This window comes from Alteromonas sp. W12, assembly GCF_001924945.1.
Taxonomy (GTDB): Bacteria; Pseudomonadota; Gammaproteobacteria; order Enterobacterales; family Alteromonadaceae; genus Alteromonas; species Alteromonas macleodii.
Genome location: NZ_LQXH01000001.1, coordinates 1038089 through 1095147, shown reverse-complemented (window position 1 = coordinate 1095147; position 57059 = coordinate 1038089). Strand labels below are relative to the sequence as shown.

Genomic DNA, 57059 nt, shown 5'->3' with positions numbered 1-57059 from the left:
CTGATATACCTGCGTATAAAATTTAACAGGTAATTCAATAGAAAGCCTTTCACTATCGTTGCTATTATTAAGAAGTAGTGACCTTCGAAACACCGCATTGTCGGCACTCGTTACCGTTCGCTAAACATGTAAACTAGAACATGAACTCAGACATGAACTTAAACATCATTGCGCAACATCCTTAGAAAAGCCTTAATCGCTTTCTCACTGTTTAATACGTAGTGTGACAGAGTAACTTTAAACTTAAGTGACAATTATATGCGCCAAGATATCATCAATGTACAGCGGGCTCTTAGTCAGAAAATTATTGGTAAAGATCACCAGTTAAAACTCGCAATAACTTGTTTACTTGCCAATGGCCACTTATTAATTGAAGACTTACCGGGAATGGGTAAAACCACCCTTTCTCATGCGCTTTCCCAAGTTTTTGGCCTACAATATTCTCGCATTCAATTTACTTCTGACTTACTCCCATCAGATATGTTGGGCGTAAACATTTTTCATAGTAATGAACAAGACGAGGCAAAGCGCTTTTCGTTTAGACACGGCCCTATTTTTAGCCAAGTGGTGTTAGCGGACGAGCTAAACAGAGCCAGCCCCAAAACACAAAGCGCCCTGTTAGAAGCGATGGAAGAGCGACAAGTAAGTATCGATGGTGTAACCCACGCGCTACCCTCTCCATTTTTTGTTATTGCTACACAAAACCCAAGCTATCAATCGGGCACTTATCCCTTGCCAGAGTCCCAACTCGACCGTTTCTTTATGCGTATCTCTTTGGGCTATCCAGCGTGGGAAGCAGAAAAAGCCATGCTATTGCAACAGGATGCATCAGCACCGCTTGCACAAATACTAAATGAGGAGAATTTGCGCGAGATGCAACGAGAGGTAGCCGCTATTCATACCAGCGATGCCATTATTCATTACATTCTAAGATTGGTGAGTGAAAGTCGAGAAAGTAATGATTACCCTAACCCCCTATCGCCACGAGCGAGTAGAGCGATACTACAAGGTGCCAAAGCTTGGGCGTTTGTTTCCGGAAAATCATATGTTACTCCCGAAGATGTACAGGCCGTCTTCGTGGCCATTACCGCTCATAGGCTAACATTGTCTTCACATCAGTTGGCACAAGGGCAGCAAACCCATGCTTTTGACGGTGAAAAACTGAGCCAGAAATTACTCGATAGTATTGACCCACTGGCAGCCTAGCATTCATGAATTTTCGGAGCGCTAAAGGTGCGTAGAATGCCAGCTTCACTTTCGAATTACCTACAACGTAGGCTATTAAAGTGGTTAGACAGGCGAGTTCCGGCTTCTCACGAACATCACCTCAACTTAAACAGTATTTTTATATTGCCGAGCGGATTCGGTTGGTCTTTTATTATTCTATCGCTGTGTTTGTTTTTACTTGGCACTAACTACCAAAACAACTTGATGTTGCTGCTTAGCTATTTGTGCTTAAGCATTATGCTATTAACGCTGTTTTACACTCATCAAAACTTTGCGCGTTTAACGCTTAAAGCGACGCCCCCCAGTCCATTTCACTGTAATTTACAGGGTGAATTACAGCTTCAGGTTACCCCTCACCCGGCAGCGCCAACGAAAACGTGCAATGGTGTATTAGCGATAAAGTGGCTAAATACAGTGCGCCCCATGGATACGACTGCTCATGCAAGCAATGAAAACATCTCAGTGGAACAGCAGACGTACAGCTTTTCTTTAAACGACAATGAAGTTGCGGGTACAAGACAAACGCAAACCCTCAGCGTGCCTCTTTCAATACCAGTACGGGGGCGATTTGCACTCGGCAGACTAACCATTGCATGCGATTTTCCGTTGGGATTATACAAATGCTGGACCCACCTCGATTTTGACCAACAAGTCACTGTCTACGCAAAACCTCAAGAAGGTCCGGTCACTGTTAATAAGGTAGCGAGTTCTAATGAGTCGGATAGCGTCAGTCAGGTTAACGACCTTACAAGTAACGAGGACTTCTACGCATTAAACGATTACGAAGTTGGACAGCCGCTTAATCGCGTATCGTGGAAGCATGTGGCGAAAAACGGAAATTGGGTTTCGAAATCCTTTACCTCCTTGCAAAGCGACAGTTTTGTACTTTCAGTTCCCTCAAACATCGATGTGGAAACTGCCGTGTCGGCACTTACCTATGCAACATTGTCTTGGACAGGCGCAGACCGGGTATTTGGAATACAGTACAAAGGGCTTAGCATTGCCCCTGCTCGCGGGGTAAAACATAGGCACGAATGTCTTAGTGCACTTGCTTGTTTGAATTCGCATTCATCACAAGCTTCTTCAACCTCAAATAAAACGGTCTCAATATCTTCCATAAAGAGTGAAAGAGCGAGGTCAACGAAATGAACTCCGCTATCTTAAGCCGTTTATCACAATTAACCGTTGTTAAAAGCGTGTTTAGCCAACCAACGTCCGTGGCTGTGCTTATGCTCTGCATAGCATTCTCTTTTATTCTTTTCACTCTCACCGCGCCGCTTATGACATGGGTAATCATGCTAGGCGGATGCGCAGTGATAGTGAGGGCCGCAGGCCTTAGTGCGTTGAATAGTTTGCCAACATCACGCACGGTTAATCTACTGGCGATATTGGCAGTGTTCGCATTATCGTGGTTTGGCTTCTCAGTAGGATTGCTTGATAGCATGATCAACCTATTGACCGTCGCGTGCGCGCTCAAAATCATGCTGGTTGAGAAAAAACGAGATTTTCACTTAATTGTATGTACCTGTTTGTTCTTGATCGGCTGCGGATTTATCTCGTCTCTAAGCGTATTTGCGTGGATTGGCTATACAGGAATACTGGCCCTGCTGCTATTCGCGACTGCCATTTATCACGGTGCAGGAATACCCAAATCAAAAAGCATTAAATTCGTGACCGTGCTTATTGTCCAAGCTTTCCCTATCGCGCTGCTACTGTTTTTACTGCTTCCCCAACTCCCTCCGCTTTGGCAGATGCCCACGTCAAAGTCGACTGAAACCGGGCTTTCTGACACGGTGACGCCTGGTGATATTGCGTCACTTGCAAGTTCATCTGAATTGGCTTTCAGCGCCACATTTGAAAACGCAGAAGCAGTCCCTGTTGCACCGTCCAGGTATTGGCGCGCTATGACCTTAGAACATTTTGATGGGAAAACCTGGTCTATTAGCGACAAGCGCAAACAGGCAGAGCAGCAGCTAGCTTACATGGGCAAGCCAACACCCTTGTCAGCTCTGGCCGAGGAAAATACGCCTCAAGTGATAAGTTATGAATTGATCGTGGAACCCACACAGCAAACGTGGCTGTTTGCGTTAGCGCCTTCGACCCCCAACAACCGCGAGAACAGTATTTTCGTAAGAAGTCTTTTTGATTTTACGTTAAGGGCGAATAGCCCAATATCCAGTAAAAAAGCGTTTTATCTGCGCTACTATCCAACTGCTCAAATCACTAGCGGAATAGGAAATTTTGAATCGCAACTAAACCTTCAGGTTTCCATGAATGGCAACCCTCAAGCCAGAGCATGGGGACAGACACTTGCCAAACAATACTCAAGCGCACAGCAAATAGTTAGCGCAATAATGCGTGAATTTAATCAAGGGGGCTTCCGCTACACCCTATCGCCGAACGCCATGCCTACCGACCCCATCGACCGTTTTTTATTTGAAGAACGCTCAGGTTTTTGTGCCCATTACGCAGGCGCCATGGTGTATGTGCTTCGCGCCGCAGGGGTACCGGCAAGAATGGTGACAGGCTACCAAGGCGGAAGCGCACTTAATGACAATGTGCTGCAAATAAGGCAGTACGATGCACATGCGTGGGTGGAAGCATTTATTGATGGTGTATGGATTCGACACGACCCAACGAGTATGGTGGCACCGTCACGCTTAACCTTCGGGCTTGAACGTGCTTTGGAAGAGCTTGGGGAGTCTCGTGAAGCCAGTATTTTGGGCGACCTTAGCGACGCTGCTATTTTTGCAACGTTACAAAGCTGGTTGCAACAGCTCGATTACTCGTGGAGTAAATGGGTACTGGGCTTTGACAATACTGCGCAAACCAACATGCTTGAAGAATTACTAGGCTCGCTAACGCCGCAAAAAATGCGAGTTGTATTTCTTTCCGCCATTGGCCTAATTGGGCTTATTTTAGCACTTTATTTTTTACCCAAAACGCATCGCAACACACTGTCGCCCTCACACAGAGTTTTACTAAACGCAATAAAATGCGTTGAAGCTAAAACAGGAAAAGAAAGAGGGAATAAAACCTTGTCCGCCTTTATGAGTGAAGTTAACCCTTTGATAAACGAAGATGCTGCCAAGGCACTAAGACTACTGTGTGAACTATTTGAGCACGAAAAATACGCACACCGAACACAAGAGACAAAAGTTTATCCAACCATGAAGCATCAGTTAAAAATGTTAAAACAGGCATTGAAGTAGGAAATGGTTAAACCGGTTGCACCTTAAACACTCACACTCCCCCCTTTTTAGTGCAGACTAATTAATAGTGCCTAGGCGCAAGCGCCTATCAACTCAGCCAAGGATTTACACAAGCCATTGTTTTTAATAGCAATAAATAACATATTTAGGTACATTTTGGTTATTGGCACTTTTTTAGCTTTGTACAAATGGATAACACAAGTACGAAGGCGCTTATACAAGTATTAGTTGCCAACGGGCTTTAGAGTACAAAGGCGTACACATAACCGACGGTTTATTTGTTAGCTACCACAATGCATGAGTTTCGGACAAAGGCGTCCCCAGTTCTTTCTTACGAGAGCGCTGCGGACGCCTTTTTTTGATCTTCTGGAACGCATTGAAACAGTAAACGCCAACACACAGATGACAACTTATTAATAACGACAACGTGAGGTGAAACCATGGCTTATCTTCTCCCCGCTGAGTTTGCAACCAAGATGGTAGATGCAGGCGAAGCCAAAATTTATATGTCTACACGAGATACTCTAATCCGCGCTTATATGGCAGGTGCAATATTGGCCCTTGCCGCTGTTTTTGCCGTTACTATTGCCGTTCAAACCGGCGTATTTCTTCTTGGCGCAGTGTTATTCCCAGTGGGCTTTTGTATGCTCTACCTTATGGGATTTGACCTATTAACCGGCGTGTTTGTACTTACTCCACTCGCTTGGCTTGCACAGCGACCTGGCGTGACGCCAAAACAAATTCTACGGAATTGGGGATTAGTATTTTTAGGTAACTTTGGTGGCGCATTAACCGTGGCCTTTATGATGTCGTTTATTTTTACCATGGGGTATAACGTGGATGGCGGTGCCATCGCGACTAAGGTAGCCAGCATTGGCGAAGCTCGTACATTGGGCTACGCAGAACACGGTGTTGCAGGCTGGTTCACCATTTTTATTCGCGGCATGTTGTGTAACTGGATGGTGTCGCTAGGCGTAGTGGGTGCAATGATTTCAACTCACGTTAGCGGAAAAGTACTAGCCATGTGGATGCCAATCATGCTGTTCTTCTTTATGGGTTTTGAGCACTCAGTAGTAAACATGTTCCTTTTCCCATTTGGCCTTATTATGGGCGGCGACTTCTCGGTTATGGACTACTTCATTTGGAACGAGATCCCAACTGCACTTGGAAATCTTGTTGGTGGCCTCGCCTTTACTGGACTAACCCTGTACACCACCCACGTTAAGACGCTACCCAAACGTACTATCCCTGTTGATAAAGCCGCTGCATCGCAAACACTGCCTATTTAATTAAGGCGCTTATCTTAAAGCCATCATGCCTTGTCCCTACAAGACACGTCATGATGGCGTTATCCGTTTCCTTGGAAATAACTAATTGGGCTCATAATTAAATATGCAGGTAAGAAGCAATTAAACATGAATGAGCGAGCCGCGTTAAACGCCCCAATTAACCCACCAGCTAACACGCTCAGTGTAAGTGCATTTTCTACAGCCGGCGTTAAAGCGATAAACCAAGATGCATACGCTTTTCATGTTTCTGATAACCCAGATCAAAGCAGCGTTTTTGTTATCGCCGACGGTGTAAGTAGCAGTACGGTTAGCCAAGTTGCTAGCGACTTTGCTACCAGTCAGTTTATTAAACTGTTTAATATGGCGCCGGAACAATGGTCGGTTAAGATGCGCGCTGAAACCATTATCAAGGAAATAAACGCGCTGCTTTACACACGTACGCAAAGAAGTCCCTTCTGCTATACACCAGAAAAAGGTTATGTGTGCACGTTAACAGTGGCGGTGGTAACAGGCAATCACATGGATGTATTTCATGTGGGGGATTGTCAAATTCAGGCTATTTCTAAGAACGCACAGTCGCCTGTCTTACTCACAAAACCTCATCGTCAAGTATCGGAAAGTGAACCTTCGCAGAGTTATCTTACTAAAGCATTAGGCGTTCAAGCACATATAGACATCGACCACACAACACTCACCCTCAACTCATCGAGCACGTTTTCGATAAGTAGCGACGGGGTTTATGAGTTTGTTTCGCTACCTACCATTCTTATGAAAATCAGTGAGGCCGATACGCTTTCTGAAAACCAAGCTGCGTTGGTAGTACATGAGGCATTTACTAGAGGAAGCGATGACAACCTCACCTTACTTCTCGTAAAGGTTCTTGTAGCTAGCCATGATGGCCTAGACGATCACAGACACCCACTGTATACAGGCGTTTCAACTTCACCTCATTCATCTGAACTTAACAGGCCGTTGGGCGACCAACTTATAACCAATTCTGAGGTTTCTGATGCTGCGATTCATTACTCAAATCAGCAGTCTGATGAACATGTATGCGAAGAGCCTGCTGCCGCAAACTTTAAGACGGGTGATGATGTTGATGGACTGAAGCTAGAACGACAGCTTTATACGTCGGCCCGAAGCCATGTTTTTATTGCCACCAATTCGTCTTGTGAAGCTACGCACAGAAACAGCCCTTTGGTTGTAAAAACGCCGGCTACCGACTTTACCCTATCACCAGAAATGGTAAATGGGTTCCTAATAGAAAGCTGGTTTTCGAGACGGATTAATTCGGCACACGTTATCAAAAGCCCAACGTTTACTGATTTGGGTTTACCGTACCCTCCTTCTGCTTTTTACAGCGTAAGTGAATATGTTCAAGGTCAAACGCTAGCTCAATGGGCTGTTGATAATCCTACGCCGCCATTAGAGCAAGTTAGGAATATAATCGAGCAGGTTGGTAAAGGTTTACAGGCAATGCACCGTCAGGGCATTGTTCATAGGGATATACGCCCCGACAATATTATTATTAGCGAACAAGGGCACTGTACAATTATAGATTTGGGTTCAGCAGCCTTAGCCGATGCCCCAAGCCTCTATAGTGACACACCTATTCCTGGCGCTGCACTTTTTTCCGCACCTGAATACTTTTTAGGAAATGTAGGCACAGAGCGCTCTGATCTGTTTTCCTTAGCCGTCCTCACCTACTATCTCTTGTGCGGGCGTTACCCCTATGGCACAAAGCTCGCTCACTGTCGCACGTTGGCCGAGCAGAAAAAGTTAAAATACCAAACCGCATTGGCTCCTAATCGGCCAATACCTAATTGGGTTGATAGCGCCCTTAAACGTGCTTTGCATGTGAACCCTGATAAGCGATTTTCTTCACTATCTGAGTTTCTTTTTTCGCTTCGCTACCCAAATCCATCACAACATACGGCGTACGAGCCGTTAGTAAAACGACACCCTCTTTTTGTGTACAAGGTGCTAATACTGGCACTTATTTTCAGCAATCTAGTTACGCTCATTTTGTTTAACTAACCCTTTAAGGAAATGCAAATGATTACATCGAGAACCCAAGTTACCGACATGATCCAGTCAGCCAAAATTTTAAAAGGCATAAAGTGGAGTCAGATTGCCGAAGTTGTTGGTCAGTCAAAAGAATGGAGTACAGCAGCTTGCTTAGGACAAATGGCCATGACAAAGCAGCAAGCTGAAGCCGTGGGTGAGTTACTTGAGCTTACCGACGAAGCGATTGCCTGGCTTCAAATCGTGCCCTACAAAGGCTCGTTACCCACAGAAGTCCCTACCGACCCACTTATTTACCGCTGGTATGAATTGGTGAGTGTGTATGGCACTACATTAAAGGAATTAATTCATGAAGAGTTTGGCGACGGCATCATGAGTGCCATTGATTTTTCTATGGATTTACAGCGCGAAAACGATCCTAAAGGTGACCGTGTCAGCGTAGTTATGTCAGGTAAGTTTCTGCCATATAAGATGTACTAAACGTATTTCAGGATGGGACACTCGACATAAAAAAAGCCGGTCATGCGACCGGCTTTTTAGTATTTCTTGAAGCGTAAGCTAACCCAAGGTCAGCTTACGTTCGCAAAGGCTAATTACTTAGCAGCTTTACGTGCTTTCGCTTCTTCAATTACTTTGTCAGCTACGTTCTGAGGACAAGCTGAGTAGTGGCTGAATTCCATAGAGAACTGACCACGACCAGATGTAATAGTACGTAGGTGACCGATGTAACCAAACATCTCAGATAGAGGTACGTCAGCCTTAATGCGAACGCCAGTAGCGCCAGCTTCTTGGTCTTTGATCATACCACGACGACGGTTAAGGTCACCGATTACGTCACCAACGTTGTCTTCTGGGCTGAATACGTCAACTTTCATCACAGGCTCAAGAATTTGAGGACCTGCTTTTGGCATTGACTGACGGAATGCACCTTTAGCTGCAATTTCGAACGCGATTGCTGATGAGTCAACTGCGTGGAAACCACCGTCGAATAGCTCAACTTCAACGTCTAGTACTGGGTAGCCCGCTAGAGGACCTACTTCCATCATACCTGCAAAACCTTTTTCGATTGCAGGGAAGAATTCTTTAGGAACGTTACCGCCCACAACAGTAGATGTGAACTTGAAGCCAGAGTTAGTTTCGCCCGGACGGATGCGGTAATCAATCTTACCGAACTGACCAGAACCACCAGACTGCTTCTTGTGCGTGTAGCTGTCTTCAACTGCTTGTGTGATAGTTTCACGGTAAGCAACTTGAGGTTGACCAACTTCTAGCTCAACGCCGTAAGTACGCTTCAAGATGTCTACTTTGATATCTAGGTGAAGCTCACCCATACCTTTAAGGATGGTTTCGCCAGAATCTTCGTCAGTTTCAACTTGGAAAGATGGGTCTTCTGCTACTAGCTTACCGATAGCGATAGACATCTTTTCGTTAGCGCCTTTGTCTTTTGGCTTAACAGCAATCGAGATTACTGGCTCAGGGAAGATCATTGGCTCTAGTGTACATGGGTGCTTAGGATCACATAGTGTGTGACCAGTTTGAACGTTCTTCATACCAACAACAGCTAGGATGTCACCTGCTTGTGCTGAAGTAAGTTCAGTACGTTCATCAGCGTGCATCTCAACCATACGGCCGATACGCTCAGTTTTACCCGTTGCGCTGTTAAGAATAGTGTCGCCTTTGTTTAGCTTACCAGAGTAGATACGGATAAACGTAAGGGCACCGAAACGGTCGTCCATGATTTTGAACGCAAGTGCACGGAACGGCTCGTCAACAGATACTGTTGCAACTTCACCAGTAGGCTCACCCGTTTCTTCGTCAGTTAGATCTTGTGGATCAACTTCTGTTGGAGACGGAAGGAAGTCTACAACCGCGTCAAGAACTAGCTGAATACCTTTGTTCTTAAATGCAGAACCACAGTATGTTGGGAAGAACGCTAGGTCACGAGTACCTTTACGGATACAACGCTTGATGTCTTCTAGAGAAGGCTCTTCACCATCCATGTAAGCCATCATTAGGTCGTCATCTTGCTCAACAGCAGTTTCGATTAGTTGCTCACGGTACTCGTTAGCCTTATCAACCATATCTGCTGGGATATCTACAACTTCGTAGTTTTCAGGAAGACCTGAATCGTCCCAGATGTACGCTTTCATGTCTAGAAGGTTAACAACACCTTTAAACTCGTCTTCGATACCGATTGGAAGCGTCATTACTAGTGGGTTAGCAGCAAGTACTTTCTTAACTTGGCCAACTACACGGTAAAAGTCTGCACCCATACGGTCTAGTTTGTTTACGAAGATTACACGCGCAACTTCTGATTCGTTAGCATAACGCCAGTTAGTTTCTGACTGAGGCTCAACACCGCCAGAACCACAGAATACACCGATACCGCCGTCTAGTACTTTAAGTGAACGATATACTTCAACTGTAAAGTCAACGTGTCCCGGAGTATCGATGATGTTCATGCGATGATCTTTCCAGAAACAGGTTGTTGCCGCTGACTGGATGGTAATACCACGCTCAGCTTCCTGCTCCATGAAGTCAGTTGTTGATTCACCATCGTGAACCTCACCAGTTTTATGGATTTTACCAGTAAGCTTCAAGATACGTTCTGTTGTGGTAGTTTTACCCGCGTCTACGTGGGCGAAAATACCAATGTTTCTGTAATGAGATAAGTCTGACATTAGTTCACTTTCATTGGTTCAGAGTAAAAAAACGGCCGGATTATAAAGGATTTCTATACCAGATTTACACCTTTTTTAGCATAAACCTTAAATTCGTTTGCCAAAATCCGCGCCACCATCAATTCTTTTCTTTAAGTATCAATAACTTATTAATTAATGACACTTTTTTGAAAAATAACAAAATCACACCTCATCTTTTGAAGTGCGAACAATTGTTACTGTAACTTCATCTCTGTCGTGGTAGAGATGCCTCACCTTCACCGCAAATGCATCTTCCAAGGCATTTAATCGGCCTCTTAGCAACGTCATGGCTTCAACTACAGTTTCATAACGTTGTTTCATAGGTAACTTTAAATTGAATATTGCGTGCGTTGCCCAGTGCTTAACTAACCAATCACCCATCAATTTAGCTACCCTATCGGGTTGCTCTATCATATCACATACCAGCAAATCTACACGACCAAATTGTGGTCGATAGGTAAACCCGTCTGCCGCGTGATGTTCAACCAAGCCCGTGCTCATTAAACTATCGGCTACAAGTCCATTGTCGATAGCTTCAACATACATTCCGCGCTTCACTAGCTGATATGTCCAACCACCCGGGCATGCACCTAGGTCCACGGCACGTCCACCGCTGCGAAGTACCTTAGCCTGCTGTTTGTCGCTCAGCATATTCACTAAAGCATCTTCAAGTTTAAGCGTCGAGCGGCTCGGCGCATCACTTGGGAACTTTAACCGGCAAATACCCAAGTGATCGCCACTAGCATGACTGGGTAATGTATAGCCAATATGGCAAATCTCAAATGACTCAAAGAAAATATGTAGCTTTGGTTTACCTAAATTTTCCTTTGCGGTGAGCCATCCCGCTTTTCTTAGGGCTTGGCGAAGAGGAACAGTAAACTTTCGGCAGAACTTTGCGAGGGTTTTACCTTCTTCTGTATCTGGGTATTCGACGTCTATGGCGCCAAAAATTTGAAATGGTTTTTCTACCTCTTTCAAAGCCTCGAGCACTTGCCCTACCCTGTCCTCTTTCTCTATATCGTTTAGCGTGGCAAAAACAGCCACCAGTTGACGAGGGAAGATACTGTCGTGAACAGCAAACTGGGTAATGGTTTGCTCAAGCTGCGTGGCATCATATAAATGATAAAGTACAAAGCCACTGTTCTTCTTAGATAATGGGTAGCCATAACACTGGGCTTCACCGTAACGAGAGGTAAGCTCGTTAGCCGTATCGTTTTCATAACCAGGTCGGCAATAACCTAAAATACTGGCGTTAGACATTACCTGCCCCCGGCATGTGGTGAGTTTTGTTCTGCTCTTCTTTTTGTTGCTTGTTTAAATCATGACCTTTTATCAGTCCTATCACTAACAACACCCATCCAATAATAAAGAACATGCCACCCAAAGGCGTTATCGGGCCAAACCATTTAATACCGCTTATTCCTAGCGCATATAAACTTCCACTAAACAACACCGTTCCGGTAACAAAACAAAACGCTACCCGATTAGCCCACGTCGATGAGACAACGCCTGACAGCGCAGGCAAAAGCAGCAAGGCTAATGCGTGATACATTTGATAACGCACGCCAATTTCAAACGTGTTGAGCTGCTGTGCAGTTAATACGCTTTTTAAACCATGTGCGCCAAACGCACCTAGTACTACAGAAAGGCCCGCTAGCAATGCGCCAATAATAAGGTAAGGTTTAGCAACGGAGGCAAACCTAAGTTTTTCAGTTTTCATTAAATTAGTCTTTCGCTCTGATTTCTAATTAACCATTAATTATTTAAATGGGCTTCAATAAAAGAAGCGGTAAGCGTGGCAGCGGTAACAATATGTTCTTCCTGCGTTTTGCCACTTGATTTGCGAGGCTTAAAACTGTGATCGCCGTCGTCTAAATAGGCGCATTCAATGTCTGTAGATAATACGCTGCGCTTTTTGTAATCCTCTACTTCGCTCTTTGTACCAAAGGTATCTCGTTCACCCTGAATAATAAGCAAAGGCTTAGACGCCGTTTGCAGATGTTCGGTTCGTGTTTTTTCTGGCTTACCAGGAGGGTGAAACGGATAGCCCAGCGCTATCGCGCCTTTTACATTGCTCACCGCTTCGTACACCATGGTCGCCATACGCCCGCCCATCGACTTTCCACCGATGAACACAGGCAAGTTATGCAAGGCTTTGTTATCTTTGCTGCAGGTTTCAATCACCGCAGTAAAATGTGACATAAGTTTATCGGCTTTATCGGGAGGCCTACGCTTACCGGTAGCTTTTATGGTTTGCATATAGGGAAAGTTAAAAAGAACGGTTGATATACCTCTAGCAACCAGTTCCTTCGCAATGTCTTGCATGAACTCATGTTCCTTACCGGCGCCGGCTCCATGGCCTAGTATCAAACACGCTAAGGGCTTATCGGCTTCATGCAATTCAATGTCAAAACTAGGCTGTTCAGCAATGGTGTTCAACTTAGTCATATTACAACAAGTCCTCTTGTTCAGCTTCGACCAGCGCTAAAATCCAGTCCCTAAATGCCGCAATCTTACCTAGTTCAGCCTGTGATTCCTCACACACGAGATAAAACGCATCGCGACTCTCCACTCGTTCTTCAAACGGCATAACTAGCCTTCCCGCTTCAATTTCCGGCCTTGCAAGTACCGTGTTACCCAACGCAATGCCTTGACCGAGTGCAGCGGCTTGCAAAACTAGCATGGAGTGACTGAAAACCGGTCCTTGGTTAACGTTTACGCCAACCACACCTACATGCTTCAACCAATTTTTCCATGCAGTACGGCTTAAGTCGTGAAGCAACACGTGGTGCCGTAAGTCAGACAGGCTGGATAAAGGTTTGGGGCCTTGAAAAAGCATTGGAGAGCAAAGCGGAGTTAGAAACTCTCGATGTAGCTGGTCGGCTTGAAGACCAGCCCAACGACCTTTGCCGTAATATATCGCAACGTCTACATCGTCTTCTAAGAAGCCTTCATCGAAATCAACTGCCTTGATGCGTACGTCGATGTCTGGATGCGCCAAACTAAACTTATGAATACGGGGTACCAGCCATTGGCTCGCAAAGCTGGGCGGCATCGCTACCGTGATAGCACCTTTACTGCCCTTCGCAAGTAGCCTTTCTGTCGCGTCTTGTAAGTTTTTGAAGATATCTTTTAGCTCAAGAAAATAAGCTTGACCTTCTTCGGTTAGAAGCAGGGTTCTATTTCTTCGAAGGAATAGCTTCATCGATAAGAAATCTTCAAGCGCTTTTATCTGGTGGCTAACGGCAGCTTGCGTAACAAACAGCTCATCGGCAGCCTTAGTAAAGCTCAAATGGCGAGCAGCCGCTTCAAACGATTTCAAGGCGTTGAGAGGGGGTAAACGTCGATGCATATATCGTTTTTAATCCAGTGTGACCGAAGCATGACAAATTCATTAGTTTTTCTAATGACAACCCATACTTTTACTCGTTTTATTTTTCACCACCCGCTGACTATAATTTACCCGAAATTAAAAAAGAACATTTAATTTCAGCATTTTATGATGAACATTTGTTAAACATTTTAACATTCATCAACAATTATTTAATTATTTTTATTAGGTGTGAAAATGAAAAAATTACTTTTAGCTAGTGTTTCTGTAATGGCTTTTGTAAGCGCTGCTGCAAATGCTAACGCACAACCAGAAAAGATCAATCTACAATCGTTAATCAACACAGCAATGACCAGCGTAAAAATGGCCGAAGTACTGCCAGAAAACGATGCGCATATTGTTGTGAAAAAGCAGTCTAAAGCGATTTTAGCTGAAGAGACGCAAGTTCAGCTTCACAAGAACTTATTAGCAATGACAAAAGGTGAAGAGCGCGTAAACGTTTCTGAAGCGGAATAAGCAACTCACACACCTGATACGCATGCCGGTGCTTGCACCGGCATACGCCATCAAATACTAGCTTAGGTATTACTTGTATCTAACGCGTCAAAACCTTTCACCAACTCATCTAGTGCTTTCATCTGCTGCAAGTAAGGCTCTAATTTTGCCAACGGCAGTGCGCAAGGCCCATCACATAGTGCTTCATCAGGGTTAGGATGCGCTTCTATAAATAGCCCTGCCAAACCCAATGCCATACCGCTTCTGGCCAACTGTGCAGCTTGCGCTCTACGACCATCTGCAGACGTCGCACGGCCACCCGGCATTTGAAGTGCGTGAGTCGCATCAAATATTACTGGGGCATATTCTTTCATTGCGTCCATGCCAAGCATATCCACAACTAAATTGTTATAACCAAAGCAGCTACCACGCTCACAAAGAATAACCTTATCGTTCCCCGCTTCGTCTAGTTTTCCTATGATGTGACGCATTTCATGCGGTGCTAAGAATTGAGGCTTTTTCACATTGATAACGCTGCCGGTTTTTGCCATTGCAACCACAAGGTCGGTTTGGCGCGCCAAGAAAGCAGGCAGTTGAATAACATCCACTACTTCAGCTACGGGAGCTGCTTGGTGCGGTTCGTGCACATCAGTGATAAGCGGAACGTTAAAGGTCGACTTAATTTCTTCAAAAATACGCAACCCTTCTTCCATGCCAGGCCCACGGTAAGAAGTCACAGATGAACGGTTCGCTTTATCAAACGAGGCTTTAAAAACGTACGGGATATTGAGCTTTTGCGTTACTTCAACATAGTGCTCTGCGATACGCATAGCGAGATCGCGAGACTCAAGTACGTTCATTCCACCGAACAGAACAAACGGCAAGTGGTTGGCAACGTCAACGTTACCTACATTAATAATCTGTTGAGATTCAGACATTATCTATTTCCAATTAAATCTTAAAAAAGAGGTTGTTTGGTTACAGCAACCATAGCCGTTGCCATAAGCACAACAAGCGCTGCTACGAAAAAGCTCCATTTGCCTAACGCTGTTTTGGCTTTTTTCAATGCAAACAATCCAAACACTATGTACAGCACCACGCCCACAACTTTAAATGTGAGCCATGCATTAACTAAAGGATATTGAGACAAAATAATGCATAGCCAAATTGCGCTGGCTAATAGCACGGTATCAATGATATGAGGGAGAATTTTAACCCATTTTTTGCTAAGTGCTGTAGCGTCGAATTGACTCCATATAAAGCGAAAGACAAAAAATAATATGCTCAAGCCAACGGCGGTCATGTGAAGGTGTTTAGCCATCATGTACATAATGTGTTCCTGTTCTTATTAGATAGTAAGGCTGCTTCTGGTTACTTTAACACAGGTGTTAATTGAGCCGATTTAGTTTTACAGCAATGCAAAATTCAACAGACTCAGAATACGAGTAGCAGACTCAAAAAAACAGGTGCATGTAGCACCTGCCTTCGTTTTAATTATGGCGCCTGTTTAGAGGCTGTTATTGTAACGTATTACAGTACGTAAATAACGGAGAAATAAATCATTATGCGTCAGGGAATTGAGCTTGAATTGCCATAAAGGCCGGAAGGTCATTTAGCATACACTGAACTAAATCAGGGTCGAAGTGCTTGCCACTTTCCTCTTTCAATACGGCTTCAACCTTATCAATTGTCCACGCTGGCTTATACGGTCTTGCGTTTAACAGTGCATCAAACACATCAACTAACGTGGCAATACGGCTTTTTATATCAATTTCTTCGCCTTTAAGCCCGTCTGGATATCCCTTTCCATCCCAGCGTTCGTGATGTTGCTTTGCTAACATTGCTGCAAGTTGGATAGTGGGCCGGCTTGAATCTCGCAAGATCTGGTAACCAAATTCAGCATGCTGACGTATTTTAAATACTTCCTCTTCGGTTAACGGCGTCGTTTTGTGCAAAATAGATTTAGGCACTATAGACGTCCCAATATCATGGAGTGGCACGGCAAGGCGTAATGCGTGGATGTCTTGCTCGTTCAGCCCAACCTTTTCTGCCAACAGTTGCGCCATTTCAACCATTCTTGTGAGATTATTTGATGCATTTGACTCATGCTCTAACGCTCGACCTAAACGCTCAATTATTTCTTTCTGCGTCGCTTCAACATCTACGGTTTTAAGTACGTTGTCAAAAGCAAGCTGAACACTGTCTGAAAAGCGTTTTACCAGATGACGATCACTTTCCCCTATTCGTCTCGGTAATCCTGACAAGTACAAGAGTGCGCCATTGTGGCTTTTGCTGTTGCAATAAGCCACAACGTGATCTTCTGCATAAACAATTTGCTTATCGCGCATAGCTCTTGCGCACAGGGCATATTCTTGTGCGCTAATCGCGTCTTTTAAAGGCACCCCTTCCTTACTGGCGTACTCACCGTTGCCAGCAAAAACATATAGTTCGTCGTCACCCAGTTTGTTGTTGCTGGTATTAATAGTACGCGATGTAGTTGCCACCGCTGTAGTAATGTAGGCTGCATCCTTTGAACAGCCCAGAATAGACGCCAGCTGTTGAATGATGCCCTGCATGAACTTTTCGAGGGAACGGGAGGAAAATAAATCCACAGACGCATCTATAATTTTTTCAAGGCCGCGTCTATTTTCTTCGATAACGATAATATCTCGATATGAGCGGAGCGCTGCAATGATAACAGTAAAGAGTTTTTGCGCGGTCAGTTCGGTTTTCGACTTGTAGTCGTTGATGTCGTAATTAATGATGACATCTTTTTCAGGGGCTTGGCCAGGTTGTCCAGTACGCAAAATAATACGCGTGAAATGATTGTCTAATTCGTTACGAACATACTCCGCCACTTTAAGACCGGCGTCATCAGTCTCCATAACAACATCAAGTAACACAACGGCGATATCATCATGGGTTTTGAAAATGGCCTTCGCTTCCTCTCCGCTATAGGCACTAACAAACTCAAGGGTTTTGCCGTTTAAACTAAAGTCATTTAGCGCCAGCTTGGTAACGGCGTGTACTTCGGGTTCATCATCAACAATGAGTACTTTCCAGCTACCCAGATCATCTACTTCATTTTCATCGTCATCTTCTGCGAAAAGAAAGTCATCATTCATCTGGTACGTCCTGTAGTGTAAGAGATTGTTTAACTTAGTGCTTTTTGAGGTCTTACAACCGCTTAATAGATACTAATGTAAAACAAAATATAAGCAAGTTTGCAATTAAATTTTGATAACTACAGAAAAGATAACTTCTTTGGAGGTTGAAAACTACTGCCACTGTCCTAGCGTTACACGGTCATTGTTGCCGTAGTCTTTAACAGTTTTGACGTCTACAAATCCCGCATCTACGAGCAAAGCGTTTACCGCAGCCCCTTGGTCAAAGCCGTGTTCGAATGCAAGTAAGGCACCTTTATTGAGATATTGCGGCGCGTTATTAATAATCTGTTTGATGTCGTCTAGACCATCACTGCCCGAGGTTAATGCTGTTTTAGGCTCAAAACGCACGTCGCCCTCATTAAGGTATGGACTGGATTCTTCTATGTAAGGTGGGTTTGAAACAATAATGTCGAAGGTTTGACCTGCCAGCGCACTAAACCAGTCACTTTGCACAAAATGCGCATTGGCTATGCTATTAGCTTGAGCATTGCGGGTAGCAAGCTTCACCGCCCCCTCTTGGTAGTCTACGCCAGTAACGGATGCTTCTGGCAGTTCGCTCGCTAATGCCAACGCAATAGCGCCCGTACCGGTTCCCAAATCACAGATTGATAAGGGTGCAGAGGATTGTTGATTTGCCCAATTAAGCACGTGCTCAACCAATACTTCAGTATCCGGTCGTGGAATTAAGGTATCTGGCGAGGTAAACAGTGACAGGGTCCAGAAATCACGCTTGCCGATAATATACGCCACGGGCTCACCCCGTTTACGCTTGGCCACATCCGCTTCAAATTGCGCTTTCTGGGCGGCGTCCAAGGTTTTATCAGGCCATGTGAATAGATAAGTTTGTGACTTACCTAGAATGTTCGCCAACATGACTTTTGCATCAACAGAGGGTGACTCCCCACCCTCTAGTTGTTCAGCAGCCCATGCTAAGGCGTTGTCTATGCGCATTGTTTTTCTATAAACAGTTTGTGTAACAAGACAGCGTTATTCGTCAGAAAGAGAGGCCAGTAGATCGGCCTGATGCTCTTGCAAAATTGGGTCGATAAGCTGTTTCAGATCACCTTCCACTACTTCGTCTAAACGATAAATAGTCAGGTTGATACGGTGGTCGGTTACACGTCCCTGCGGGAAGTTATAAGTACGAATTCGCTCAGAGCGGTCACCGCTACCGACTAAGCTCTTACGAGTAGAAGCCTCTTCTGCTGCTCGCTTTTCTTCTTCAATCTGATTTAAGCGCGCTTGAAGTACCGACATCGCTTTCGCACGGTTTTTGTGCTGTGAACGCTCGTCCTGACATTCCACTACCAAGCCTGTTGGCAAGTGAGTAATACGAATAGCCGAGTCGGTTTTGTTAACGTGCTGACCACCCGCACCTGATGCACGGAAGGTATCGATGCGAAGCTCTGCAGGATTAATTTCAATTGCCTGCGACTCTGGAATTTCTGGTAATACCGCCACGGTACATGCCGAGGTATGGATACGGCCTTGTGATTCGGTTTCTGGTACACGCTGTACGCGGTGACCGCCCGACTCGAATTTCAATACGCCGTACACGCCATCGCCGCTAACATTCGCAATGACTTCTTTATAACCGCCATGCTCGCCTTCATTGGCGTTAACCAACTCTACACGCCAGCCACGACTTTCGGCATAACGGCTGTACATGCGGAACAAGTCACCTGCGAATATTGCCGCTTCGTCACCACCCGCACCAGCGCGAATTTCCAAGAAACAGTTGTTATCATCGTTAGGGTCTTTTGGCAGGAGTAGCACCTGAAGTTCAGTTTCAAGGCGTTCAATTTCCGCCTTGGCATCTTTCATCTCTTCCTGTGCCATCTCGCGCATTTCAGCGTCATCTTCGTTCAACATTTCCTGCGCTGAAGCCAAGTTTTCTTGTGCTTGCTGATAAGCATTAAAGCCTGCCACTACATCTTCTAGCTGACTAAACTCTTTTGACAAGTTGCGAAACTTATCTTGATCGCCGATAACTCCAGGGTCGCCTAACAACGCCTGAACTTCTTCGAAACGCTCGACTAAGTGTTCGAGTTTCCTAACTACCGACTCTTTCATATGCTTTTTATTACCTTATTTATTATCGTCTGACGAAAAGTCAGATAAATCTAATGCCTGTCCCATCCATCGGCTTAACGCCGGGTCATCGTGCATGGCAGCCTCGCGTAACGCTAAGGTTGTTGGGTGCAATAGCGTATTGGTTAATTTATACGCCATTTCTTCTAATACCGTTTCGGCATTTTTACCTTCCGCTAATTGCGCTTTGGCTTTTTCCACAATATCGTCACGCTGTGCCATGCCTTTTTGGCGATACTGTCTTACTAAATCTATCGATTGCTGCGACTGCTTCCACGTCATGTAGTCGCCAGCTTGTTTGTCGATGAGCTTTTCCGCTTCTTTTGCTGCTTGCTCGCGGTTTTCTAAATTCTTCTGAACAATATGCTGCAGGTCATCAACAGTATAAAGATAGGCATCGCCTAGCTCGTTAACCTCTGACTCAATATCTCGTGGTACCGCAAGGTCCACCAAAAACATCGGCATATTTTTGCGCTGTTTAAGGGCTTTCTCCACCATCCCCTTGCCAATTAAGGGCAGTTGGCTAGCAGTAGAGCTTATCACGATATCAAAGTCTTTTAAGTGCTCCGGCACCTGCGATAAGGTAAACACACTCGCATCTAGTGTTTCAGCTAAGGCTTCTGCTCGCGCTACGGTTCTATTCGCCACCGCCAAACAGCTCACGCCCTGCTCTTTCAAATGCTGAGCCACAAGTTCAATGGTTTCGCCAGCTCCCACTAATAACACTGAACGTTTTGGTAGTTCAGCGAATATATGCTTGGCCAACTGAACGGCTGCATATGCCACGCTTACCGCGTTTGCACCTATATCTGTTTCACTGCGAACTCGCTTCGCCACCGAAAACGTATGTTGAAACAGCTTATCAAATTCGCTGCTCACCATACCTGAGTGTTTTGCATCACCAAACGCCTGCTTCACCTGACCTAAGATTTGAGGTTCTCCCAAAATCAGTGAATCAAGTCCGCTGGCTACACGCATAATGTGCTTAACCGCTTCATCCTGCGCGAGCACATAGCTGTTATTGGCAATCTCTTCTACATCTAAGTGATGGAAGTCACTTAACCATTGTAGAAGCTTTTGGCCGGTGTCGTCTTGAGTATTGACGTATAGCTCAGTGCGGTTACAGGTCGATACAATGACAGACTCATCTACGCCTTCCAGCTTTTTTAAACTCGCAAGCGCTTCCACCAGAGAATCTGGTGTAAAGGCCACTTTTTCGCGAAGTGCTACTGGTGCTGTTTTGTGGTTAATACCGAGGGCGAGTAAAGTCATTAAAATCTGTGCTGGCAACGTCGGAGCGGCATTGTACGAAAAACCCAAAATGATTGAAAGTGTTGGTGAAACTGTGTTCCCATAATGTCACAATTAAATGTGTTTTATTTTTATACAGGTAACGCGCCTTAATGATTCGCTTTATTTCCCTACTGTTGTTTCTCTGCTTCGTACTGAGCGCATGCACAACCGCTCCCAAAGGCCCAGAAAACGCGGTAAACCTCACGGCCCAACTTGAAAAAGTTGCTGAAGTACATCAGTGGCAAATGCGCGGAAAAATTGCATTTCGCCAAGGAAAGGAAGCGGCCAGCCTTAATTTAGTCTGGAAAAACGATTCCGGTGATTTTGATTTTCGATTAACCAATTTTCTAGGGGTAAGTCTGGTTAACCTTAACGTTACCCAGCAGCAGTCGGTATTAGAGGCTGACGGTGAAACGTATGTAGATGCTCTACCAGAACCACTTATTTACCAGATAACGGGAATGGTCATTCCGGTGGAATCACTATTGTCTTGGGTAAAAGGCTTACCGCTAGACGGTGATAAATTTACCCTAACTGAAAAAGGATTGGTTAATACCCTTGAAAGCTATTGCCAAGGTTGCCGCAATTGGCAAGTTGCTTACGGTAATTACGGTAGTGTTAAGCTAGATGATGGCACATCTGTATGGTTGCCTCACAGCATAACGCTTACCCAGAATGAAACGCCGGACATGCCTAATACTCAGCTTAAAATTAAAATTTATCAGTGGACTCTGTAGTGAACTCATCTGTTTCAGAACATAAAGATTGGTGGCCTTCCCCCGCTAAACTGAACCTTTTCTTGCATATACTTGGCCGCTACGACAACGGCTATCACCAGCTTCAAAGTCTGTTTCAAATGCTGGATTACGGCGATGCACTCGCCTTTGACATAAGTACAGACGACACAATCATACGCATGGAAACCCCACTGGATGGGGTTCCGGACGATGACAATTTAATTGTAAAAGCAGCGCGGCTGCTGGCAACAAAAACAAAATGTAATGAAGGTGCCGTTATTTCGTTAGACAAGCGCCTTCCTATGGGGGGCGGCATTGGCGGGGGTTCTTCGAATGCAGCCACCACGTTAGTGGCGCTTAATCACCTTTGGAACACAGGGCTAAGTGAAGATGAACTGGCTGAGCTTGGGTTATCTTTAGGCGCTGACGTACCTATTTTTGTGCGAGGTCTAACAGCATTTGCAGGAGGCGTTGGAGAAGACATAACGCCAGCTCCCCAAAAAGAACAGTATTTTCTTGTAGCGAACCCAAATGTTCATGTCAGTACAGCAGAAGTGTTCACCTCGCCGGATTTGCCCAGAAATACACCTGCGATACGTTGGGAAGACTATAAATTTGAAAAAACTTGGAATGATTGTCAGCAATTAGTCGCGAATCGCTATCCTGAAGTTGCAAAATTATTACAGTGGTTGGTACACTACGCACCGTCGCGAATGACGGGCACAGGTGCATGCGTGTTTGCCACTTTTTCTGACTACACTTTAGCCGAACAAGTTAGGGCTCAAATGCCTGAAACTTGGCAGAGTTTTGTCGCAAAAGGTGTGAATCGCTCACCACTATTAGATAAATTAGAACAACAAAGATAGCGTGTACGCCACATCGGACAAGAACTTAAAAATTGGGGTATAGCCAAGTTGGTAAGGCAGCGGGTTTTGATCCCGCCATTCGTAGGTTCGAGTCCTGCTACCCCAGCCAAACCTCTTTTATCAACGCACTGAGGAACCACTTGTGCCAGATATGAAGCTCTTTGCAGGTAATGCCGTACCAGAACTTGCCCAGAAAGTTGCCGATCGCCTCTACACCAAACTTGGAAATGCCAAAGTTGGCCGTTTCAGTGACGGTGAAATCAGCGTAGAAATTCATGAAAACGTCCGTGGCTCGGACGTTTTTATTATCCAGTCTACGTGTGCGCCTACTAACGATAACCTTATGGAACTTATTGTGATGATCGACGCACTACGTCGCGCATCAGCTGGTCGTATTACAGCAGTAATTCCTTACTTTGGTTATGCACGCCAAGACCGTCGTGTTCGTTCAGCTAGGGTGCCAATTACTGCGAAAGTAGTGGCTGACTTCCTGTCTAACGTTGGTGTTGACCGCGTACTTACTATCGACCTACACGCCGAACAGATTCAAGGTTTCTTTGATGTTCCGGTGGATAACGCATTCGGTACTCCTATCCTTCTTGCTGACATGGTAAGACGTGATTTTGCCGACCCTGTAGTCGTTTCTCCTGACATTGGCGGTGTTGTACGTGCACGTGCTACTGCGAAACTACTTAACGACACCGACCTTGCCATTATCGATAAGCGTCGCCCTAAAGCGAACGTGGCTCAGGTAATGAACATCATTGGTGACGTAAAAGACAGAGACTGCATCATTGTCGATGACATGATTGATACAGGCGGTACGCTTGCAAAAGCAGCCGAAGCACTTAAAGCACATGGCGCGCGCCGTGTTTATGCTTACGCGACTCACGCTATCTTTTCAGGCAACGCTGCAAACAATCTTAAAGAGTCTGTTATTGACGAAATTATCGTTACCGACTCTATCCCACTAAGTGCAGAGATGAAGCAAATTGGAAAAGTAAAACAGCTTACTTTATCTGAGATGCTTGCAGAAACTATTCGTCGTATCAGCAACGAAGAGTCTATTTCAGCAATGTTTGAATACTAAAATTTAAATATTGTTACTCCTACCAAAGAGCTGGCCCATGTAAGTGGCGCCGGCTCTTTTTTTACCTTTCTTTTTTCTTTGAAAGCGAACATCGCCTTAAGAATAAGAACAGTACATCAAGCCAAACACATTCCGTTTACGCCTTAAATATACTTTATTGCCGTTTTCCGACTCGTTAATGTGACTTTCTTTTCATCAATTTTAGGTTTAACGTTAAGAATTGTTGTGCGTTAAAACTAATATTAAGGACATAAAATGAAAACAAAAACACTATGCCTTGTTGCAGTAATTGCTGCCCTTTTAAATACAGCGGGCTGCTCTGGAGATGACGACTCAGTGAAACAAGCAGATCTTGAGAAACAAGGAACTGAAATGAAAGACAAATCTTCCACAGTTCAAGCTAATGATAAGAGTTCTATGCCCAAGGAACTGGTAGCCGAACCAGTTACTCAGGCTGAAGCCGTAGAAGATAATGCAAAAGGTGAAGTCACCATGAAGGGCAGTATTATTTATAAAGATCTCGAAGGCGGTTTTTACGCTTTTATTGCTGAAAATGGCGATCGCTATACGCTACATGGTTTAGATGAAACTTATCAAAAGAACGGCCTTGTTGTGGAAGTTAAAGGTACGCCTAAACCTGATATGATGACCTTTACACAATTCGGTACGGTGCTTCAAGTATCAAGCGTTAAAGTACTCGATACCAGTAAAGTCATTGATAACCTGCAAACACAATGATCGCGAATATAGCTTTGCGTGTAGCAAATTATTCATAAAGGTAATTAAGCTAGCGATTTAGCAATTATAGAATTTTTGCGTACGCGTGAATGTTGCACTGCAACACTTAAAAGGACGGTTATTGATGATAAATGCATATGCCGCTAAAGAAGCGGGTGGAAAACTGGAAAAGTTTCAATACGACCCCGGTAAGCTTGGCTCACATGACGTTGAAATAGACGTTGAAAGCTGTGGTATCTGCCACAGCGACCTAAGCATGCTCGATAATGAATGGGGCATGACAGAATATCCCTTTGTGCCTGGTCATGAGGTTGTCGGCACAATTAGCCAAATAGGTGAACATGTAACGTCACTTAAGGTGGGACAGCGTGTCGGTTTAGGCTGGCATTCAGGCTACTGTAATAGTTGTAGAACCTGCGAAGAAGGCGATCATAACCTGTGTGCCGATGCTACGATGACCATAGGTGGTCGTCACGGTGGATTTGCAGATAAAGTGCGCGCCCAAGCACGTGCCGTTATTCCCCTTCCCGATGCTATCGATAGCACAAAGGCAGGCCCTCTTTTTTGCGGAGGTATTACCGTTTTCAACCCTCTTGTCCAGTTTGGTATTAGCCCAACCAGTGAAGTGGGTGTAGTTGGTATTGGCGGTCTGGGCCATCTCGCTCTGCAGTTTTTAAATGCATGGGGATGTAAGGTAGTAGCGTTCACTTCTAGCGAATCTAAAAAGAAGGAAGCGCTAGAGCTAGGTGCGTCAGATACGATTAATAGCCGTGATGAAGATGAGATTAAAAAAGCGCGCGGTCGGTTTGACTTAATTATTTCAACCGTAAATGTAAAGCTTGACTGGAACTTGTATCTATCTACATTGGCACCGAAAGGCCGGCTTCACTTTGTAGGCGCCACCCTTGAACCTCTAGATATTGGTGCGTTTAACTTAATTGGTGGTCAGAAAAGTGTGTCAGGTTCGCCAGTGGGAAGCCCCGCGACCATTAAAACCATGCTAGATTTCGCTGCACACCACAATATTGAACCTGTGACCGAAACCTTCAAGTTTGATGACGTAAATGAGGCTATTGCTCGATTAAGAGAAGGTAAAGCCCATTACAGAGTGGTGCTGACGAAGTAAACGCTTGTGTAAAAAGTTGCTATGTTCCTAAGGCCTGTTGATCTTATTGAGCCTTTGGAAAGAGACAATTAGCGGTCAAGTTAGTCTTAACAAAATGCTTTTTTCTATAAATATGATAGAAGCGCGCCAAGGTGCGCTTCTTTTATTGTGAGTAACGCAAATACTTGCATTTGCTTAGCTGGATATTTTATCTGCCTTTGTAATTGTATGTTTTGGTAGGTGGTGTTAGAATTCGCCGCCCTTGAATTTTGGGCTGGTGTTTTATTGCGCATAGAAAATTACTTTTTAACGTAATTCACATCATTTTACCGTGGGTTTTGGTCGCAAAAATCCACATTATTAGACTTATATTTTTGGAGACAGACAATGTCTGAAGCAAATTTCAAACTAGACGCTTCTGTTCGTACAGACCTAGGGAAAGGTGCGAGCCGCCGCCTACGTCGCGAAGATAAGCTTCCTGGTATCATCTACGGTGGTGAAGAAGCACCAGTTTCTATCACACTAGATCATAACAAAGTAAACAACTCTGCTGACTTTGAAGCGTTTTATTCTCACGTTCTTGAGATTAACCTTGACGGTAAAGTTGTTGAAGTTCTAGTTAAAGATATGCAACGTCACCCGTTCAAGCCAAAGATCACACACATTGACTTCCAACGTGTAATCGCTGGTCAAGACGTTCACACTAACGTACCACTTCACTTCGTAAATGAAGAGAAATCTGCTGCTGTTAAAGCTGGCGGTATTGCTGAGCACCACGTAACTGAAATCGAAGTTACTTGTCTACCTAAGAACCTTCCTGAGTTCATCGAAGTAGACATGGCTGGTGTTGAAATGGGTCAAACGCTACACCTTTCTGACCTAACTCTTCCAGCTGGCGTTTCTTCAGTAGAACTTGCGAAGAACGACGAAGCTCACGACCTAGCGGTTGTAACTGTTAAGCCTGCTCCTAAAGCGGCTGACGCAGAAGAAGACGGCGAAGAAGCAGCTTCTGAGGAATAATCCTCTTGGCTGATATCCGCCTTATCGTGGGTCTGGGTAATCCAGGCCCCGAATATGAAAATACCCGACACAATGCCGGTGAATGGTTTCTCAACCAACTAGCCGACACCTACAACGCCCCGCTAAAACCAGAAACCAAATTCTTCGGTAAAACTGCTCGCATTACCATTGCAGGCAAAGATATCCGTTTGCTCTACCCCACTACCTTTATGAATAAAAGTGGACAAGCCGTAGCAGCACTGGCTAACTTTTACCGCATAGAACCAGAACAAATATTAGTAGCGTTTGACGAGTTAGATTTACCCCCAGGTGTTGCAAAATACAAAGTGGGCGGAAGCTCTAGTCAAAATGGCGTGCGTGACATTGTGGCTAAAATGGGTAACAACAAGAATTTTTTGCGTTTGCGCATAGGTATTGGTCATCCAGGTCATAAAAGCCGCGTTACCGGCCATGTTCTTGGAAAACCACCAGCAGAAGAAAAAGCAGCCATTGAAAGTGCCATCGATGAAGCGGTACGCTGTACAGAAATTTTGCTGAAAGAAGACCTTAAGCAAGCACAAAACAGGTTACACTCGCACAAAGGGTAAACCTAGCCAGTTATCACTTTTCCAAACTAAGGATCCATACCATGGGTTTTAAATGCGGTATTGTTGGCCTACCAAACGTAGGTAAATCAACACTTTTCAATGCATTAACTAAAGCAGGTATAGAAGCGGCAAACTTCCCGTTTTGTACTATCGAGCCAAACACAGGTGTTGTTCCTGTGCCAGATCTTCGTTTGGACAAGTTGGCTGAAATCGTAAAGCCTCAGCGCGTTATTCCTACTACCATGGAATTCGTAGACATTGCTGGCTTGGTTGAAGGTGCCTCTAAAGGTGAAGGTTTAGGAAACAAATTCCTTGCTAACATCCGTGAGACTGACGCTATTGGTCACGTAGTACGCTGCTTTGACGATGAGAACATTGTTCACGTTGCAGGTCGCGTTAGCCCTAAAGACGATATCGATGTTATTAACACCGAGCTTGCACTTGCTGACCTAGAAACGACAGAAAAAGCACTTCACCGTGTTGCTAAGCGCGCCAAAGGTGGCGATGCTGATGCCAAGTACGAAATGAAAGTGCTTGAGAAGATTAAGCCGCACCTAGACGAAGGCTTGTTACTACGTTCACTTGAGCTGACTAAAGAAGAGCTTGCGGCAATCAGCTACATGAACATGCTTACCCTTAAGCCAACCATGTACATTGCAAACGTGAATGAAGACGGTTTTGAAAACAACCCGTATCTTGATCAGGTTAAAGAAATTGCAGCAGGCGAAAATGCCACTGTAGTTGCAGTGTGCGCGGCAATCGAGTCTGATATTGCTGAGCTTGAAGACGACGAACGCGAAGAGTTTATGCAAGACATGGGTCTAGAAGAACCAGGTCTTAACCGCGTAATTCGTGCGGGTTACAGTCTTCTTACACTACAAACATATTTTACTGCAGGCGTAAAAGAAGTACGTGCGTGGACCTTCCCTGAAGGCTCAACTGCACCACAAGCGGCAGGTAAAATTCACACCGACTTCGAAAAAGGCTTTATTCGCGCTGAAATCGTAGGCTACGAGCACTTCGTTGAGTTCAATGGCGAGCAAGGTGCGAAAGACGCAGGCAAATGGCGTTTAGAAGGTAAAGACTATATTGTTAAAGACGGTGACGTTATTCACTTCCGCTTTAACGTGTAATTTCTATTGTAGAAATTAGCACTGTTTACTAAAGCCACCGCAAGGTGGCTTTTTTGTTTCTAGCGAATAATTGTGAAGCGCACATAGGCCTGATATAACTAGTAAAAAACTAACGGCTTTTGTAATGACTATTAATCAGCTTTGCGCTTCACGCCCTTTAACTTGCAGCAAATCACAGCACGCCAAACGATTTTCAGTATCAAGAACCTCAATTAAAGTGTTGTGCTTGTTAAGCCTGGCTAATTTTTCTTTTGCCAGTGAACCTCAAACTAATCCAGTGAATTCACAAATCAGTAGCGATGCTGTTGAAAAGGCACCAGCATTAGCAAGTAACACTGCCAGTTGGTATCAAGTTCCTCAGAGTAATACTGTGACGTTTAAAACTGCATATGGCGATGTAGTTATTGCGCTTCACCCTACCCTTGCACCAAAACATGTGGCCAGGTTTAAAAGTTTAATAGACGCAGGCTTTTATAACGAACAAGCATTTTATCGTGTAGTAGACGGGTTTGTGGCACAGGCAGGCAGCAACGATACGCATGACGCATCACAATTTCCGCCGAATCTGCTTAAACCTATTAACGCTGAATTTACGCAACCGCTTAATAGCAATGTAAACGTGGTTGAGAATCAGGATATGTTTGCGCCTAACACCGGATTTTTAGATGGCTTTCCAGTAGGCATTGATAAAAGCCGAAAAGAAATGTGGGGACTTCATTGCCCAGGTGTTGTGGCGTTTGCTCGCAATAGCGAGAAAGATACAGCCAGTACGGAGTTTTATATTGTGATTGGGCAAGCACCACGACACTTAGACAGAAATATGTCGGTCGTTGGTCGCGTACTGCACGGTATGGATGTGCTTCAAAAGTTGCCGCGAGGAAATATGGACAGAGGTGGCGTTCTAGATGATATAACGCAAGAAAGCAAAATTAAGCAGGCTTTTGTGCATGCAAACAACGCGGCACCTTATTTCTTACAAACGCCGCATCATGAAGAATATAAAAAACGGGCAAACACAGGAAGAAACTTAGATAACCCGTTTTTTCATGACAATACGTATGGCCCGCGCCCTATTGACGTATGTTATTACCAAACAAAAACCAGTAACAAAGCGTGGTAAATAGCTAGCTTATTTCGTGCAAGTTGTTCAATTTCACGGCTTTTTGCGCGTATTTCGCCCTAATGCGCACACTTAATGAGCATTTAAAAAAAGTTAGTAAAAAAGGGGTTGACGGTTGCCAGTCATATACGCATAATACGCGCCACTTCCTGAGAGGGAAGAGAATAGCAAGGCTACGTAGCTCAGTTGGTTAGAGCACATCACTCATAATGATGGGGTCGCAAGTTCGAATCTCGCCGTAGCCACCAATTCTCACTTATCTCTTTTAGGAAAGTCTAGCTGCGCGGAAGTGGTGGAATTGGTAGACACGCTGGATTTAGGTTCCAGTGCTTCACGGCGTGAGAGTTCAAGTCTCTCCTTCCGCACCACGACTGGGGTATAGCCAAGTTGGTAAGGCAGCGGGTTTTGATCCCGCCATTCATAGGTTCGAGTCCTGTTACCCCAGCCATTCTTTTTGAATGACTATTATAGCTAGCGTCTACGCGGAAGTGGTGGAATTGGTAGACACGCTGGATTTAGGTTCCAGTGCTTCACGGCGTGAGAGTTCAAGTCTCTCCTTCCGCACCATTTGGGGTATAGCCAAGTTGGTAAGGCAGCGGGTTTTGATCCCGCCATTCATAGGTTCGAGTCCTGTTACCCCAGCCAAATTCTTGAGAAGCCGCTCATCGAGCGGCTTTTTATTGAAGATAAAAGTTTAGGCTACGTAGCTCAGTTGGTTAGAGCACATCACTCATAATGATGGGGTCGCAAGTTCGAATCTCGCCGTAGCCACCAACTTTTACTTATTCCTTAATTGGAAGTCTACATTGCGGAAGTGGTGGAATTGGTAGACACGCTGGATTTAGGTTCCAGTGCTTCACGGCGTGAGAGTTCAAGTCTCTCCTTCCGCACCAATATTGGGGTATAGCCAAGTTGGTAAGGCAGCGGGTTTTGATCCCGCCATTCATAGGTTCGAGTCCTGTTACCCCAGCCATATTCTTGAAAAAGCCGCTCTTTTGAGCGGCTTTTTTGTTTGTACTCTCGTTTTGTTCAGCAAATGTGTTCTTCTCCCCCATGAATGAATAAATTTGCTATATGCGAGCATAAAACGTCATAGTTTCAGTACGTTTTCATTGTCCAATCATTTAATTGTCGTGCTAGTATTGGTTTTTTATCGATATAGCTCGGCTTATTCCAAGGTTTAGCAAATATAAGTTTGCTTAAGCCGAAGCGTTTGTTCTGACAACGCACCTGTCATGTTCAGTTCATTTCTACACGCCGAGCAATAATTAAAACAATAACGAAGGAAAGTGCGTGATAAACGAATTCGTTTCATTAGTTAACAATATTCTTTGGGGAGACGGTCAGGTACTTATCATTATGCTGCTTGCATGTGGTATCTGGTTTACCGTTAAACTTGGCGGTGTGCAGCTTAGGCACTTCGGCCATATGTTCAGCCTACTAAAGGGCAGTAACACTTCTACTAAGGATGGGATCAGTTCATTCCAAGCTTTATGTACCAGCTTATCGGCTCGCGTAGGCACGGGTAACTTAGCTGGCGTCGCGGTTGCTATATCTCTAGGTGGTGCTGGCGCTATTTTTTGGATGTGGATGATTGCCCTTTTAGGTATGGCCACTGGCTTTGCCGAAAGTGTACTAGGTCAGCTATACAAGGTCCGTGACGAAAACGGCGAGTTCCGTGGCGGTCCCGCTTATTATATCAAGCAGGGTTTGAACAAAACCTGGCTTGCAGTCGCATTTTCTCTATGTTTGTTCTTTGGCTACGGCTTTGTCTTTAGCGCCGTTCAAGCCAATACTATTACCGATGCATTAAACAATGCGTACTCTTTCCCCACAGAATATGTAGGCCTAGCCATTATTGCACTGGCAGCCTTAATCGTCGTGGGAGGCCTTAAAAGCATTGCGCGCTTTGCCGAGTTTGTGGTGCCATTTATGGGAATAGGCTACGTGCTTGTGGCTTTGGCTATTACCTTCATTAATATTTCCGAACTGCCAGCCATGCTGCTCGATATCGTTAAATCGGCATTTGGCTTGCAGGAAGCTGGCGCTGGTGCACTCGGTGCGGCCATTAAAAATGGTATTCAGCGCGGGCTTTATTCAAACGAAGCAGGCAGCGGCTCTGTACCGCACGCTGCGGCGAGTGCTGTGCCAAACCCTAATCACCCCGTATCACAGGGTTACATTCAGATGCTAGGCGTTTTCTTAGATACACTCGTGCTATGTACGTCTACTGCCTTCATCATTTTACTTGCTGGCGGTTCAAGCTCTGATCAAATGGAAGGCATACGCCTAACCCAAGATGCGATGAGCAGTCACCTAGGCGAAGGCGGTACTGACTTTGTGGCTGCCGCCATCAGCTTATTTGCATTCACGTCTGTAGTGGCAAACTATGCCTATGGCGAGAGTAACCTGCACATGTTCAAGCTAGATAATAAAATAGGCCGTGCAGTTTACACTATTGGTTATTTAGGCATGATTTACTGGGGCGCACAGGCAGCCCTACCTCAGGTATGGGCCATGGCCGACATGGCGTTAGGCCTAATGACGGTGATTAACATCATCGCTATTGTGTGGATGACTCCTACCATTGTGTCTATCAGCAAAGACTACTTTAAGAAAAAAGACAGTGGCGCAAACATGGAATACAAAGCGGGCGACTGTGAAATACAGGGTAAGTCAGAAGAGGGTATTTGGGATTAAGTCCGGCTTTTACTAGGTGAGTGTTTTAAAGTTAGATGTTACCAGGCTAACTTTGACCTAGTGAGATTAAACAAAAGAAAGGCTAACCTCGGGTTAGCCTTTTTCGTTTGTTGCAATTGACCGCATGTAAAACACTGGTTTTGATTTACCTGCAGGCCTACAACGCTACTGGCAAATGCCCTGTCTTCACCCATATTATTGTTTCCTCATCCACGTAAGGATGATGCTGACTCATATGAGGATTGCGCAACCATGTGCCTTTTGGGTATGCACCATGTTCGTCTTTAAATGTACCCGATAGCACAAAAATTTCTTCACCTCCGAAATGCTTGTGAGGCTTAAATACCTCTCCCACGGGCCACTTAACTAGCGCCACATGCTCGTGCTCAAAGCTGTGAAGCGGCATCACTTGTAAACCGCCCTGCCCTTGCAGCCATTGTGCTTTATTTGTATTTACCCGTACTTCACTCAAATCGCGCTTATCAAACTGATTCAGCTTAACCAGAATCACACAGCCTTCTTTACTGAAAGGGCTATGTTCACTGCCTGGCGGGTTACGCAAGTAAGTGCCTGCAGGGTAATCACCGTGTTCATCGGAAAACACACCTTCAAGCACCAAAATTTCTTCACCATAAGGATGACTATGCTGCTTAAAGCTCGCGCCAGCTTCGTACTTCACGACGCTAGTTGTATGACCAGACTCTTTTGCTTCACGCTCTAAAGGCTTCCGCCATACCGTAGAAGACGGTGACGCCTGCCACTCTTGCATTTGCGTATTGATCGCTAGGCGTTCATCAAAGTTCATATTAAGCATCATTGATAATCTCGTTTTATTTAGAGCAAGCAATTGTTACCGAATAAACGTATACATCATCTCGCTTCGTGTTATTAGAATGAAGACAAAGCAAGATAATGATACGTCCTATTTATTAGTTCCTACCTGCCATTACACCACCATCAATATCTAATACGGTACCGGTAGTCCAATTAGCTCTTTCTGATAACAGATAAAGGATGCCATGTGCCACGTCTTCTGGAGTTCCTATACGTCCTATCGGATGAAACGCATTGAAACCTTCCAATACTTCATCGGTTTGCTCTTCTGGAACGAACGCATTGTAAATAGGTGTTTTAACTACCGCTGGCGATACTGCATTTACACGTATGCCATCGTCGGCAAGTTCCATGGCCAGATGCTGAGTAAGTGAATGCAGCGCTGCTTTTGCCATGGAGTAAGCAGACGAAGGAGTCGCCTTAACGGCCTGCTTGGCCCACATAGAACCAACATTAACAATACTGCCAACACTGTGCTGAGACATTCTTTTGGCTACCGCTTGGGTGATGAAAAATAGGCTTTTATTCAAATCATGATAAACATCATAATCCTCGCATGTATGCTGTAAAAATGGCTTAGGGTTAAAATACCCTGCAGCATTTATTAAGTAATGAAAAGGTATAGCTGCATCTTCTACATACTTTATTAATTTTTGTACGTCTGCAGGCTTATATAAGTCAACTTGGATAGCGTTTATGCTAATGGTTGAAACATTTGTGAATGTACTTACCGCTTTCACTGCTTCTTCCAGTTTGGAACCATTCTTGCCCACAAGCACAACGTTAACACCTTCATTCGCCAATAACTTAGCGGTGGCAAGACCTATACCGCTTGAACCGCCTACAATTAACGCGTTACGGTTTTCACAAAAATCATTTAAAAGTGACATTTTAAATTCCCTCACTGTTTTCAATTCGTGATAACCTTACGCCTTAGATAACTCCATGAATAGTAAGTATAATTTGGTTCAGCAAGTACTTTTAGGTACATCTTTATGAATTTTAAAGAAAAACAAATCGAGCGGAAAATACCACCTCAAGAAAGCGCGCGCATGGTAGAGACGATTTACGGCTGTAAATGGTCGCTTACCGTTTACCAACTCTTGGCAAATGGCATTAACCGCCCCGGTGAAATGGTGCGTACTGTAGACGGACTAAGCACCAAAGTATTAAATCAATGCCTGAAGAAGAACACGGAATTTGGTATTCTGAAAAAAACGGTGTATCACGAGCTCCCGCCTCGGGTTGAATACCAAGTAACAGAGTTTGGAAATAAATTTTTAGCCGTACTAGAACAAATAGAGGCCTTACAAGAAGACCTCAATAATCTATCGAGATAGCATCGCCAGCTCTATCCCTCTGGTCTTAGCATTTCGAAAAAGTTATCTCGGGAAATAGTGTAATAATCGCCTCGTCCGCCACCACGGGTAACTGGCGCACTTTTCAGCGTGCTGTAAACGCCGTTCTCTATGAGTGATTTATCAATGTGTACACCCACTACTTCACCCATGATAAACCAGCTATTCACCTCCTCACCTGAGGCGGTCTTAAGCTGTACCACATCAGTTAGCTTACATTCCATGCTCACCTTACTCGCTTTAACGCGGGGAACGCTTACCACTTCACTTTCTACAGTTTGAAGCCCTGCATGGTCAAATTCACTTTCTTCAGGTGCCAGAGGTTTACTCGTCGTGTTCATCGCATCAATCAAATCTTCCGATACAAGATTCCAGCAAAACTCACCCGTTTCCTGCACGTTTACCAGTGAATCTTTCTTACTGCCTACTACTGAAAAGCCGATAATTGGCGGCGTATAGTTCAACGCATTGAAAAAACTGTAAGGAGCAAGGTTTAACACTCCCATTTTTGATTTTGTAGAGATCCATCCGATTGGGCGCGGTGCGATGATCGCGTTAAACGGATCGTGAGCCAAGCCATGACCTTCTTTTGGTTGATAAAAATGCGTTTGTGACAAAACCATTCCTTAAAATTTGTGGTAGGGTAAATCTAATACTGATATGAACGCTTATTCGGCGCTTTTCAAGGGCTTAAGATCAAAGGTTGTTTATGACTGCACGTAATGTCGCTTTTTCAAGAACAAGACTGACTGAATTAATGGTGCCATCTTTTGCAAATTTTGGCGGTAAGGTGCATGGAGGTGTCATTTTATCGTTAATGGATAAAGTCGCCTATGCCTGCGCAAGTAAACACGCAGGGGCCTATTGTGTAACCGTTACCGTTGATGGCGTCGAGTTTTTACAGCCTGTTGAAGTGGGTGACTTGCTTCACCTCGACGCTACCGTTCATTATGTCGGAAACACATCCTTGGTAGTAGGGATAAAAGTCACTACGGAAAATATCAAAACCAACGAGGTCAAACATACCAACAACAGCTTTTTTACCATGGTTGCCAAAGATGATAGCGGCACACCTGTTTCAGTCCCTGAGCTAGAGTTATCTACTCACCATGAAATGCGCAATTTCGTAACGGCTATACGCCGCAGTAAAATTCGAAAAGAGGCACAAGTTAAGCTGCAACGTGATTACGACGCCTTTATTCCCAAAGAAGACTTTGCGCTTTTAAATGAACATCGCTGTGCAGTTACCTTTGAGAAAAATGACTAAGTAACAGGTACAAAAAAAGCCAGTTGCGTATTAATCAACTGGCTTTCAGCACTCAAGAACCGGTGCTATTTAGAAGCTATACGAAACTTTTCCGTAAACAAAACGGCCTGTAAAACCGTAAGGCGAAAAGCCTGAATACGGGAATAAACGCGAGAACGTAGTTACATCATCCACAAGTTCACGGGTTGTTTCTGGATACACATCAAACAAATTGTTAGCACCAACAGAAACGGTAAGTCCTTCTGTTAACGCAATGCGAACGTCTAGGTCTGTGATCCACTCTGATGGAATGATTTCATTGCGTGCTTCAACTGACGATGGGTCTTCCACTTCACCATAACGAGTAGTGCGTAAGGTTGTTGTGTAGCGGTCATAATTCCACGTAACACCTAAATTCAGTTTGCTGTCAGGCGAAGCCGTTTCGAAGCGACGTAGTTCAACATCATCGAACAAGTTAGCCTGGTCGAAGCCTGCATTTTGCAAAACCTCAGGTGCATCGATAACACTTGTTACTTCGTTATCGTTAAAGTTGGCACCTGCGTTAAAGTTAAACGCACCATAATCTGACGTATTAAGCGTATAGGTAGAAACAATATCAACACCTTCCGTACGCGAATCTATCGCATTTAAGAAGAATCGTGCCTGATTAGCTCCCGTACCCGCAAGTAATGCTTCTATACCCTCACCTGATAGGTTGTTAGACAGCACGATACGATCGTCAATATCAATGCGGTAAAAGTCTACTGTCAGGTTGAAATCGGCGGTTGGCGAGTAGGTAAAACCTGCGCTGTAGTTATTCGATTCTTCTGCATCAAGGCCTGGGCTGCCCAGCGCTTGCGCAACATCACTTGACGGCGCAAATGTGCCCGTCTCTGTTGGCTCGCCATCAACAAATACCGTCGCGATAGAGGTGAAGAATTGCTGTTGTAGCGAAGGTGCTCTAAAGCCGGTTGATACTGACGCTCGAAGTGCAAATGCATCACTCAGGGTTACACGGTGAGACATTTTCCAATTAAACGTGCTGCCGAAGTCAGAATAATCTTCATAGCGCCCTGCCACTGCTACGTTCCAGTTTTCTACAACGTCAGCTTCTACATCCACATAGAAGCTATAGTTATGACGGCTGTTTTCACCTGCAGATTCTGGTGTAAAGCCTGGGAATACTTGCGAACCAGCAGCACCAAACGGGCCGTCTACCGGGTCAGTCACCACGCCGCCAGGTCCAAACGTACCTTGTATGTAAGACCCTTCTTCACCTGCAGTTATTTCATAGCTCTCATGACGATATTCTGCGCCCATGGCGAAGTTCATTTCGCTGTAGAAATACCCGGTATCTACCAAACGTGACGCGTCAGCATTCACAATTGTGGTGTTGTATTCTAGCGTACCCGCGTCAAACTCAGTTTGACTCGTTGGACCTAAAGACGTGTTTAGGGTGTTGATAACACCATACTCAAGCTCATTACCACCATGTGTTACGGACAAGTCGTAATTCCACACATCGCCATAGCCCTTAATACCAGCAAGCAGCGACATATCGGTTATGTCAGTTTGAATAGAAGGTAGGAATCCGTCTGGATAAATTTCAACTACGTTTCGTGAATCTTGAGCACGACGGTAAAAGCCTCCGCCTACCGAATCACGAGTGCTGTAGCCTGCGGTAGTATAAAACTCAACGCTATCAGTAAGGGCTTTGCCCGCGTTTATGAACAAGGCGTAATCTTCCACCTCACCATTTCCGTAAACGTGATTGTAGCGGTTGACCGTAAGCTCACGAGGGTCTAGGTTGCCGTCCGCGTCTCGCGCATAGTTTTCTCGCTGGTCGTAGTCCGAACGGTTCGCCTGTCCACGGTCGCGGTATTCACCTGATACGTTAACAAAGCCGTCGTCTCCCCATTCGAAGCCTACGTTGCCGCGAAGGGTAAAGGTTTGTCCATCGGTTACGTCTCTGTCGCTTCCTTCAGCGAATGCTAAATTACCGTCAGCACCAACACTCACACCTTCAAGGTTAGGCACACCGTCCATTGTTGTAACATTAGCACCATACGTTGCCGACACTTCACCGCCTTCGGCAGCATCTTTCAAAACAATATTAATAACACCGGCAATGGCGTCTGAGCCGTACTGAGCCGCAGCACCGTCACGCAACACCTCAATACGCTTAATCGCATTAGCCGGGATAGCGTTTAAATCTACCGCTGAAGAGCCACGCCCCACCGAACCATTTAAATTAAGAAGCGCAGAGGTATGACGACGCTTACCATTAACTAATACCAGCGTGTGGTCTGGTGCTAAACCACGCAGCTGCGCTGGTCGTACGTGGTCGGTGCCATCGGTAATAGATGGCTGAGGGAAGTTAAAGCTAGGCAGTAACTGGTTTAAGATCATGTTGGTTTCAGTGAGCCCCGTTGCTTCTATAGATGAAGCATCGATAATGTCGATAGGTACAGGGGAGTCATTGATGGTGCGACCAACGCGACGTGAACCTACAATTTGGATTTGCTCAACATCTTGCTCATCAACAGAAGCTTGCTCCTGTGCAAGCACTGACGAAGAAGAAAAAGCCATTCCTGCAATTGCAGAAGCAATGAGGGAAAGCTTGAAAGCAGAAGCGTTAAATTTTGCCTGTTGCATTGTGTTGTTCCTGAATTCTTTTAAATTTTACTTTTCGAAGTGTGTAGTTTTGTATTTCGTGAATCAAAAACGCGTTGAAATACAATATCTTCTTTCTGTTGTTGGGGTACTGCTAAACGCCAGATTGTCTGATCAGACTTATTATTATTAGAGATGAAAAGCACGCGGTGCTTGAAGGCTGAGTAAATCACAAAAAGATTCGCTCGCACAATACTAAAGTTGTAATAAATCCTTAATATCGACGACAGGCGGAATTTTGAAGATGAAGCGACGGAATCATCTATTGCACTGGTGGTAAGAGGCGGTAAGAAGGTGCCACCTTCACAAAAGGTAATTTGGACTAGAGTACATGAAACAAAAAAAGCGCTCCGTTCAGAGCGCTTTTCATACTAAATTTGCACTAATGAGTGCCAAATAGGCGCTTATGCTTTTTTAAGCTTCTTCTTAAGCTTTTTAAGCTTTCCTTCTTGCTTAGAAATTTTCGCCTTAGTTGCTTTAATCGCTTTTTTTAACTCTTTTTTCTTAGCCATGATGTAAATCCTTATCTTTATTTGTAGTGTTCGCTTCACTCACATAACGTTTAGCAAAGCCGCTATTGATCGCCGTGTTTGGCAATAAATTCTCGAATAAAGTGTCTAACTTCACGAGCAGCAGAAGTGTCTAGGTCTTCGCATAACGCGATAAACTGGGCACGCTCTTCGTCGTTGATTCGAATAATCATCTGACTATTCTTTTTCTTCTTTTTATTGTTTTTTTCAGACACCTTAAATCCTTGCAAATACCAATACGTGCAGTATGTCGTTCAATGAGAATCTGCAAGTACTACCACATTATTCGAATACAAAATGTATAGCCTATGTATATACATTTCAAGGTATTTTGAACTTTTCACCCTTATTTTTCATAAAAGCATAATGCTAGCGTCACATTAGTGACTTCAGGCTAAGCCAAAGTAATTCCAATAAAAATGGAAACAACGAACTTACGTAAAATCAAAAGTGAAGTAGACCATGACACAAACACAATCTATAACTCACCTGTCGTGTTTCATCGAAGCAGTGGCGATCGCTAAACAAAATAGATGCAGTAATTGCGACGATTTGAAAACACTGTTGCAGCAAAAGGGATACGAAGAGTTAGTTGCAATGGAAACCGTAGAAGAATTAAGCCCGCAGCTGCCCTTAGCGTCTTAATAGTCGTATTTTGAATAGGAATAGAAAAATGCTGTTTGCGCTTTTTATCTACACACTGTGTAGCCTACTGCTATTCAGTTTTTGCGAGATTGCTCGCAAGCGTTTAAGCCAGAAACAAAAAACGGAAGCCTTGCTTCCGTTTTAAAAGAGCTATCAAATGATTATTTAGGCGACCAATCAAATTTTTTGAAAGGTTCGTCTACAGGCGTATCGGCCAAATGATTGGTATAATTACTCATCACTTTTTGCGCCAATATAAGTATGATTTCTAACAATTGCTGATGCTTGTATCCAGCACTGTAAAATGCGTCAAGCTGCGCATTATCAACATTACCTCGCCCGCGAGTTACAGCCAGCACAGTTTCTTTAAGCGTATTCAATTTGCTGTCAGACAGTGTTTCATCGTTTCGCAACTCTTCAATTAGGTCATCGCGCACTTTCATACTCTTAGCAATACCCGTATGGGCTGGGACGCAGTAATGACACGCGTGCTCTACATTCACAGCCTGCCAAACCACCGTTAACTCTTCTGCATTGAACGATGTTTCTTGCGCTAGTTTATGCAGCACTTGATAGCCTTCAAGCAAAGTCGGCGCTTCTGCCATTACTGCATGTAGATTTGGAATCATTCCAAATGCTGCTTGCGAATTATCAAGTAAAGGCTTCGCTGCTTCTGGCGCACTCTCTTTCGTGTGTAAAGTAAAATCGCTCATGTCACTCTCCTATTGATGTGATCAAAAACTGCAAGCAACGCTTTGCGCTACTCACAACTCGTATGCCAATAATAATAGGTTTACTTGAACGATCGTTCAAGCGATAATTGAACATATGTTCAAAATATTCACGTATAAGGTATGCAGCGATGAAATATGACCACGATGAGATTATAGAAAAAGCCACTACGCTTTTTTGGCAACGAGGCTTTCAGGCGGCTGGCATGCGTGATATTCAGCAGGCATTGGATATGCGTCCGGGTAGTATTTATGCGCGTTTTCAAAGCAAAGAAGGTTTATTCAAACTTGTTGTTGAGCATTATGCAGACAACAGTGCAAAACGTTTAAAGCAAGTCACAGAAGCTCAATCACCTTTAGATGCTCTTTACCACTTTTTTGAAACAGCATTAACTGGCCCCGACGAGCAACGCTACATGCGCCAGTGCTTGTTGGTTAAGTCTATTGCAGAATTAGAACTCATTGGTGATATTGCCAAAAAAGCTGTACTTGAGAGCATGCAAACCCTTAAGGCTGGTTTTAGAAATATTATTGAAGCCTGTATCGAAAAAGGTGAGCTGCCTGAACATACGCCAACGTCAACAGCCGCAGAGTGGCTTCAAAATCAGTTCGTTGGCTTACGAGCGTTTGCCTTACTGCAAGACGATAATCAAACAACTATTAAGATGATAGACAAAGTCATTATCGATTTGAAAGGACAATGGCCACAACAAACACATTAATGTAGATGAAGGCTTACAAAAACTGACGCAGTGCATTTCATGAAAATTGCCGTGAAACCAGTTGGATGAGCCCTGATTTACTTAAACAAGCGGTCCGGAATGAACCGTTTAATCCAAGTGGAAAAACCATTTTTGTCCGTTTTCACATTAACGTAGGCTCGCTTTACCTCAACCCACTGTTCCTGGTCAACAGTCACTCTACCATCAGCAAACGGTACATATAGCTGATCGCCTTCAAAGTGGGTTCTAAATTCTAAGTAAAAGTCGCCGTGTAACTCCTCAAGTAAGGCATCGGACTCCCCTAACCCGTTGGGGAGGAAGTAATGAAACCGAGTGAGAATAAGGCTTCCTTCAGCACTTAACTGGTAACTGCCTGCATAGCCATCCCAGCAGGCAGACATCACCTCAACCTTTTCAGGGTCAGGTTTACTCTTCAACTGATAAAAGTGTTTTTCGCCTTCGTCTGCTGGATGCCCTTGCCAAATATAATAAAGGCTATAGCCTTTTAGATTAACCCACGGACATTGATTGGAGAACCCTTGCGAAAATTGTACGGTCATTCCATTGAACCTTTGAAAAAGTGAATTGATTTGAGTTCGGCAAGTGGCTAGATTTTGTGACTTTTTAAACCTAAGCAGCAGCTAAGAGAACAGTAACCGCAACAACTGGGCGATAAGCAAAATCCCCATTAAGGGCCAAATCCACTTAGCCCATTTCGCAGCATCCTCATTACTGATTCGCATTTTAGAGCGTTCTATTAGCGGTATAATCAATGCTAGCGCACCAAATAACACCGCCAGTAAAATTAACACTTCCATTATCGTAACCCTATCGCATATTTGAGCACTTCTTGTTTAGCAGGCTCTATGCGCTGCGCCACAGAAAGAAGCTGGTTTCTTATCCATTTTATGGGGGCAACGTCATTGCTAAACAAGGTATAAAACCCATCCATTGCCGTCATCATCACCAAATTATCTCGCTTTCGTGGCTTTTCATAATTGCTGATAAGCCTTTGAGAAAATACTTTATCGGTTAGCGACAATGCGTTGTCGCTACCGAATGGCTTGAATTCAGCACACACAGAAAGAAAGGTTTCTACATCTTTAAAACCTAAATTAACACCCTGTCCGGCAAGCGGATTAATAGTGTGTGCTGCATCACCAACTAACGCACAACAGCCTTTCACATAGTGATTGGCATGAGAACGGGTAAGCGGAAAAATCGCTTTATCAATAACTGAAAAGCTATTGCCATTTCTGGTTAATTCGTCTGGAAACGTTTTAAGAATTTCACTTTCAAGTTGGCTCGCTTTTAAACTTTTAATCCGTTTGAGTTCGTCAGGCGAGTCATACCAAACCAGCGAAGCGAAGTTATCAAACATAGGTAAAAAGGCTTTAGGGCCACTCGATGTAAACTGCTGCCAGGTTACAGGTTCAACGGCGTTCTCCATCTTTATAGTGATCCCCATCGCCTGCTGCGCATATTGCCAACCTGTGGTGCCAATGCCCGCCGCCTTTCTTACCTGAGAGTTTGCACCATCTGCGCCAACAAGCCAGCTCGCTTCAATGGTTCTGCCATTCGAAAGGCTGACCTTAGCCGTATTCGTTAATTGAATATCTTGCACCGTTTGTCCGGTAATGAGCTCAACATTGTCAAACTGCTTTAATGCGTGGTGGCACCCCAGCTGCAACAATCGGTTTTCCACAAAAAAGCCTAGCTGGGGCATGTCGATACTTTGTGCGGTAAAGTCTGTTCGATGGGCTGGGTCGTCCCACACGCTAAGGCCTGTGTAAGGTTTAACACGCATGGCGGCTATGTGCTCCCAAGCACCAAGGGCTTTTAACAGCGTTACCGATGCTTCGCTGATGGCTGAAACCCTTAAGTCAGGCCCCGTCTCAGCGTTAAAAGGTGCTGGTAGATACGGCTCTATCACTGCTACCTTAAACTGCTGCTGAGCAAGTCCCAACGCAAGTGCAGCACCTACCATACCGCCGCCATTTATACAAAAATCGACCATTTACTCTCCTTAAAACACGCACTTGCATTATGTCTTAAAACACAAAGCGCTGTGAAGTAAAACGTAGAACTGGCTTGCCCTAGATCAATTCTTAACGAATCGTCTCAAGATACTGGGAATATGCTTGCATAACAGGTAAAATATGCGGCTATTTTGAACATCTTCCTGTAACTGACATTATCAGTGATTTTTACGTGGTGATTTAAGCGCCTCACGTAAAATAACATTCTGGCAGCCACCTTTTCTAAACAACGGTGAAACTGCTCTCACTTACAGGAACACTAACAGGTTATCGAATAGTTGTTATGACTAAAAAGCTGTATATCAAAACCTGGGGCTGCCAAATGAACGAGTACGACTCGGAGAAAATGGCAGACTTACTAGACTCAACGCATGGCTACAGTGCTGCAGAAAGTGCTGAAGAAGCCGATGTTATTTTGCTTAACACATGCTCAATTCGTGAAAAAGCACAGGAAAAGGTGTTCCACCAGCTGGGACGTTGGAAAACACTTAAGCAAGATAAACCTGAACTTATTATCGGTGTGGGCGGCTGTGTAGCCTCTCAAGAGGGCGATACTATTCGTCAACGCGCGCCTTTCGTAGACTTAGTATTTGGTCCACAAACACTGCACCGCTTGCCTGAAATGATCAATCAGCTTCAGGGCGGCGCAAAGTCAGTCATTGACGTTAGCTTCCCGGAAATTGAAAAATTTGACCGTTTGCCTGAGCCACGTGCTGAAGGTCCAACGGCGTTCGTTTCAATCATGGAAGGCTGTTCAAAATACTGCACATTCTGTGTTGTGCCTTACACCCGCGGTGAAGAAGTAAGCCGTCCTGTTGACGACGTGTTGCTTGAAATCGCTCAGCTTGCAGGTCAAGGCGTGCGTGAAGTCAATCTTCTAGGTCAAAACGTTAACGCGTATCGCGGTGAAAATTACGACGGTACAATTTGTCGTTTCTCTGAGCTGCTTGAATTGGTAGCGGCCATCGACGGTATCGACAGAATTCGTTACACCACGTCACACCCGGTTGAATTTACAGATGACATTATAGAGGCATACGCTTCTATTCCGGAGTTAGTAGACCACCTACACTTGCCTGTTCAAAGCGGCTCTGACCGTATATTGAACTTGATGAAGCGTGGTCATACAGCAATCGAATACAAGTCTAAAATGCGTAAGCTGAAGAAAATTCGCCCGAACATTAGCTTGTCGAGCGACTTCATTATTGGTTTCCCAGGTGAAACAGATGCCGACTTTGAAGCCACCATGGATTTGATTCAGGCAGTCGATTACGACCTTAGCTTCAGCTTTATTTACAGTGCTCGCCCGGGTACGCCTGCTGCCGACGCAGTAGATGACGTAAGTGAAGAAACTAAGAAGCAACGTCTTCACCTACTACAGCAGCGTATTACGCAACAGGCCCTTCGTATTGCTCGTCACATGGTTGGCACAGAGCAGCGAATCTTGGTTGAAGGTCCGTCGAAGAAAAACCCAATGGAGCTTTCGGGACGTACTGAAAATAACCGTGTAGTGAACTTCGAAGGCACACCAGACATGATTGGCGAATTCGTTGATGTAAACATCACTGACGTATTCACTAACTCATTACGTGGTGAAGTTGTGCGCAGAGAGAGCGAAATGGGCTTGCGTGTTGCCGTTTCGCCCCAATCTATCATGGCAAAGCATCAGGCAGATTTGCCCGATGAGCTTGGCGTGGGTCAATTTAACCCAGCCTAAATACATTTTATAGCGAGGAAAAAAGTAGCTTGAGTACATTGGTTAGTAACGAATTTGAATTAGAACCGGCAGATAGCAAACGTTTGTCGAGTTTATGTGGCCCCTTTGATGACAACATTAAACAAATTGAGCGCAGGTTAGGCGTAGAGATTACCTACCGCAATAACGCATTCAAGGTGTTGGGTGAACCGCAGCAAATAAAAAGTGCCAGCGAATTACTTAAGCTTCTTTATATAGAAACTCAGCCTATTAAGGGCCGTATTCCCGAGCTAGAAGCGGAACAAGTTCATCTTGCCATTCAAGAAGCCCGTGTTATTGAAAAAGACGCAACAGGCGGCTACGGCAAAGAAGTGAATATTAAGACCAAGCGCGGTGTGATTAAGCCGCGTAACCCTAACCAAGCGCAATATGTGGCGAACATTGTAAACCACGATATTACTTTTGGTATTGGACCTGCTGGTACGGGTAAAACCTACCTAGCCGTCGCTGCTGCTGTGGACGCGCTTGAGCGACAAGAAATTCGCCGCATCTTGCTTACCCGCCCGGCGGTAGAAGCGGGTGAAAAGCTCGGTTTCTTGCCCGGCGACCTTTCACAAAAAGTTGACCCGTACCTTCGTCCGCTTTACGACGCCCTATTTGAAATGTTGGGCTTCGAGAAAGTAGAAAAGCTTATGGAGCGCAACGTGATTGAGGTTGCACCGCTGGCCTATATGCGCGGTCGAACGCTGAACGATGCCTTTATTATCCTGGATGAAAGTCAAAACACCACGGTAGAGCAAATGAAAATGTTCTTAACCCGTATTGGCTTCAATTCAAAAGCGGTGATCACCGGAGACATCACGCAGGTAGACTTACCTCGCGGTGCAAAATCAGGTCTTCGTCATGCTATTGAAGTGTTAAGTGAAGTGGATGACATTTCATTTAACTTCTTTAACGCTGAAGACGTGGTCCGCCACCCTGTGGTTGCGCGCATCGTAAGAGCCTATGAAGTGCACGATGCTGAACAAGAGCGTCTTCGCAAAGCACGTAAAGAAGAAGCGTTGCGACTTCAACGTGAACAGGCTTCTCAAGACGATAATGCCACGCAAACGAAAGACGACAACGCATCGTGAGTGCCATTATTGATGTACAGCAAGCGTTTGAAGGTGACGAGGCCATTTTGTCGGCCATTCCCTCACCTTCGGAACTTGAGCTTTGGGCTAACGCCGTGCTCAATTACGAAGGGTTAGCTGAGCAAGAAGTGACCATTCGCTTTACTGACGAAGCCGAAAGTCAAAGCCTTAACTATGAATACCGAGGAAAAGATAAACCCACAAATGTTTTATCTTTTCCGTTTGAAGCGCCTCCAGGTATAGAAATAAACCTTTTAGGCGACCTGGTTATTTGTGCCCCCGTTATTAGTCGAGAAGCCGAAGAACAGCATAAAGACGTAAGCAACCACTACGCGCACATGACTGTTCACGGGCTATTGCATTTAATGGGTTACGACCATATGGACGATGCGGAAGCTGAGGAAATGGAAAGCAAGGAAATTGATATTCTTGCGCACCTTGGCATTGCTAATCCTTACGAATCTATTGATTAACAATTCAATATAAACCATTGTTAGTTAAGTACTTTAACACTTAATAACAATAAAACATTGACGACCAGCGAGAACCATTTTAACGTTGGCGTTGAACTAACAATTAAACGGACATTATGAGCGACGATAATCCTCACTCTACCAACGGCTCATCAGGCAAGAGTTGGTTAGATAAACTAAAAAATTCAATTTCTGGCGAGCCGAGAAGTAAAGAAGAGTTAGTATCGGTTATTACTGATGCTGAACAGAACGAAATCATAGACCCACAAACCCGCGAAATGATTGAAGGGGTTATTGGGGTAAATGAAATGCGAGTAAGGGATATCATGATCCCTCGCGCTCAAATGACCACCATCGATGTAGAGCAAAAGGTAGAAGAGTTTTTACCTGTAATGCTTGAATCTGCTCACTCCCGTTTCCCCGTTATCAGCGAAGATAAAGACCACATCGAAGGTATCCTGTTAGCAAAAGATCTTTTGGCTTTTGCATTTAACGCGGAAAAAGAATTTAACCTTCGCGATATTCTTCGCCCAGCGGTTATTGTTCCAGAAAGCAAACGCGTGGACGTTCTGCTTAAAGAGTTCCGTCAGCAACGCTACCACATGGCCATTGTTGTAGACGAATATGGCGGTGTGTCTGGTCTAGTCACGATTGAAGATATCCTTGAAATTATCGTGGGTGAAATTGAAGACGAATACGATACGGAAGAAGATGGTACCGATGATATTCGCCCGTTAAATAAATCAACATACTCTGTTAAAGCCTTAACGCCGGTTGACGATTTTAACGAGTTTTTTGAAACCAAGTTTAGCGAAGAAGAAGCCGACACTATTGGCGGTATTGTGCTGAAAGCGTTTGGTCATATGCCTGAAACCAATGACGAAATCACCATTGGCGACATTCAATTTAAAGTGACTAACTCTGATAAGCGCCGACTTATCCAACTTAAGGTTTCAGTGCCTTCGCTCGAATAGTGAAGTAACGCAAACTACGCCTGTTTCAGCATAGGGCAGCATGATTTTATGCGTGCTCACCCTATGTTGACGTAACAACTCTATTAACCACGATCAGATGACTCCTATGCTGAAACGGTTTACTCCCCACCTTCTTCTTTTACTAAGTGGTGCAAGCTTAACCCTTGCTTTCGCTCCCTTTAACATGTGGCTTTTAACTATTCCTGCGCTTGCACTTGCTATACGTCAGGTGATAAAGCTCAAACATCGTCCATTATTAGCCGGATGGCTGTTCGGTGCGGGATGGTTTGGAGCGGGTATAAGCTGGGTTCATGTGAGTATTGCCGACTTTGGCGGGCTTCCCATTGCGGCATCTATTGGCATTATGGCGTTGCTATGTGGTTACTTATCGCTTTATCCTGCGCTTGCCACCAAGTTAACCGCCAAGTACTTCTCTCCCCACTTGTGGCCAATGGCGTTACCTCTTTTCTGGGTTGCGGCTGAGTGGTTACGAAGCTGGATGCTAACCGGCTTTCCATGGTTATCTTTAGGGTATAGTCAATTAGAGAGCCCTCTTTCAGGCTTTGCGCCAATCATCGGAGAAACGGGAATAAGCGCGCTTATCGTTATCAGCGCTACGCTATTTGCGTTGATACACAATAAGCGAACTTTCGCCAACGCAGTGCTAGTGGCACTGTGCTTATTTACCAGTGGCTACCTTCTTAAACAACATACTTGGGTTGCCCCCCAAAAAACCTACTCAGTAGGCATGGCTCAAGGCAACATCGCGCAAAGTCTGCGATGGGTGCCAGAGCAAGATGGTCCAACCATGGACACCTACTGGAAATTAACTGAAAGCTTATGGGATAACGACCTCATCATTTGGCCTGAAGCCGCGGTCCCTAAGTTAGAACCATTAGCCCAACCTTATCTTGCTAAAGTTAACGAAAGAGCCTTTCAAGAGAACACGGCACTTATTACGGGTATTGTTAATTACAACTGGGAAACTGATGAAGCGTGGAACAACCTAATTGTGCTAGGTAAACGTACGCCAGATGCCGCTTATCCCGACTATCAATATTTCCACAACAACCGATTTTCGAAACATCATCTATTGCCCGTAGGCGAATTCGTACCTTTTGAAGACTGGCTTCGCCCGCTCGCTCCCCTATTCGATTTACCTATGTCATCATTCTCTCGAGGTGACTATCAACAGGCAAACCTTGAAGCTAACGGCATTCACCTAGCCCCCGCTATCTGTTTTGAAATTGCGTTTCCTCATCAAGTGATGGCAAATGTATTTGAAAATACCGACATGATCATAACCGTGAGTAATGATGCGTGGTTTGGTCACTCACATGGGCCTGCTCAGCATTTGCAGATAGCGCAAATGCGCGCCCTTGAGTTAGGCCGCCCTGTCGTTAGAGCGACAAATAATGGCATTACGGCTTTTATAGACCACAGAGGCGAAATAACTGCTCGGCTACCTCAATTCATGGCAGGTAATATTTCGGCGCCAGTTGTCGCAACCAGAGGGTTTACACCGTATTACCATCTTCAAGAGCTAGGTGTTTGGTTTATTGTTATTCTGCTGTTTGTTTGCGCGGTCTTAATTAAACGCAGGCAGCGCTGATTGCTCAATAGCAGCGGGTTGAAACAATGTTTATGCTATGCCAATGTAGGACCTATCCAACTTGTATTACTTTAAAAACCAGTAGAAGCGAGCTTGCGATACTAATTTCGCGAAAGAATCGTTTTAACCTCAAAGAATTCGTCTATCCAAGGAATTGAAGGAGACGCTATGAATCTTAAGGCTATATTATTTACAGTAATTGTAGTTATTGCGGCAACACTCGTCAGCTATGAAGCCAGTGCTACTATTAAACTTACCCCATGTAATGGATGTACCTATGACGGTATGAAACGGGCAGCAGAACTGAGCCAGAAAAGAGTCGGCTCAAGCAATATAGCCGTTGTAAACTTCAGGAATGCGACCGCACATAAATTTCGCACTAGTTTAGAAATTGATGGCGATGGAGAACCAGTTACAAACTCCACCCCTGTTAGTTTTTCAACTAGTGAACAACGCGACATAGATCTCTACTTTCGCTTCAGAGATGCACTCGGTGCCTATATCGCTAACTTTTCTAACCAGCTATACGACTCATCTTTAGATAGTAAAACACACATAATATCTCCGACTCACCCACAATATTCTCTTAATACTTTCGACAATAAATCTGGCTATGTCTCTAAGGGCGTCATTTTGGTCAAAGGTTCTCCCTACGAATTTTTGTCAGCTAGCTACCAACGAAACGATGTATATGACTGGTTTATTGGTGGAGCGAAAAAAGATGTTTTAGCGATTTTGGACTCATCTCTACAAGCCGTTGAATTACCAAATGGTAAAGATTTAGACCTGGACTTAAACGCAATCTTTTACACATCTCCAGAAGCACTAAAAAATGGAAATCAAAACGGAAGGATCAAGATTACTTTAGATTTTATCAATGAGGCTTTTGTAATCATAAATGCCAGAGATACAAATAATAACAGTATCCCCCTCAAAAATGACAAGCTGATGGGTGAGTAAAATACAACCAAAAGCGCAAAAAAAGGCGCTTACTTCAAATGAAGTAGCGCCGTTTTTGTTAGCAGCAACTACCTTACAACAGATAGGTAGTCTAATCTGTTAAATAGAACGTTAAACGTTACCTGCCGCCTGAATAGCAGTAAGTGCTATGGTAAATACAATATCGTCAACCAATGCACCGCGACTTAAATCGTTAACGGGCTTTCGCATGCCTTGCAGCATTGGGCCAATACACACTAGATCGAAGCTACGCTGTACCGCTTTGTAAGTGGTATTTCCGGTATTGAGGTCAGGAAAAACAAACACGTTTGCCTTACCAGCAACAGGGCTATTTGGTGCCTTGCTCTTGCCCACACTTTCGATAGCCGCTGCATCGTATTGAAGTGGACCATCAATAAGTAAATCAGGGCGAAGGCTTTGCGCAATTTTGGTCGCTTCTCTCACCTTTTCTACATCGCTTCCTGCACCTGACGAACCAGTGCTGTAGCTAATCATCGCAACCCGCGGTTCAATGCCAAACATTTGTGCAGATTCCGCAGATTGAATAGCAATATCAGCGAGCTGTTGAGCGTTGGGATCTGGGTTAATTGCACAGTCGCCGTAAACCAAAACTTGGTCAGGCAACAGCATAAAAAATACTGACGACACCAAAGACGCGTTTTCAGCGGTCTTTATTAACTGGAGCGCTGGGCGAATAGTGTTCGCAGTTGTATTTACTGCACCTGACACTAATCCATCCACGTCATCTTGCTGAAGCATCATCGTGCCCAGAGTTACGTTATCTTCTAACAACTCTTGGGCAACCACTTCCGTCACACCTTTATGGCCGCGTAGCGCCACTAAGCTCTCAACATAGTCTTTTTTAATGGCCGACGGCGAGAGAATCTCAACGCCTTCGCTCAGTACAACACCTTGCTGTTCTGCTACCCGCCTAATCTCAGTTTCATCGCCTAGCAATACAGGACGAGCAAGACCCCGCTTGGCACAAATAGAGGCCGCCACCACGGTTCTTGGCTCGTTTCCTTCAGGAAGCACAATGCGTTTATTTACCTGCCTTGCACGGTTTGTTAGGTAAAAACGAAACGCTGATGGAGAGAGTTTTTTCTGGCGCGACACTTTTTGGGTAAGTGAATTTACCCAACTTGCATCTAAACTTTCCGCAGTGTGAACCATCACCTTTTCAATGCGTTTACTGTCATCTACAGGTACTTCCTGATTAAAAGCGTGAAGTGCTTGTGCTGTTTGCCACGTATTGGAGTTTACCAGCATAACCGGTAAGCCCGTTTCCATGGCCTGGCTACACAACGCCATAATGTTTTCATCCGGCTGATAGCCGCCAGTAAGCAAGAGCGCGCCTAGCTTTGTGCCGTTTAATGCAGCTAAACAGCACGACACAAAAACATCGCCGCGATCACCCGACATTACAAGTAGCGCCCCCGGCTTTAAGGTGTGCGTCATGTTGTGAATTTCTCGCGCGCAAAACGTGACACTACTTAAACGCCGCTCAGCCAGTTCGCCTTCGTTTAACAAGCTAGCGTTAAGATGCTTCGCTACGTCGGTGGCGCGAGGAGATACTAAATCAGCGCTCCAGTCAATTGTGCCAAGTAGACTCAAGCCCTTTTTGAAAATAGGCAAATCACGTAACGCTTGGGTTCGCTCTTCGTCGTGCTCAGGGGCTTCTATTGCGCCAATATCAGCGCGTAAGCGACCATGTTCATCAAAAGGCGCGTTAACCTTGTTGAAGATACAGCCCACTACTTTTTGACTTTTGTGACCGCCATAGGTGTCTACAACGATTTCGAGGCGATGATTGATATCTGTGGTCGACTCATTTCCCGGCACAGCCACGAAAACGATGTCGGCATCAAGTGCCCGACTAATTTCTAAATTCAGGCGCTCTGCATAAGGATGATGGCGAGTTGTCACCAATCCTTCAATAACAGTAACAGCCTCTTGAACACTGCTTTCTTCAAACCGCTCGATGATCTCCTCTAAGAGCTCATCGGTGCTGTCGTTACTGATCATTCGCTCTACGTATTCAAGCTCGAAAGGCGTGATGGGCGACACACTGGCATGGTGCGCAATAATTGCTGTAGAGCGCTCTTCGCCGTTATCGCCTTTGCGTGGCTGTGCAACGGGCTTAAAGAAATTGAGCTTTATGCCTTGTTCCTCGATAGCACGAACAAGGCCCATGCTGACCGTAGTTAGGCCCACACTTGTGCCTACGGGGATCAACATAATTCTGCGAGACATAGTTACTCCTGCTTTTGCTAACGCGTTGGCGTTGCTTATATAATTTACGCGAAGGTTGCAGCTTCTGCGGCTATCACCCATTCTTCATTTGTAGGCACAACATAAACTGCCGTTGATGCGGTATCAGCGGTAATCTTTCCACCTTGACCAAATCGCGCGTCGGTATTTCTTTGCTCATCTAAGCTAATTCCAAAGTGGGCGAAATACCCCATAGTTGTCTCACGAATAAGCGATGAGTTCTCCCCTATTCCGCCTGTAAATACAATAGCGTCTAACGTGGGTACGGCTACCATATAACCCGCGATGTATTTAGCTAAGCGATAGCAAAAAATTTCAATGGCCAATAATGCACCTTCGTGACCTTCAAGCGCCGCATCTTCAAGGGTTCGACAGTCGTTACTCAGCTCTGAGATACCAAGTAATCCAGACTGTTTGTTCAGTAAATCACTTATCTCATCTGCGGTTTTGCCAAGCTTCTTCTGCAGCGTTCCCGGTAGACTCGGATCTAAGTCGCCACAGCGAGTGCCCATAACTAAGCCTTCAAGAGGAATAAAGCCAAGGCTCGTGTCTACCGCCACACCTTTTTCTATAGCCGACACACTGCAGCCATTGCCTAGGTGGGCACTGATAATGCTGGTATCTGAAACCGGCTTCTCAAGAATTTTTGCCATGCTATCAAGTATGAACTTGTGACTGGTTCCATGGAATCCGTAGCGTCTTATGCCGTGCTCGCGATAAAGCGACATGGGTAAAGCATAAATAAAGGCTTTTTGGGGTAAGGTTTGAAAGAAAGAAGTATCAAATACGACTACGTGAGGCAGGTCAGGGTAAGCCTCTTGCGCCGTGACGATCCCCTTTAGGTTCGCCATATTATGAAGCGGAGCCATGCTTGCATAATCTTCAATTGCTTTTAGTACGCTATCATCGACAAGTGCAGCCTGCTTAAACTTTTCACCACCATGAACAACACGATGCCCTATTGCGATAGGCTTAACGCCCGTACTAGCGATAACTTCTGAAATTGCGCTTAACGCTTCGGTATGGCCAGCTTTTTCAGGTAGTGCGCGTTTTTCTTTTTTGCCGTTTAACTTGTAAGACAAACTAGCATCACTATTACCTAGTGCTTCAGCAATACCAGACAGTCCAGCCTCTCCAGTGTCAGCGTCAATTATCGCGAACTTTACGGACGAACTGCCGCAATTTAAAACTATAACTTCTTTCTTCATTTTTTAAATTTACAAATAAAAGTGGTAAGACATTTTGCTTAACCAAATTGTAGCATTTATAAACAACCGGATTGGTTAAACAATTGCTAAATGTTTTATAAAAAACATCGCATACACTTATTGTATGTGAGTTTTTTTCTCAATATTTATTGAAAAGCACGCGATTCATTTCATGCCGTAAAAAAAGAAACAAATAAAACCAATAAATACATACACTTAAAATTAAATCCAAGTTTTTTGGAAAAAATATGCATTTTCTTTCTTGAAAAGTATTTGGGCCATTCCTATATATGTTTTGTCGGCGCTGAAAGGTCAGGTCGACAAAACCGCCGCCGCAGAGTCGGGGCATTTAAACTTTTAACATATTGCTTAATTTTGAGGATATGACTATGCGTACTATCGATCTATCTCCACTTTACCGTTCATTCATTGGTTCTGATCACCTAGCGTCATTAATTGATGCAGCATCTCGTGCTGAGAAGCAAAGTACCTACCCGCCGTATAACATAGAGTTACTTGGCGATGACAAGTATCGTGTAACCATGGCTATTGCCGGCTTTAGTAAAGACGACGTTTCTATTCAGGTTGAAGAAAACACGTTGACGATTACGGGCACGAAGAAAACGGAAGCGGACGATAAAGAAAGCAAAGAGCGTAAGTTCTTACACAAGGGCATTTCAGAGCGTAACTTTGAGCGTAAATTCCAACTTGGCGACCATGTAAAAGTGCTAGCTGCAGATATGGAAAACGGTCTGTTACACATCGATATGGAGCGAGTCATTCCTGAAGCCAAGAAGCCTCGTCAAATAGAGATTGGTTCTCGTTTAATTGAAAATTAATAGTTAGTTTCTTGGTTTGTTTCCCAACTTTTAGCGGCGCCTTTCGGCGCCGTTTTTTTTGGGCTTAAAAAAATCGCTTTTCGTTGGCGCTTACCCATTAATCAAGCGTTGTCGATTTCAATGGCGTAATCAGCTTTACCCGATTCACCAGACTTAAAGTTACCTCGAAGGTTTTTTCCCGTCAGTTCACCTGTAGCAGACCCTTCAATTGATATAAATTCGCTGCTTGCAACTCCATTCTCAAACTTACCGGCATGCTGAAAAGTAACCGTGCCGCGCATACCGTTTACTACGCCAACGAAGCTTTCAAACCCGGTAAATTTGGCAGACATCTGAGATTGATAAGACATCAAAAACTCGACATTAGATTCGCCACTCATTTCACCAGAATACACCTGCTTAATACTAGCGTGAGATACCTTAATTCCCTCCGATCTTTCACTAAGTGTGTCTTCGTCCCATTGAGTAATGGAAAAGCTTCCTTTGAACGCCATAAATATCTCTTTATAAATGGTTTTTAGTTATAAACTGTAAACCCTAGCTTCTCAGAAAGGAAAAAACAGTCAGCAAATTGTAACAGGGTGTTTAGATAATCCCCTTAAGCATGGCTAACCCCACTGCGTTACAGGTGCTTGCGTCCTTGATTTCTCCACGCTTTATTTTCTCCTTTAATTCATTTAAGGAGAGTGAAACAACGCGCAAGTCTTCTTCCTCAACATCGAGTTTTTGTGCGCCTTGGGTGAGGCCTTTAGCTACATAAATGTGATAACCCTGATTACAAAAACCGTATGCTAAATATTGAAAACCCACATATTCCATTGAATCTGCAGTTAAGCCTGTCTCTTCTTTAAGTTCACCTTTCGCCAATTCAACAGGGTCGACATCAGGGTTACTTTCCCATGCACCTTGAGGCAACTCAAGCTGGCGCTCTTTTATGGTATAGCGATATTGCTCAACCATGTAAACCGTATCGCCTTCTATCGGCAAAATAATAGCGAAGTCAGGCTTTTCCACCACCCCGTAAATGCCTTCGTTTCCACTGCTGCGTTGTATTTTGTCTTCTCTTACGCGAAGCCATTTGTTTTCGTACACAACTTTTGTATCTAGTGTTTTAATATCAGCCATGCCTCACTCCTCACTCACTGTCTTTTTCGTTTCGAAGAAAACCTGCACTTTCTTCCGTCTCTTTAAGTGTTAGACGATCGTCAGGGTTTTTATTAAACGCTCGGGTTTGTTGATTAACTTGATGAATGGTACTTGCATTGGCTAAGTCTGATTCATTAGTGATGGAAGCGATGGTCTCTCTACCGCGTAAGAATGCTTTAATTTCGTCGACGATTTCCTTCAATTCTCCGTCGTTTTTGTTCATTCCCATTACAAAGCGCGGGGCTTCCAGATTGTTCATACCGCTAGTGGCGAATATAGAAGTGTTAATTCGGCTAGTAATGATCCACGGTGTGATACTGCTTCTAACTACGACATTTTCAGACCGTGTAGAATCGTGAATTGCCATACCTGTTGAAACTCTAGACTCGGTATACGTGCCTTCGGTTTTCATGTACATAAGCAAAGAGTTAAAGTTCAGCTCGCCCCAAAACATGTGAGACGCGTTGTTTAAAATACTTCCTGCCGCTCTGAAAGTAAGCCAAGCGAATATCAGCATGAGCAAATTATTGACCATAGAAAAAGCATTGTTCAACAGTGCGCTGTTATCTACACCGATATTGATAACCAGATGTAGTAGCTCAGCGAGCTGTACGCCAGATGAGTAAAACAATACCGCGGCAACAACGACGGCAACTTGCGCAATGGCGCTCAGCGCTACTTTAGCCCCTCCGGGTAATGCCAACCCCTCACTGAGGGTTGGCTGAGTTTCTATCAGTAATTCCCCTTCGAAACTACCCTTCCCTTCAGCCTGCTCTTTAAGCTTAGGAACAAAGTCTGCGTATATTCTGTTTGGGACTTCCTTGTAACGACGGTTGGCAAGCACGATGTTTTCTATATTGATAAAAATCTCATTGGGATGAACAGACTCTTGCATGTTTGCTCGAAATTCGCTGACTTCAGTTTGTGGTGTCACTAAATCCATGCGCTTTTTAAGTAATGGAAATACAAGACCTATCACCACGCCGATACTGATGAAAAGGTATACAAAGTTCAGCCAAGCGCTAAAAAAAGCGTGTTCTTCAGACCAGGTTTTAAGTTCATTGATATTACTTCCCACCACACCATCGAGAAACACACCCGCACCAAGAGGAACGACAAGTGCTAATCCAATGATTACACCAATTGACAACCCTCCCGCTTTAGCAAGTTGCGAGTTTCCTTCGTTATGGATGCCCTTTGCCGTAGAGGTCCAGTTGGCAACAAAATAGATAAGCAATATCAAAGAAAGAACAGGCATAACGACAATTTTTGCGACTTCACCTGCAAAGCCATTACTTACTAAAAAATAGACGATGGCGTAGGTAACTAAGCCCACGATAAGTGTCGCCCCCATGGCTAAAATTTCTTGGGCAAGATGGCGTAGCGGGTAAGGTAAGAAAACAAGCTTAGGAAAAACGCTGTGAACTAGCCGAGCGAGCCAGCCTTTTGGCTCCTCAAAGGTAGTATTTCGTCTTCCCATAAGCATAGAGTGCAGTGATTCTTTTGAGTAAAGCAAGGATTTTTGCTCTGCCTGAGCAGCATCTTGTTCAGATTTTGAGAAGTTGTAGGCCAGTGAAGTGGGAACCGTTCTACCTACAAAAAAGCGCATAAGTTGAAGGATACCAACCGCCGTATGGCGTATTCCCGATACTACTAAAACAAAACCAACCGCTAGCAAGGTATAGCCTTTCACCTTGTTGGCTTCAAATATTGCCGGTACTGTGAAAACAACGTAAACCGCTAACAATAGCGTTAAGACACCCCCTAGTGTTCTAAGCGCTCCTTCTGTCTTAAATGGGTTCTTTATCCCTAGCGTCTGAGAACCAAAATCATAAGCCATGATGCATCCTTTCGAAAACAAAAGGAAAAATCATACTTAGTGTAAGTAGATTGAGCAATGATTTTAAGTAGAGCGCCCCGCCAGTCAGAGACTACAATTTTTTAAGCTCGAGCTATTTACCGTTCTTAATCTACGCTAAACCCCGCAATAGTGCGTTGCAGTAACTGGTTGTTGCGCTGCATTTCATCAGACAGCTCAGAC

Annotated in this window: 54 protein-coding genes and 9 tRNA genes (1 of these 63 cut by a window edge); 37 read left to right on the top strand and 26 right to left on the bottom strand. The window is 44.5% G+C overall.

The genetic code is table 11. The features are described 5' to 3' along the window. Positions 1-258: 258 nt before the first annotated feature. The 6 genes from AWH61_RS04660 to cynS all read left to right on the top strand — a co-directional run bounded on the left by AWH61_RS04660 (position 259) and on the right by cynS (position 8233). A complete protein-coding gene (locus AWH61_RS04660; protein WP_014978902.1) occupies positions 259-1206 on the top strand; it encodes an AAA family ATPase in 948 nt (315 codons plus the stop codon). 36 nt (positions 1207-1242) lie between these two features. Then, positions 1243-2376: a DUF58 domain-containing protein gene (locus AWH61_RS04655; RefSeq protein ID WP_075176310.1), complete on the top strand. Its 1134-nt coding sequence runs from the start codon at positions 1243-1245 to the stop codon at positions 2374-2376. Then, positions 2373-4439 (top strand): transglutaminase TgpA family protein, encoded by a 2067-nt coding sequence (locus tag AWH61_RS04650; protein WP_075176309.1) that lies wholly within the window; start codon positions 2373-2375, stop codon positions 4437-4439. The genes AWH61_RS04655 and AWH61_RS04650 overlap by 4 nt, the downstream gene beginning before the upstream one ends. Positions 4440-4879: 440 nt before the next feature. Beyond that, positions 4880-5728: a formate/nitrite transporter family protein gene (locus AWH61_RS04645; protein ID WP_014949030.1), complete on the top strand. Its 849-nt coding sequence runs from the start codon at positions 4880-4882 to the stop codon at positions 5726-5728. Between the two features lie 126 nt (positions 5729-5854). Next, entirely contained in the window at positions 5855-7765 is a 1911-nt protein-coding gene (locus AWH61_RS04640) for a bifunctional protein-serine/threonine kinase/phosphatase (protein WP_075176308.1), read from the top strand. A gap of 18 nt (positions 7766-7783) precedes the next feature. Next, positions 7784-8233 carry a cyanase gene (cynS, locus tag AWH61_RS04635; RefSeq protein WP_014949029.1) on the top strand — a complete coding sequence of 150 codons (450 nt, stop codon included), beginning with the start codon at positions 7784-7786 and terminating at the stop codon, positions 8231-8233. Between the two features lie 113 nt (positions 8234-8346). On the opposite strand, the gene fusA is transcribed toward cynS, so the two are convergent. From fusA to AWH61_RS04610, 5 genes are all read right to left on the bottom strand, one after another. Next, on the bottom strand, positions 8347-10434 hold the full coding sequence (gene fusA, locus AWH61_RS04630; RefSeq protein WP_039225640.1) for an elongation factor G: 2088 nt from the start codon (positions 10432-10434) through the stop codon (positions 8347-8349). A gap of 183 nt (positions 10435-10617) precedes the next feature. Continuing rightward, a complete protein-coding gene (gene rlmM / locus AWH61_RS04625) occupies positions 10618-11715 on the bottom strand; it encodes a 23S rRNA (cytidine(2498)-2'-O)-methyltransferase RlmM (RefSeq protein ID WP_075176307.1) in 1098 nt (365 codons plus the stop codon). Beyond that, positions 11708-12175 carry a DUF423 domain-containing protein gene (locus AWH61_RS04620; RefSeq protein ID WP_075176306.1) on the bottom strand — a complete coding sequence of 156 codons (468 nt, stop codon included), beginning with the start codon at positions 12173-12175 and terminating at the stop codon, positions 11708-11710. Before AWH61_RS04620 ends, rlmM begins: the two co-directional genes overlap by 8 nt. Positions 12176-12210: 35 nt before the next feature. Further along, positions 12211-12903 carry an alpha/beta family hydrolase gene (locus AWH61_RS04615; protein WP_075176305.1) on the bottom strand — a complete coding sequence of 231 codons (693 nt, stop codon included), beginning with the start codon at positions 12901-12903 and terminating at the stop codon, positions 12211-12213. A 1-nt stretch (position 12904) separates the two neighbouring features. Next, complete coding sequence (locus AWH61_RS04610) at positions 12905-13807, bottom strand: transcriptional regulator GcvA (protein ID WP_014949024.1); 903 nt, start codon at positions 13805-13807, stop codon at positions 12905-12907. A gap of 216 nt (positions 13808-14023) precedes the next feature. Between AWH61_RS04610 and AWH61_RS04605 the strand changes: the two genes are divergently transcribed. Continuing rightward, positions 14024-14302: a hypothetical protein gene (locus AWH61_RS04605; RefSeq protein ID WP_014949023.1), complete on the top strand. Its 279-nt coding sequence runs from the start codon at positions 14024-14026 to the stop codon at positions 14300-14302. 62 nt (positions 14303-14364) lie between these two features. Here AWH61_RS04605 and kdsA read toward each other — a convergent pair whose 3' ends face one another. From kdsA to hemA, 6 genes are all read right to left on the bottom strand, one after another. Beyond that, positions 14365-15219, bottom strand: coding sequence for a 3-deoxy-8-phosphooctulonate synthase (gene kdsA, locus AWH61_RS04600; protein WP_075176304.1), 855 nt, complete (start codon positions 15217-15219; stop codon positions 14365-14367). 20 nt (positions 15220-15239) lie between these two features. After that, positions 15240-15611: a SirB2 family protein gene (locus tag AWH61_RS04595; protein ID WP_014949021.1), complete on the bottom strand. Its 372-nt coding sequence runs from the start codon at positions 15609-15611 to the stop codon at positions 15240-15242. A gap of 232 nt (positions 15612-15843) precedes the next feature. Further along, the gene (locus AWH61_RS04590) at positions 15844-17406 is read right to left on the bottom strand and encodes a response regulator (protein WP_014949020.1); all 1563 of its coding nucleotides are present in this window, start codon (positions 17404-17406) and stop codon (positions 15844-15846) included. 153 nt (positions 17407-17559) lie between these two features. Further along, entirely contained in the window at positions 17560-18399 is an 840-nt protein-coding gene (prmC, locus tag AWH61_RS04585) for a peptide chain release factor N(5)-glutamine methyltransferase (protein ID WP_075176303.1), read from the bottom strand. Between the two features lie 36 nt (positions 18400-18435). Beyond that, a complete protein-coding gene (gene prfA / locus AWH61_RS04580) occupies positions 18436-19521 on the bottom strand; it encodes a peptide chain release factor 1 (RefSeq protein ID WP_014949018.1) in 1086 nt (361 codons plus the stop codon). Between the two features lie 15 nt (positions 19522-19536). Next, positions 19537-20811, bottom strand: coding sequence for a glutamyl-tRNA reductase (gene hemA / locus AWH61_RS04575; RefSeq protein WP_014949017.1), 1275 nt, complete (start codon positions 20809-20811; stop codon positions 19537-19539). Positions 20812-20942: 131 nt separating this feature from the next. Here hemA and lolB point away from each other — a divergent pair, with 131 nt between their 5' ends. From lolB to AWH61_RS04480, 19 genes are all read left to right on the top strand, one after another. Beyond that, positions 20943-21569, top strand: a complete 627-nt coding sequence (lolB, locus tag AWH61_RS04570; RefSeq protein ID WP_014976154.1) for a lipoprotein insertase outer membrane protein LolB — start codon at positions 20943-20945, stop codon at positions 21567-21569. Beyond that, the gene (gene ispE / locus AWH61_RS04565) at positions 21569-22435 is read left to right on the top strand and encodes a 4-(cytidine 5'-diphospho)-2-C-methyl-D-erythritol kinase (protein WP_075176302.1); all 867 of its coding nucleotides are present in this window, start codon (positions 21569-21571) and stop codon (positions 22433-22435) included. The genes lolB and ispE overlap by 1 nt, the downstream gene beginning before the upstream one ends. Before the next feature lie 33 nt (positions 22436-22468). Continuing rightward, positions 22469-22544, top strand: a tRNA-Gln gene (locus tag AWH61_RS04560). Between the two features lie 33 nt (positions 22545-22577). After that, on the top strand, positions 22578-23525 hold the full coding sequence (locus AWH61_RS04555) for a ribose-phosphate pyrophosphokinase (RefSeq protein WP_014949014.1): 948 nt from the start codon (positions 22578-22580) through the stop codon (positions 23523-23525). A 255-nt stretch (positions 23526-23780) separates the two neighbouring features. Beyond that, positions 23781-24263, top strand: coding sequence for a hypothetical protein (locus tag AWH61_RS04550; RefSeq protein WP_014978888.1), 483 nt, complete (start codon positions 23781-23783; stop codon positions 24261-24263). Between the two features lie 124 nt (positions 24264-24387). Then, positions 24388-25389 carry an NADPH-dependent aldehyde reductase Ahr gene (ahr, locus tag AWH61_RS04545; protein WP_014978887.1) on the top strand — a complete coding sequence of 334 codons (1002 nt, stop codon included), beginning with the start codon at positions 24388-24390 and terminating at the stop codon, positions 25387-25389. A 366-nt stretch (positions 25390-25755) separates the two neighbouring features. Next, positions 25756-26388, top strand: coding sequence for a 50S ribosomal protein L25/general stress protein Ctc (locus tag AWH61_RS04540; protein ID WP_014976150.1), 633 nt, complete (start codon positions 25756-25758; stop codon positions 26386-26388). A 5-nt stretch (positions 26389-26393) separates the two neighbouring features. Further along, positions 26394-26975, top strand: a complete 582-nt coding sequence (pth, locus tag AWH61_RS04535; protein WP_039225631.1) for an aminoacyl-tRNA hydrolase — start codon at positions 26394-26396, stop codon at positions 26973-26975. Positions 26976-27016: 41 nt separating this feature from the next. After that, on the top strand, positions 27017-28108 hold the full coding sequence (ychF, locus tag AWH61_RS04530; RefSeq protein ID WP_075176301.1) for a redox-regulated ATPase YchF: 1092 nt from the start codon (positions 27017-27019) through the stop codon (positions 28106-28108). A gap of 124 nt (positions 28109-28232) precedes the next feature. Beyond that, a complete protein-coding gene (locus AWH61_RS04525) occupies positions 28233-29228 on the top strand; it encodes a peptidylprolyl isomerase (RefSeq protein ID WP_075176300.1) in 996 nt (331 codons plus the stop codon). Positions 29229-29399: 171 nt separating this feature from the next. Then, a tRNA-Met gene (locus tag AWH61_RS04520) sits at positions 29400-29476 on the top strand. A 35-nt stretch (positions 29477-29511) separates the two neighbouring features. Beyond that, positions 29512-29596, top strand: a tRNA-Leu gene (locus AWH61_RS04515). 4 nt (positions 29597-29600) lie between these two features. After that, positions 29601-29676: transfer RNA gene (locus AWH61_RS04510), tRNA-Gln, on the top strand. 34 nt (positions 29677-29710) lie between these two features. Further along, positions 29711-29795 (top strand) — tRNA-Leu (locus AWH61_RS04505). Between the two features lie 2 nt (positions 29796-29797). Next, positions 29798-29873: transfer RNA gene (locus AWH61_RS04500), tRNA-Gln, on the top strand. 52 nt (positions 29874-29925) lie between these two features. Further along, positions 29926-30002: transfer RNA gene (locus AWH61_RS04495), tRNA-Met, on the top strand. Positions 30003-30036: 34 nt separating this feature from the next. Then, a tRNA-Leu gene (locus AWH61_RS04490) sits at positions 30037-30121 on the top strand. A gap of 4 nt (positions 30122-30125) precedes the next feature. Next, positions 30126-30201, top strand: a tRNA-Gln gene (locus AWH61_RS04485). Positions 30202-30521: 320 nt separating this feature from the next. Next, positions 30522-31928: an alanine/glycine:cation symporter family protein gene (locus AWH61_RS04480; RefSeq protein WP_075176299.1), complete on the top strand. Its 1407-nt coding sequence runs from the start codon at positions 30522-30524 to the stop codon at positions 31926-31928. 157 nt (positions 31929-32085) lie between these two features. Here the strand turns inward: AWH61_RS04480 and AWH61_RS04475 are convergent, their stop codons facing one another. Beyond that, complete coding sequence (locus AWH61_RS04475; protein ID WP_075176657.1) at positions 32086-32742, bottom strand: cupin domain-containing protein; 657 nt, start codon at positions 32740-32742, stop codon at positions 32086-32088. A gap of 115 nt (positions 32743-32857) precedes the next feature. Beyond that, positions 32858-33652: an SDR family NAD(P)-dependent oxidoreductase gene (locus AWH61_RS04470; protein WP_052235371.1), complete on the bottom strand. Its 795-nt coding sequence runs from the start codon at positions 33650-33652 to the stop codon at positions 32858-32860. Positions 33653-33757: 105 nt separating this feature from the next. On the opposite strand from AWH61_RS04470, the gene AWH61_RS04465 reads away from it, so the two are divergent. Further along, a complete protein-coding gene (locus AWH61_RS04465; RefSeq protein ID WP_039216240.1) occupies positions 33758-34102 on the top strand; it encodes a winged helix-turn-helix transcriptional regulator in 345 nt (114 codons plus the stop codon). 11 nt (positions 34103-34113) lie between these two features. Here AWH61_RS04465 and AWH61_RS04460 read toward each other — a convergent pair whose 3' ends face one another. Continuing rightward, positions 34114-34737 (bottom strand): flavin reductase family protein, encoded by a 624-nt coding sequence (locus AWH61_RS04460; protein WP_083605851.1) that lies wholly within the window; start codon positions 34735-34737, stop codon positions 34114-34116. Between the two features lie 92 nt (positions 34738-34829). On the opposite strand from AWH61_RS04460, the gene AWH61_RS04455 reads away from it, so the two are divergent. After that, positions 34830-35387 carry an acyl-CoA thioesterase gene (locus AWH61_RS04455; RefSeq protein ID WP_069944046.1) on the top strand — a complete coding sequence of 186 codons (558 nt, stop codon included), beginning with the start codon at positions 34830-34832 and terminating at the stop codon, positions 35385-35387. Between the two features lie 69 nt (positions 35388-35456). Here the strand turns inward: AWH61_RS04455 and AWH61_RS04450 are convergent, their stop codons facing one another. Further along, positions 35457-38021 (bottom strand): TonB-dependent receptor plug domain-containing protein, encoded by a 2565-nt coding sequence (locus tag AWH61_RS04450; RefSeq protein WP_014978882.1) that lies wholly within the window; start codon positions 38019-38021, stop codon positions 35457-35459. A 592-nt stretch (positions 38022-38613) separates the two neighbouring features. Beyond that, entirely contained in the window at positions 38614-38784 is a 171-nt protein-coding gene (locus AWH61_RS20095; RefSeq protein WP_014949001.1) for a hypothetical protein, read from the bottom strand. A 247-nt stretch (positions 38785-39031) separates the two neighbouring features. On the opposite strand from AWH61_RS20095, the gene AWH61_RS04440 reads away from it, so the two are divergent. Then, positions 39032-39214, top strand: coding sequence for a hypothetical protein (locus AWH61_RS04440; RefSeq protein ID WP_075176297.1), 183 nt, complete (start codon positions 39032-39034; stop codon positions 39212-39214). A gap of 161 nt (positions 39215-39375) precedes the next feature. Here the strand turns inward: AWH61_RS04440 and AWH61_RS04435 are convergent, their stop codons facing one another. Then, on the bottom strand, positions 39376-39927 hold the full coding sequence (locus AWH61_RS04435; RefSeq protein ID WP_014948999.1) for a carboxymuconolactone decarboxylase family protein: 552 nt from the start codon (positions 39925-39927) through the stop codon (positions 39376-39378). Between the two features lie 149 nt (positions 39928-40076). Between AWH61_RS04435 and AWH61_RS04430 the strand changes: the two genes are divergently transcribed. Next, positions 40077-40667 (top strand): TetR/AcrR family transcriptional regulator, encoded by a 591-nt coding sequence (locus AWH61_RS04430; RefSeq protein ID WP_014976138.1) that lies wholly within the window; start codon positions 40077-40079, stop codon positions 40665-40667. 77 nt (positions 40668-40744) lie between these two features. Here the strand turns inward: AWH61_RS04430 and AWH61_RS04425 are convergent, their stop codons facing one another. The 3 genes from AWH61_RS04425 to AWH61_RS04420 all read right to left on the bottom strand — a co-directional run bounded on the left by AWH61_RS04425 (position 40745) and on the right by AWH61_RS04420 (position 42684). Further along, entirely contained in the window at positions 40745-41227 is a 483-nt protein-coding gene (locus tag AWH61_RS04425; RefSeq protein WP_075176296.1) for a hypothetical protein, read from the bottom strand. A gap of 81 nt (positions 41228-41308) precedes the next feature. Next, positions 41309-41485 carry a hypothetical protein gene (locus tag AWH61_RS20090; protein ID WP_014948996.1) on the bottom strand — a complete coding sequence of 59 codons (177 nt, stop codon included), beginning with the start codon at positions 41483-41485 and terminating at the stop codon, positions 41309-41311. Further along, on the bottom strand, positions 41485-42684 hold the full coding sequence (locus AWH61_RS04420) for an FAD-dependent monooxygenase (protein ID WP_075176295.1): 1200 nt from the start codon (positions 42682-42684) through the stop codon (positions 41485-41487). The genes AWH61_RS20090 and AWH61_RS04420 overlap by 1 nt, the downstream gene beginning before the upstream one ends. A gap of 305 nt (positions 42685-42989) precedes the next feature. Here AWH61_RS04420 and miaB point away from each other — a divergent pair, with 305 nt between their 5' ends. The 6 genes from miaB (at position 42990) to AWH61_RS04390 (ending at position 49554) form a co-directional block, all read left to right on the top strand. Continuing rightward, on the top strand, positions 42990-44423 hold the full coding sequence (gene miaB / locus AWH61_RS04415) for a tRNA (N6-isopentenyl adenosine(37)-C2)-methylthiotransferase MiaB (RefSeq protein ID WP_014948994.1): 1434 nt from the start codon (positions 42990-42992) through the stop codon (positions 44421-44423). A gap of 29 nt (positions 44424-44452) precedes the next feature. Further along, entirely contained in the window at positions 44453-45535 is a 1083-nt protein-coding gene (locus AWH61_RS04410) for a PhoH family protein (protein ID WP_039216249.1), read from the top strand. Further along, positions 45532-46008 (top strand): rRNA maturation RNase YbeY, encoded by a 477-nt coding sequence (ybeY, locus tag AWH61_RS04405; RefSeq protein ID WP_075176294.1) that lies wholly within the window; start codon positions 45532-45534, stop codon positions 46006-46008. Before AWH61_RS04410 ends, ybeY begins: the two co-directional genes overlap by 4 nt. Before the next feature lie 116 nt (positions 46009-46124). Beyond that, positions 46125-46982 (top strand): CNNM family magnesium/cobalt transport protein CorC, encoded by an 858-nt coding sequence (corC, locus tag AWH61_RS04400; RefSeq protein WP_014948991.1) that lies wholly within the window; start codon positions 46125-46127, stop codon positions 46980-46982. 106 nt (positions 46983-47088) lie between these two features. Continuing rightward, positions 47089-48594 carry an apolipoprotein N-acyltransferase gene (lnt, locus tag AWH61_RS04395; protein WP_075176293.1) on the top strand — a complete coding sequence of 502 codons (1506 nt, stop codon included), beginning with the start codon at positions 47089-47091 and terminating at the stop codon, positions 48592-48594. A 168-nt stretch (positions 48595-48762) separates the two neighbouring features. Further along, positions 48763-49554: a hypothetical protein gene (locus AWH61_RS04390; protein WP_075176292.1), complete on the top strand. Its 792-nt coding sequence runs from the start codon at positions 48763-48765 to the stop codon at positions 49552-49554. A gap of 111 nt (positions 49555-49665) precedes the next feature. On the opposite strand, the gene pta is transcribed toward AWH61_RS04390, so the two are convergent. Beyond that, the gene (gene pta / locus AWH61_RS04385; RefSeq protein ID WP_075176291.1) at positions 49666-51807 is read right to left on the bottom strand and encodes a phosphate acetyltransferase; all 2142 of its coding nucleotides are present in this window, start codon (positions 51805-51807) and stop codon (positions 49666-49668) included. Between the two features lie 44 nt (positions 51808-51851). Beyond that, on the bottom strand, positions 51852-53033 hold the full coding sequence (locus AWH61_RS04380; RefSeq protein ID WP_014948987.1) for an acetate kinase: 1182 nt from the start codon (positions 53031-53033) through the stop codon (positions 51852-51854). A gap of 389 nt (positions 53034-53422) precedes the next feature. Here AWH61_RS04380 and AWH61_RS04375 point away from each other — a divergent pair, with 389 nt between their 5' ends. Beyond that, positions 53423-53872: an Hsp20 family protein gene (locus AWH61_RS04375; protein WP_014976128.1), complete on the top strand. Its 450-nt coding sequence runs from the start codon at positions 53423-53425 to the stop codon at positions 53870-53872. Positions 53873-53973: 101 nt separating this feature from the next. On the opposite strand, the gene AWH61_RS04370 is transcribed toward AWH61_RS04375, so the two are convergent. The 4 genes from AWH61_RS04370 to AWH61_RS04355 form a co-directional block, all read right to left on the bottom strand. Further along, entirely contained in the window at positions 53974-54366 is a 393-nt protein-coding gene (locus AWH61_RS04370) for a DUF3224 domain-containing protein (protein ID WP_075176290.1), read from the bottom strand. A 91-nt stretch (positions 54367-54457) separates the two neighbouring features. Continuing rightward, positions 54458-54997 (bottom strand): NUDIX domain-containing protein, encoded by a 540-nt coding sequence (locus AWH61_RS04365; protein ID WP_014976126.1) that lies wholly within the window; start codon positions 54995-54997, stop codon positions 54458-54460. A gap of 10 nt (positions 54998-55007) precedes the next feature. Continuing rightward, on the bottom strand, positions 55008-56858 hold the full coding sequence (locus tag AWH61_RS04360; protein WP_075176289.1) for a hypothetical protein: 1851 nt from the start codon (positions 56856-56858) through the stop codon (positions 55008-55010). Between the two features lie 125 nt (positions 56859-56983). Then, a protein-coding gene (locus AWH61_RS04355) for a methyl-accepting chemotaxis protein (RefSeq protein WP_075176288.1) crosses the window boundary here: on the bottom strand, positions 56984-57059 show its 3' portion. The gene runs 695 nt beyond the window's last position; the window shows 76 of its 771 coding nt (coding positions 696-771); the start codon falls outside the window, past its right edge — the gene reads right to left on this strand; its stop codon occupies positions 56984-56986.

What these genes read in the sequence shown, in the direction of transcription:
- AWH61_RS04660 (WP_014978902.1), top strand. Translation starts at nt 259, where the DNA reads ATGCGCCAAGATATCATCAATGTACAGCGGGCTCTTAGTCAGAAAATT.
- AWH61_RS04655 (WP_075176310.1), top strand. Translation starts at nt 1,243, where the DNA reads ATGCCAGCTTCACTTTCGAATTACCTACAACGTAGGCTATTAAAGTGG.
- AWH61_RS04650 (WP_075176309.1), top strand. Translation starts at nt 2,373, where the DNA reads ATGAACTCCGCTATCTTAAGCCGTTTATCACAATTAACCGTTGTTAAA.
- AWH61_RS04645 (WP_014949030.1), top strand. Translation starts at nt 4,880, where the DNA reads ATGGCTTATCTTCTCCCCGCTGAGTTTGCAACCAAGATGGTAGATGCA.
- AWH61_RS04640 (WP_075176308.1), top strand. Translation starts at nt 5,855, where the DNA reads ATGAATGAGCGAGCCGCGTTAAACGCCCCAATTAACCCACCAGCTAAC.
- cynS (WP_014949029.1), top strand. Translation starts at nt 7,784, where the DNA reads ATGATTACATCGAGAACCCAAGTTACCGACATGATCCAGTCAGCCAAA.
- fusA (WP_039225640.1), bottom strand. Translation starts at nt 10,434, where the DNA reads ATGTCAGACTTATCTCATTACAGAAACATTGGTATTTTCGCCCACGTA.
- rlmM (WP_075176307.1), bottom strand. Translation starts at nt 11,715, where the DNA reads ATGTCTAACGCCAGTATTTTAGGTTATTGCCGACCTGGTTATGAAAAC.
- AWH61_RS04620 (WP_075176306.1), bottom strand. Translation starts at nt 12,175, where the DNA reads ATGAAAACTGAAAAACTTAGGTTTGCCTCCGTTGCTAAACCTTACCTT.
- AWH61_RS04615 (WP_075176305.1), bottom strand. Translation starts at nt 12,903, where the DNA reads ATGACTAAGTTGAACACCATTGCTGAACAGCCTAGTTTTGACATTGAA.
- AWH61_RS04610 (WP_014949024.1), bottom strand. Translation starts at nt 13,807, where the DNA reads ATGCATCGACGTTTACCCCCTCTCAACGCCTTGAAATCGTTTGAAGCG.
- AWH61_RS04605 (WP_014949023.1), top strand. Translation starts at nt 14,024, where the DNA reads ATGAAAAAATTACTTTTAGCTAGTGTTTCTGTAATGGCTTTTGTAAGC.
- kdsA (WP_075176304.1), bottom strand. Translation starts at nt 15,219, where the DNA reads ATGTCTGAATCTCAACAGATTATTAATGTAGGTAACGTTGACGTTGCC.
- AWH61_RS04595 (WP_014949021.1), bottom strand. Translation starts at nt 15,611, where the DNA reads ATGTACATGATGGCTAAACACCTTCACATGACCGCCGTTGGCTTGAGC.
- AWH61_RS04590 (WP_014949020.1), bottom strand. Translation starts at nt 17,406, where the DNA reads ATGAATGATGACTTTCTTTTCGCAGAAGATGACGATGAAAATGAAGTA.
- prmC (WP_075176303.1), bottom strand. Translation starts at nt 18,399, where the DNA reads ATGCGCATAGACAACGCCTTAGCATGGGCTGCTGAACAACTAGAGGGT.
- prfA (WP_014949018.1), bottom strand. Translation starts at nt 19,521, where the DNA reads ATGAAAGAGTCGGTAGTTAGGAAACTCGAACACTTAGTCGAGCGTTTC.
- hemA (WP_014949017.1), bottom strand. Translation starts at nt 20,811, where the DNA reads ATGACTTTACTCGCCCTCGGTATTAACCACAAAACAGCACCAGTAGCA.
- lolB (WP_014976154.1), top strand. Translation starts at nt 20,943, where the DNA reads ATGATTCGCTTTATTTCCCTACTGTTGTTTCTCTGCTTCGTACTGAGC.
- AWH61_RS04550 (WP_014978888.1), top strand. Translation starts at nt 23,781, where the DNA reads ATGAAAACAAAAACACTATGCCTTGTTGCAGTAATTGCTGCCCTTTTA.
- ahr (WP_014978887.1), top strand. Translation starts at nt 24,388, where the DNA reads ATGATAAATGCATATGCCGCTAAAGAAGCGGGTGGAAAACTGGAAAAG.
- AWH61_RS04540 (WP_014976150.1), top strand. Translation starts at nt 25,756, where the DNA reads ATGTCTGAAGCAAATTTCAAACTAGACGCTTCTGTTCGTACAGACCTA.
- ychF (WP_075176301.1), top strand. Translation starts at nt 27,017, where the DNA reads ATGGGTTTTAAATGCGGTATTGTTGGCCTACCAAACGTAGGTAAATCA.
- AWH61_RS04525 (WP_075176300.1), top strand. Translation starts at nt 28,233, where the DNA reads ATGACTATTAATCAGCTTTGCGCTTCACGCCCTTTAACTTGCAGCAAA.
- AWH61_RS04475 (WP_075176657.1), bottom strand. Translation starts at nt 32,742, where the DNA reads ATGCTTAATATGAACTTTGATGAACGCCTAGCGATCAATACGCAAATG.
- AWH61_RS04470 (WP_052235371.1), bottom strand. Translation starts at nt 33,652, where the DNA reads ATGTCACTTTTAAATGATTTTTGTGAAAACCGTAACGCGTTAATTGTA.
- AWH61_RS04465 (WP_039216240.1), top strand. Translation starts at nt 33,758, where the DNA reads ATGAATTTTAAAGAAAAACAAATCGAGCGGAAAATACCACCTCAAGAA.
- AWH61_RS04455 (WP_069944046.1), top strand. Translation starts at nt 34,830, where the DNA reads ATGACTGCACGTAATGTCGCTTTTTCAAGAACAAGACTGACTGAATTA.
- AWH61_RS04450 (WP_014978882.1), bottom strand. Translation starts at nt 38,021, where the DNA reads ATGCAACAGGCAAAATTTAACGCTTCTGCTTTCAAGCTTTCCCTCATT.
- AWH61_RS04440 (WP_075176297.1), top strand. Translation starts at nt 39,032, where the DNA reads ATGACACAAACACAATCTATAACTCACCTGTCGTGTTTCATCGAAGCA.
- AWH61_RS04435 (WP_014948999.1), bottom strand. Translation starts at nt 39,927, where the DNA reads ATGAGCGATTTTACTTTACACACGAAAGAGAGTGCGCCAGAAGCAGCG.
- AWH61_RS04430 (WP_014976138.1), top strand. Translation starts at nt 40,077, where the DNA reads ATGAAATATGACCACGATGAGATTATAGAAAAAGCCACTACGCTTTTT.
- AWH61_RS04425 (WP_075176296.1), bottom strand. Translation starts at nt 41,227, where the DNA reads ATGACCGTACAATTTTCGCAAGGGTTCTCCAATCAATGTCCGTGGGTT.
- AWH61_RS20090 (WP_014948996.1), bottom strand. Translation starts at nt 41,485, where the DNA reads ATGGAAGTGTTAATTTTACTGGCGGTGTTATTTGGTGCGCTAGCATTG.
- AWH61_RS04420 (WP_075176295.1), bottom strand. Translation starts at nt 42,684, where the DNA reads ATGGTCGATTTTTGTATAAATGGCGGCGGTATGGTAGGTGCTGCACTT.
- miaB (WP_014948994.1), top strand. Translation starts at nt 42,990, where the DNA reads ATGACTAAAAAGCTGTATATCAAAACCTGGGGCTGCCAAATGAACGAG.
- corC (WP_014948991.1), top strand. Translation starts at nt 46,125, where the DNA reads ATGAGCGACGATAATCCTCACTCTACCAACGGCTCATCAGGCAAGAGT.
- lnt (WP_075176293.1), top strand. Translation starts at nt 47,089, where the DNA reads ATGCTGAAACGGTTTACTCCCCACCTTCTTCTTTTACTAAGTGGTGCA.
- AWH61_RS04390 (WP_075176292.1), top strand. Translation starts at nt 48,763, where the DNA reads ATGAATCTTAAGGCTATATTATTTACAGTAATTGTAGTTATTGCGGCA.
- pta (WP_075176291.1), bottom strand. Translation starts at nt 51,807, where the DNA reads ATGTCTCGCAGAATTATGTTGATCCCCGTAGGCACAAGTGTGGGCCTA.
- AWH61_RS04380 (WP_014948987.1), bottom strand. Translation starts at nt 53,033, where the DNA reads ATGAAGAAAGAAGTTATAGTTTTAAATTGCGGCAGTTCGTCCGTAAAG.
- AWH61_RS04375 (WP_014976128.1), top strand. Translation starts at nt 53,423, where the DNA reads ATGCGTACTATCGATCTATCTCCACTTTACCGTTCATTCATTGGTTCT.
- AWH61_RS04370 (WP_075176290.1), bottom strand. Translation starts at nt 54,366, where the DNA reads ATGGCGTTCAAAGGAAGCTTTTCCATTACTCAATGGGACGAAGACACA.
- AWH61_RS04365 (WP_014976126.1), bottom strand. Translation starts at nt 54,997, where the DNA reads ATGGCTGATATTAAAACACTAGATACAAAAGTTGTGTACGAAAACAAA.
- AWH61_RS04360 (WP_075176289.1), bottom strand. Translation starts at nt 56,858, where the DNA reads ATGGCTTATGATTTTGGTTCTCAGACGCTAGGGATAAAGAACCCATTT.